Origin of the sequence: Mesorhizobium sp. M0051 (assembly GCF_040323235.1) — a bacterium.
Lineage (GTDB): Bacteria > Pseudomonadota > Alphaproteobacteria > Rhizobiales > Rhizobiaceae > Mesorhizobium.
Genome location: NZ_JAMYUT010000027.1, coordinates 55432 through 110907, shown reverse-complemented (window position 1 = coordinate 110907; position 55476 = coordinate 55432). Strand labels below are relative to the sequence as shown.

Sequence of the window (55476 nt, the reverse complement as noted above, 5' to 3'; positions counted from 1 at the left end):
TGGCTCATGCGCGGGCCAACGTCGATGCGACGAATGCTCATTGGATGGTTCCTTGCTGTGTCGGTCGTGCCTCTTTAGAGTTGCGGCCGGCCTCGGGCAAGGTCGCCCGGGCAATTCGCCTTGGACCAGCGGCGTGAGACATCCTTACACGGCGAGTTGATCCGGCAGTCGCAATTCCGCCGGATTGGCTTGTTGACTAATGTAATAACATCACATATCCAATCGGCCGCTGACAGCAGCCGGATTTCGCCGCCCCACGGATCGCAGAATGACAAACACATGCCTGACATTCCGCGACCTGACGCTTGGCTACGGCAGCCATCCCGCAATCCATCATCTTGACGGTACCATCCGCAAGGGCTCGCTGACGGCCGTCGTCGGCGCCAACGGCTCCGGCAAATCGACGCTGATGAAAGGCATTGTCGGCGTGTTGAAACCAATGGCCGGCGAGGTCGTCCGCGCGCCTGGCGTTCGCGCCGCCTACCTGCCGCAGCAGTCGGAACTCGACCGCTCCTTTCCGGCACGAGTGGTGGATCTGGTCTCGCTTGGCCTGTGGCCACGGCGTGGCCTGCTCGGCCGCTACACCAGGCAAGATCGCGATGATGTCGCCAAAGCACTGATGGCGGTCGGCCTCGGCGGCTTCGAGAAGCGGCCGATCGATACGCTGTCGGGGGGCCAGTTGCAGCGCACGCTGTTTGCGCGCGTGCTGTTGCAGGACGCTGAGCTCATCCTGCTCGATGAGCCGTTCAACGCGGTCGACGCCAAGACGGTTGGCGACCTCATCGCACTGATCAAACACTGGCACGGCGAGGAACGCACCATCATGGTGGTCGTCCACGATCTCGATCTGGTGCGGCAGAATTTCCCCGAAACGCTGCTTCTCGCCCGCCAGCCGATCGCCTGGGGCGAAACCAGGGAAACGCTGAAGCCGGAGAACCTTTTACGCGCCCGCCGCTTCCACGAAGCCTGGGAAGAGAATGCGCCCTGGTGCGAGCCGGGTGAGGACGCTCATGCCCATGGGCACGATCATCATGGCCATCATGATCACGGGCACGATCATGACCACGGCGTCGGGCCGAGGGCTGCCTGATGGACGCGCTTTACGGTCTTTTCATCGCGCCTTTCGCCGATTTCGGCTTCATGCAGCGGGCGCTAATCGGTTCGCTGATGCTGTCGCTCGGCGCCTGCCCCATCGGCGTCTTCCTGATGCTGCGACGGATGAGCCTGTCTGGCGACGCCATGGCGCATGCCATCCTGCCGGGTGCGGCCGCCGGCTTCCTGTTCTATGGGCTGGAGATCCTGCCGATGACCATCGGCGGCCTGATCGCCGGCGTCATCGTCGCGCTCGGCGCCGGCGCCGTCTCGCGCTTCACCATCCAGCGCGAGGACGCCTCGATGGCGGCGTTCTATCTGATCTCGCTCGCCATCGGCGTGCTGATGGTGTCGATCCGCGGTTCCAGCGTCGATCTCATGCATGTGCTGTTCGGCACCGTGCTTGCGCTCAACAATGAAGCGCTGATGCTGATCGGCGGCATCGTTGCGGTGACATTGGTCAGCCTTGCCATCTTCTGGCGGGCATTGGTCGCCGAATGCCTCGATCCGCTGTTCCTGCGCTCGGTCAGCCGGCTGGGCAGCCCGGTGCATTTCATCTTCCTCGGCCTTGTCGTGCTCAACCTCGTCGGCGGCTTCCAGGCACTCGGTACCTTGCTGTCGGTGGGGCTGATGATGCTGCCGGCCGCCGCCGCCCGCTTCTGGACGGTGCGCGTCGAGCCGATGTGCGTGCTGGCGGTGCTGATCGGCTTTGCCTCCTGCGTCGCCGGGCTGCTGTTATCCTATCACGCGTCGCTGCCGTCCGGCCCGGCCATCATCCTGTCGGCAGGCGTCGTTTATTTCGCCTCGATCCTATTCGGCACGCGCGGCATTCTGCGCGCCCGCATCGTCCATCACCGTCACAGAACGGCCTGATCCCCCGCCCCCTAAAGGAGACCCGTCTATGCTGAAATCGATCCGCGCCGCCCTGGCGATGAGCGTTATAACATTAACTGCCCTTGGCGCATCGTCGGCCTTAGCGGCACCATTGAAAGTGGTCGCCAGCTTCACCGTCATCGCCGATTTCGCCAAGAATGTCGGCGGCGACCGTGTCGATGTAACCACCATCGTCGGGCCGGATGGCGATGCCCATGTCTACGAGCCGAGCCCGGCCGATGCGGTGGCCATGGCCAAGGCCGATATCGTGCTGGTCAACGGCCTGCATTTCGAAGGGTTTTTGCAGCGGCTGGTCGACGCCAGCGCCACCAAGGCCTCGATCGTCACCTTGACCAAGGGTGTTAAGCCGATCGATTTCAAGCCTGAATTCGCCGATGCGGACGCAGCCGAAGGTGCCGGCACCGGCGGCGGCAAGACCGTCACCGATCCGCACGCCTTCCAATCGATTGCCAACGCCAGGATCTATGTGAAGAACATCGCCGCAGCCTTCTGCGCGGCCGACTCCGACGGCTGCGTCAGCTACCAGACCAATGCCGCCGCCTATACCAAGAAGCTCGATGCGGTCGAAGGCGAAGTGAAAGCGGCGATCGCCTCGATCCCTGAAAACAAGCGTGTCGTCATCACCTCGCATGATGCCTTCGGCTATTTCGAACACGCATACGGCCTGACCTTCCTCGCCCCGCAAGGCATCTCGACCGATTCCGAACCGTCCGCCGCCGACGTCGCCAAGCTGGTCACCCAGGTGAAGCAGGACAGAGCGGCTGCGATCTTCGTCGAGAACATCACCAACCCGCGCCTGATCGAGCAGATCGCCAGCGAGACCGGCATCAAGGTCGGAGGCACGCTCTATTCGGATGCGCTGTCGCAACCCGACGGCCCGGCCTCGACCTATATCGACATGATGCACAACAACATCCGCCAGATCAAAGGGGCGATCCTCGGCAGCTGAGTTTGAAGGGTCATCCAACCGGGCCGCATCGGCCCGGTTGGATTTTCTGGCGCGCAATGTCTATTTGGCAGAGAATTCCTTCGGTGCGGATTGCCGCACATGTCGGGGAGTGGCAAGACTGCCGCCTGACCAGTTTGCGAGGATACTGCCATGGAATACCGCGAAATCAGTGAGGACTATTCGGTCTCGGGCCAGATACAGCCGGAAGACGTCGCCGCCATCAAGGCCGCCGGCTTCAAGAGCGTCATCTGCAACCGACCCGACGACGAGCAGCCCGGCCAGCCTTCGGCCGACACGCTCAAGGCGGCGGTGGAAGCCGAGGGCCTCGCCTTCCGCTACATCCCCGTCATCAGCGGCCAGATCACGGCCGAGAATGTCGAGGATCAGGCCGAGGCACTGGATGAGCTCGACGGCCCGGTCTTCGCCTATTGCCGTTCAGGCGCGCGCTGCACCAATCTTTATGGGCTGATCCAACAGTCGAAGGGGTAGATCGGCCGAAGGTCGAATCGGGCCAACAGTCAGATCGGCAGCGCGCCGGTTTCCTTCAGTGTCTCCAGCACGATCGCCGTTTTCACGTGCTGCACGGATTCGTGCGGCAGGAGCACACCGTTGACGAATTCCGATAGCGACTTCAAATCGGGCGTCACCACTTTCAGGATGTAGTCCATCTCGCCGGTCAGCGCGTGCGCCTCCTGCACCTCAGGCAGCCGCGCCACCAGTTCGCCGAAGCGCCGCGCATTGTCGCGGTTGTGAGTGGCCAATGTCACCGAGATGACGTTGACCAGCGAGAAGCCGAGCTTGTCGCGGTCGAGCACCGCGCGATAGCCCTTGATGAAGCCGTCTTCCTCCAACCGCTGGCGGCGGCGCGAGCATTGCGACGCCGACAGGTTGACGCGTTCCGAAAGATCATTGTTGGTCAACCGAGCATCGCCCTGCAAAAGCGCCATTATCTTGCGGTCAAACTGATCAATGCGCGTCTCATCCATGGTTTTTCCCCGCACGGTGCATATTTCGCGCATGAGATGATCATTTCAAGCGTTTGAATGCAAGCACCGTGCACCGGCTCCGCGTTATGATGACGTCAGATGGCCTTTGCAGGCCAGGCCAGACCCGGAGGAATATCATGGGCCCCTTCCCGCACGATGCCCCACCCGCCAAGATCAGCAAGGACAACCCCGCCGGCACCGATGGGTTCGAGTTCGTCGAGTTCGCGCATCCGGAGCCGCAGAAGCTGGCCGAACTGTTCACCCGCATGGGCTATGTCCCGGTGGCCAAGCACCGCACGAAGGACATAACCGTCTGGCGCCAGGGCGACATCAACTATGTCGTCAATGCCGAGCCCGGCTCGCATGCGATGAAATTCGTCGACAAGCACGGCCCCTGCGCCCCCTCCATGGGATGGCGCGTGGTCGATGCCAAACACGCTTTCGACCACGCTGTTGCCAAAGGCGCGACGCCTTACGAAGGCACCGACAAGGCGCTCGATGTGCCTGCAATCGTCGGCATCGGCGGCTCGCTGCTCTATTTCATCGAGACGTACGGCGAGAAGGGTTCGGCCTACGATGCCGAGTTCGAATGGCTGGGCGAACGTGACCCGCAGCCGCAAGGCGTCGGCTTCTACTATCTCGACCACCTGACCCACAATGTCTATCGTGGCCAGATGGACAAATGGTGGGATTTCTACCGCAACCTGTTCGGGTTCAAGCAGATCCATTTCTTCGACATCGACGGCAAGATCACCGGCCTGGTCAGCCGCGCCATCACCTCGCCCTGCGGCAAGATCCGCATTCCGCTCAACGAGTCCAAGGACGAGACCAGCCAGATCGCCGAATATCTGAAGAAGTACAATGGCGAAGGCATCCAGCACATTGCGGTCGGCACCGACGAGATTTATGCCGCCACCGACAGGCTGGCCGAAAACGGGCTGAAATTCATGCCCGGCCCGCCGGAAACCTACTACAACATGTCGTATGATCGCGTGAACGGCCATGACGAGCCGATCGAGCGGATGAAGAAGCACGGCATCCTGATCGACGGCGAAGGTGTCGTCGACGGCGGCACGACCAAGATCCTGCTGCAGGTCTTTTCGAGAACCGTGATCGGCCCGATCTTCTTCGAGTTCATCCAGCGCAAGGGCGACGAAGGCTTTGGCGAGGGCAATTTCCGCGCGCTGTTCGAATCGATCGAGCAGGACCAGATCAAGCGCGGGGTGATCAAGGTGGATGGCAAAGCGGCCTGAAACCTCAAGCTCGTTTGCGGCTCGATCGGCTTTGATCTAAGTTCCGATCACAAGAGGTCGAGCCGTGAACGTCTCCATAACCGAAGCCAGAGCTAAGCTGTCGGAACTCGTAAGGCGCGCGAAGGCCGGCGAGGAGGTCGTGATCACCCGACGCGGTAAGCCGGTGGCGCGTCTTCTCCCCCCTCCGGTGAAGGTGGGCCTTCTGCCACGCATCGGCACTACCTCAGCCGTTGATGGGCCGATTATGTAAGATGAGAATTGGCAACTGGAGCCCCCAGCCTCTCGACCTCTGCCTTCCTTAGTTTGATGTCATAAACGAGCAGGAACTCGTCTAACTGTGGCGGCTTGACCAAGGTGCCGGATAGCATCGCATGCAGGTTGCCGGACATGCGAGCAGGTGATCAGGCAGGTTCATGGTGTCATCCGATTGACCGCACCAGATACAAGCCCGCCCACATAACCACAGATCCGGCAAGAACGATCAGCAAAAGCCGGCTCATCCGCCGCCGCATGACTTGCGTTTCCAGATCCCGCGCGACGTTGATGTTGGTGATGGTGTGGAACATCATCGCCTTGCGCGGAAAGCCGCTGCGGTTGGTCAGGCCGAGCGTGCGCGCCTCGACGCGGTAGCTCAACCGGATCGCCTGGATGAAGGCCGCCAGCAAGGCGAGTGCCCAGACACCGGCCAGCAGATAGTCCCCCGTCATTCCCTCACCTCTCGTATTTCTCGACCTTCTGCTCGATGGCGCCGAAGATCGAATGACCCGTCTTGTCCTTCATTTCGATGCGCACCGTGTCGCCGAAGCGCAGGAACGGCGTCTTGGGTTCGCCTGATACAATGGTCTCGATCATGCGCAGTTCTGCGATGCAGGAATAGCCGGCGCCGCCGTCCGAGACCGGCTTGCCCGGCCCGCCGTCGAGCTTGTTGGAGACGGTGCCCGAGCCGACGATGGTGCCGGCGGCCAGCGGCCTTGTCCTGGCAGCATGCACGATCAGCGCCGGAAAATCGAAGGTCATGTCGACGCCGGCATTGGCCCGGCCGAACGGCTTGCCGTTGAGATCGGCGAGCAGCGGCAGGCTGACCTTGCCGCCATCCCAGGCGTCACCCAGTTCGTCCGGCGTGACTGCGACAGGCGAGAACGCCGAAGACGGCTTTGACTGGAAGAAGCCGAAACCCTTGGCTAGCTCCGGTCCGGTCAGCGCGCGCAGCGTGACGTCGTTGACCAGCATCACCAGCCGGATCGCGGCGCGCGCTTCATCGAGGCTTGCCCCCATCGGCACGTCGTCGACGACAACAGCGACTTCGCCCTCCATGTCGATGCCGAAGGCTTCGTCGACTACCCGGATCGGATCGCGTGGCGGAATGAAGGAGTCCGAGCCGCCCTGGTAGACCAGCGGGTCGGTCCAGAAGCTCGCCGGCATCTCGGCGCCGCGCGCTTTGCGAACCAGTTCGACGTGGTTCACATAGGCCGAGCCATCGGCCCACTGATAGGCACGCGGCAGCGGCGAATGGGCGTCATGCTCGTGGAAGCGTTCCGACGGCATCGCATTGTTCTCCAGCGATTCCGCTATCGTCGCGAGATGTGGGGCGATGCGCCGCCAGTCGTCTAGCGCCGCCTGCAGCGTGCGCGCCAGGAACGAGGCGTCGGTGAAGCGTGTCAGGTCACGCGAGACGACGACGAGTTTTCCGTCGCGCGTCCCGTCCTTCAATGTGGCAAGCTTCATGCGGTTTCCTCTCCCTGTGCGGCTTTGGCGCCGCTTTGGTTTTTTTGCCTTTCGCAGGATCTCTTCCAAAAGCCGGTTCCCACTTTTCGGGATCATGCTAGATCCACAACAAGGCCGTCGCGGGCGATCGTCAAGTCGCCGGCCCATGTTTTCCTGACAGCAGCGACCCAGTCGGCCTCACCGATCTCGGCATCGTCGGCCGGAATGAGGTGATTAAGCACCAGCCTCGTCACGCCGGCATCGCGGGCGATATGCCCGGCTTCTTCGGCAAAGCTGTGGCTGGCGAGCAGATGCTCTCTCAGCCGCCCGCCATTGCCGGTCTTCGCCACCAGCCGCTCGATGCCGTCTTCGAGCATGGCTTCGTGGACCAGGATGTCGGCCCCCCGGGCAAAATCGGCGAGCGGTGGAAAAAAGGCCGTATCCGCTGAGAACACAACGCTTTTCCCGCCATGCTCGAAGCGCAGGGCAAAACAGTCGGTCACCGGAGGATGCTCGACGCGCAGCGCCGAGATCTTCAAGCCACCCTGCTCGGCCACATGGCCTTCGCCGAACTCAACGATCGAAACCAGTTCGCGAATGTCCGGCCGGCCCTCGTCGACGATGCGGATCTCGATGTCGAACTCCAACGACTGACAAAAGCGCCGCCAGTAGTGGCCCGTGCCGGGCGGGCCGAACACGTCGACGGGTGTCGCCAGCCCCGCCGTCCAGGCGGTGTGGATCAGCGGTCCCAGTTCCAACACATGGTCGGAATGCAGATGAGTGATGAAGACCAGGTCGAGCGCCTTCAGGCTGATGCCGGCATCGACCAGACCGCGCGTGACGCCGAGACCGCAGTCGACGACGATGCTGCGGCCGCCGATCTGCAGCAGCGACGAACTCGGCCACGGTCCGCCCGGCCGCAATGCCGGACCACCCTTCGAGCCCAAAAGCACCAGTCGGTCCGCCATTGGCTCAGTGCTCAAGACCAGTCGCCCTCCGGCGTGCCGTTAAAGCGCTTCTTCAGGTCGGACCAGCAGTCGATGTAATTGTCCTGCCGGGTTTCCAGTTCGGCGCCGTAGCGGGTCAGCATCTGCGGAAAGCGGGTCTCGAACATGAAGGCCATGGTGTTGTCGAGCTTGACCGGCTTCAGGCCCGCGCGCGAGGCCTTTTCGAAGCCAGGCGCATCCGGTCCATGGGCCAGCATAAGATTGTGCAAGCTGATGCCGCCGGGCACAAAACCCTCTTCCTTGGCGTCGTATTGACCGTGGATCAGCCCCATGAACTCGCTCATGATGTTGCGGTGATACCAGGGCGGCCGGAACGTATCTTCGGCAACCAGCCAGCGCGGCGGGAAGATGACGAAGTCGATGTTGGCGGTGCCCTCCTCGCCGCTCGGCGCGGTCAGCACGGTGAAGATCGACGGGTCGGGATGGTCGAACAGCAGCGCGCCGACGGGCGAAAAGGTTGCCAGATCATATTTGTAGGGCGCGTAGTTGCCGTGCCAGGCGACGACATCCAGCGGCGAGTGACCGATCTCGGTGACATGGAAATTGCCGCACCATTTGACGACTAGCCGGCACGGCGTTTCCTTCTCCTCGAACCAGGCGCAAGGTGTCTTGAAATCGCGCGGATTGGCCAGGCAGTTGGCACCGATCGGACCACGATCCGGCAGCGTCAGCTTGGCGCCGTAATTCTCGCAGACATAGCCGCGCACTTCGGCATCGACCAGCTCGACCTTGAAGACCAGCCCACGCGGCAGCACTGCGATCTCGCCGGGCCGCAGCTCGATGACGCCCATCTCGGTGACGAAGCGCAAGGCACCGACTTGCGGCACGACCAGCAACTCCCCGTCCGCGTTGAAGAAATGATCGTCCGCCATCGAGCGGTTGGCGACGTAGACATGCGCTGCCATGCCGGTCTGTCCCAGCACATCGCCCGCAGTGGTGATGCTACGCATGCCGGCAATGAAATCGGTGGGCTCTTTCGGCATCGGCACCGGATTCCAGCGGTATTGGCCGAGCGCCAGTTCGTGATCGCCGACATTGGGCGCGCTCTTCCACAAGGGATAGCTCGCCGGTTTGAAGCGGCCGGTGTGCTTGACGCTCGGCCGAATGCGGTAGAGCCACGAGCGCTCATTGGTGCCGCGCGGGGCGGTGAAGGGCGAGCCTGAAAGCTGCTCGGCGTAAAGGCCATAGGCCGGCCGCTGCGGCGAGTTACGTCCTTGCGGCAACGAGCCAGGCAGCGTCTCGGTTTCGAAGTCGTTGCCGAAACCCGGCATATAGGAAAAGGCCATTGCTTCCTCCCGGAATGGATCTCAATTGACCAAACTGGTTTCATTTGTAACCATCGAAAATGTAACCATCAATGGCGGCTTTGAAAAAATGGCGATCAAGAGCGAAGCGTCCGACGCGCCTGAAATTCTCAATCTGGAAAATTTCCTGCCCTACCGGCTCTACCGGCTTGCCGACGCCGTCAGCCGCGAATTTTCCCGAATATACAAGGACAGTCACGGCCTGACGCGGCCGGAATGGCGTACCCTTTCCGGGCTTGGGCAGCATGGAACGATGACCGCGACTGAACTCGGTAACCAATCGGCCATGCACAAGACCAAGGTATCGCGCGCCGTGGCTGAACTCGAACGGCGACACTGGCTTACCCGATCCGCTGACGAGAATGACCGCCGCGTCGAACATCTGGCGCTGACCAAGGCCGGCCTTGCCGCCTATCGCGAAATGGTGCCGCTTGCGAAGGCGTTCGAGCGGGAATTGCTGGACAAACCTAGCGCAAGCGAGCGTGCGGCGATCTCGAACGGATTGGCCGCGCTGGAGGCCGCCCTGGCGTCAACCCAGGGCCAGTTGCGGAATGACATCGAATAGGCGCAAGGAACAGCCCTTGTTGGCCCGGTTGGATGGCGAGGGCGGCATCTACTCGCCCTCGCCACTTGGAGCAACATTGATCGACGCCGCGGATTCAGTCGGCGCCGATGACTTGGCTTTCGCCGGCAAGCATCCGTTCGTTGGGATCGATCGGTCCAAGGTTCTTCACGATCCGGAAGCGACCGCTCTGTGCCTGCGCAATGTACATGTTCATGCGAACATGGTGCTGGCCGGGGACCATTTCGGCCGGGCCACCCGGTCCCTCGCTGATCCGGGCGTGGTCGAGCGCCCGGATAACCGCGTCGCGCTCGACCGAGCCGGCTTCGTTCACCGCCGCTTCCCACATTTTGATCGCCCGGTAGTGGCCGGTGCAGCCGCTGCCCGCGGTCAACATCGCGCTGCCGGGGAATCGGTCCTGGTAGCGCCGCAAGAGCGCCCGGCCAAACGGATCCTCGAGTTCCTGATAGTAATCGAGGCAACTGTAGAGGCCTTCGATCTGCTCGGACGGCACGAGATTGAAGAAGTTCTCGTCGAAATAGGTGCAGATGAACTTGCCGCCTCGCTTGCCGAAACCAGCCTTGTGCAGCTCGTCGAGAAACGGCGTCAAGCCCGGCGGAACCAGGGTGTTGAAGACCACTTCGGCGCCGCTCGCCATGATCTGCTGCACCGTCTGCCGGAAATCGACGGTATCGAGCGGAAAATACTCCTCACCGACGATCTCGCCGCCATTGGCGCGAACCACCCGGCTCGCGGCCTTGTTCAACAGATGGGGCCAGATGTAGTCGGCCGAAGGTAGATAGAACTTCTTCGCCCCGGTGCTCTTCATGAACCATGGGATCAGCGGCTCGACCTGCTGCGCGGGCACCGGGCCCGTGCAGAAGATCAGGGGATCGCTTTCCTGCCCCTCGTATTGCTCGGTGTAGATGTAGAGCGTCCTGCCGCGCGCGACCGCCTCGCTCTTGATGGCTTGGCGGGTCGAACTGTAGATGCCTCCGACGACCAGATCGACTTTGTCGACATCTATCAGTTTCGCGGTCCTTGCCTTGGCAACGCTGTCGGTGGTCTTGCCGTCCTCGATGATGACTTTCACCGGCCGGCCCAGCAAGCCGCCCTTGGCGTTGATGTCATCGACGAGCATGGTCGTGAGGTTTGCGTTGGCTATGCCCATGAAGGACAACGGGCCGGTGAGTTCGGCGATAAGGCCGATCTTGATGGGTTTCTGGTGCATCTCATGTCTCCGATCTCTGGGGTTCGTGGGTGCGCGCCGCCGGTAGCAGGCGGCGCGAAAGGCACGTCAGGCCTCATAGTGGCCGAGCAGCATCGCCGCTTGCGGCTTGCCCACGTGGCCGGCCTCCTGCAGGATTGCCGGCACTTCGGGATCCGATACGAAGTTCTTCCAACCCTCGGCATCCCAGTCGAAGATTGCCCAGACGCGGTCGGACTCGCTGGGGTCGCGGAACACGGTCGCGCCGTTCGAACCGTGCAGCCGGCGCTTGTCGGCGCCCTTGGTCGAAAAGATATGGATGAAGCGGTCGACGTCCGCCACCTTGGTCGTTGCGAGAAGCATCTGATTTCCTCCTGTCGGTCGCGGCCACCATTGGTCCGTCGACAGGATCACGATGCGCGCCTCGGAGCAGGTGCACATGGGGAGGATTCCCTATGCCGATGACTTCGTCTCGCCCGGCCGGACAAGGCCGTGCTCGACCGCATAGAGTGCCGCGGCGGCGCGGGTGGTCACACCGATCTTGGCATAGACGTTCTGGATATGGTGATCCGCGGTCTTGGGCGAGATATCCAGGTTCCGCCCCGCTTCCTTGGCGGTGAGGCCGGCGGCGATCAGGCGCAACACCTCGATCTCACGTGGCGTCATTCCAGCCAGCGGCCGATGCGGCGCCCGGCGTGACCGCTGGCCGGCGAAGGACAGCACGGCCTCGGCGGCGTCGGGGCAGATACTGCCCTCACGAACGGCAGCGCGCAACTGCGTCGCCGCGGCGTCGCTGGACAGTGCCCTGCGGTGAGGACGTTCCTCCCGCGACGTTTGGAACGCTTCGGCAGCGGCCAGGATTCTCGCCGCCGGGGACAGGTCGGAACCACCGACCTTGCGGTGATAGCCAGAGCCGTCCAGGCGTTCGTGATGGCGCAGGACGAGTGAGGCCATTGCCTCGCCCTCGCGGCCGAACGAGGCCAGCGCACGCTCGCCGTAATAGGCGTGCAGTTGGGCTGCGTCGCGCTCGCGGACCGACAGCGGACCATTGCGCATCCAGGTCGCCACCGGCACGACAAGTTCGCCAATGTCGTGGATGCAGCCCGCCCAGCGCAGCGCACGGACGTCGGCGGCGGGCAGCCCCATCTGTCTCCCCGCTCCCTCAGCCAGTTCCGCCACCATCCGCGAATGGCCTTGTGTGAACGGCATGCGCATGTCGATCATGTCGGCGATGGCGAGAAATGCCTCGTCGCAGTCCGCCTCATCGAGCGACACCGGCGGATCGGGCTCCAGCGCTAAAATCGTCTCGCGGTCGACCGTCACGCCGATGCCTTCCATCAGCACCGCAGCGTTTGCCGCGACAAGCCGGGCCAGATGAGCTGCGTAAGGGCCGTCGCCGCGGCTGGCGACAGTTTCGGCCATTTCCACGATCCCGACGGCATCGCTAAGCGCAATGACATCCTGCGCCAGAGTGATCAATTGGACGGCCGGCAGCACCTCCTCGCCGCTCAGTCCACGTGGCAGACCCTTGCCGTCCCAGCGTTCGTAGATCTGTCCAAGATTACGGCCCATCTCCCCGGACAAGCCAAGCCGCTCGCCGATACGCTGCGCGACCTCGCAATGCGCGATCAGCACCGGGCGGGCCACCGCAAGTGCCTGCGACATGGCGGCCTCGACCGCCTTGGCCTGCGCGTCAGGCTGGAGATCGTAATAGAACCGCTTGAAGGCCTGTACGAAGACCCTGCCCAGTTCCGCACGATTGCCCATGTCGAGACCGACAAGGTCCTGGCGGAGCGCGATTTCGTCGCCGAAGGTTGCCGACAGAAGATCGGTATCCGCGTTGCAGCCAACATAGCGAAGCATCGACTGATGGTAGGCATTGCGCCGAACCTGCTCGGAAACGCCCGCACGATCTGCGATCCGCATCGCAAGCACGCAGGATTTCAGCGCGAAGTCGCGAGAATGACCGGTTGCGAGGTCCGAAGCATAGGCGAGGACCATCATGAAGTCCGCCCGGCGGATCGAGACGTTTGTCATCGCCCACCTCCCAATGGGCATGCTAGTCCCGCGGGCCGTCAATACCTAGCGGAAAATCCCACGCACGCCGTCAGCCGGCTGGCTGGTTTCAGATCCTCGGCGCCAACGCCTACCAGTCCATCACCACCTTGCCGGAACTGCCGCTGCGCATGGCATCGAAGCCGGCCTGAAAGTCGTCGATGCCTATGCGGTGCGTGATCAAGCCGGAGACATCCAGCGGCCCCTGCACGAGCGCGATCATCTTGTACCAGGTTTCGAACATCTCGCGGCCGTAGATGCCTTTCAGATGCAGCATCTTGAAGATGACCTTGTTCCAGTCGATCTCGAAACCGGTGGGCGCAATGCCCAGGATGGCAATCTTGCCGCCATTGTTCATGGTGTCGATCATGTCGCGGAAGGCGGGGGCGGCGCCCGACATTTCGAGGCCGACGTCAAAACCCTCGGTCATGCCGAGCGCCGGCATGACGTCACGCAGCTTTTCCTGCGAGGCGTCGACGACATGCTGGACGCCGAGCTTTTTCGCCAGCGCCAGCCGCACAGGGTTGATGTCGGTGATCACCACCTTTCGTGCGCCGACGCATTGCGCGACGAGCGCGCCCATGATGCCGATCGGTCCGGCCCCGGTGACCAGTACGTCCTCGCCGACCAAGTCAAAGGACAATGCCGTGTGGACGGCATTGCCCAGGGGATCGAAGATCGCGGCGATCTCGTCCGGCACATCGTCGGGGATCGGCACGACATTGTGCTGCGGAATCGCCAGATACTCGCCAAAGGCGCCCGGACGGTTGACGCCGACGCCGAGCGTGTTGCGGCAGAGATGCCCTCGCCCGGCACGGCAGTTGCGGCAATGGCCGCAGACGATATGACCCTCGCCCGACACGCGCTGGCCGACCTTGTATTCGGTGACAGCGGCGCCGAAATCGGCGACGGTGCCGACAAATTCATGGCCGGTGACCATCGGCACCGGCACCGTCTTCTGCGCCCACTGATCCCAATTGTAGATATGGACGTCGGTGCCGCAGATTGCCGTCTTGCGGATCTTGATCAGCACGTCGTTAGGGCCGATTTCCGGCACCGGCACCTCTTCCATCCAGATGCCCGGCTCGGCCTTGGCCTTCACCAGCGCCTTCATCATGTTCGACATGCTTTTGTCCCTTGAATCTCTTGATCCGGAATGGCTTTCGATTGCGGCCTTTCAGGAAATCACGCCCAATTCCTTGCCGACCGCTTCGAATGCCTCAACCGCACGGTCGATGTCCGCGGCGGAATGCGCCGCCGACATCTGGGTGCGGATGCGCGCCTGGCCCTTCGGCACCACCGGGAAGGAAAAACCGATGACGTAGATGCCACGCTTCAGCATGCGAGCCGCCATCTCCTGCGCCAGCGTCGCATCGCCCAGCATCACTGGAATGATCGGATGGTCGGCGCCGGCCAGCGTGAAACCGAGCTTGCCCATCTGCGACCGGAACCGCGTCGCATTGGCATAGAGGTGCTCGCGCAAGGCATCGCCATTGCGGATCAGGTCGAACACCTTGATCGAAGCGCCGGCGATCGCCGGCATCAGCGTGTTGGAAAAAAGATAGGGCCGCGAGCGCTGGCGCAGCCAATCGACCACCTGCCTCTTGCCAGAGGTGTAGCCGCCGGATGCACCGCCGAGCGCCTTGCCGAGCGTCCCGGTAATGATGTCGACCCTGCCCTCGACGCCACAATGCTCGGGCGAGCCGCGGCCGTTCTGGCCGACGAAGCCGACCGCATGGCTGTCGTCAACCATCACCATGGCGTCGTATCTTTCGGCAAGGTCGCAGACACCCCTGAGATTGGCGATGATGCCATCCATCGAGAACACACCGTCGGTGGCGATCAGCCGGAAGCGGCAGTCCCTGGCTTCCTTCAGGCGCACCTCCAGATCGGCCATGTCGTTGTTGGCGTAGCGGAAGCGTTTGGCCTTCGACAGCCGCACGCCGTCGATGATCGAAGCGTGGTTCAGCGCATCGGAAATGACCGCGTCCTCTTCACCGAGCAACGTCTCGAACAGGCCGCCATTGGCATCGAAGCAGGAGCCATAGAGGATGGTGTCTTCCAGGCCGAGGAAGGATGAAATCGTCGCCTCGAGCTGCTTGTGCTCCTCTTGCGTGCCGCAGATGAAGCGCACCGACGCCATGCCGTAGCCATAGCGGTCGAGCGCCTGCTTGGCCGCATCGCGCAGGTCGTCGCTATCGGCAAGGCCGAGATAGTTATTGGCGCAGAAGTTGAGCACTTTCTGCCCGCCGACCTCGATCTCAGCCGACTGGGTCGAGGAGATCACGCGCTCGGATTTGTAGAGGCCGGCCGATCTGAGCCCCGCGAGCTCGTTGTCGATGTGGGAAAGGAATGCTGCGGTCATGGTTGGGCCTCGTTCGATGTGGGCCGACTGTCGTCTCGTCCGAGCTAAAAATCCATCGCAAAAACGACCGGATCGGTGGCAAGCGACCCGATGTGGCCCCGATGATCACAAAAGCGACACTACAACAAATGGTGTTGGCCGGTGACCGCTCGAATGCCGGCATGACGCTAAACGGGCCGATAACCATTTCGCGATCTTTCCACGTCCCAACCTTGCCGGACGGCTGTGGATTTCCAGACCTGTTAATGTTTGCAGGCCAGTCTTCGCAGCAGGAATCCGTTGGCGAAGAGGACCGCCCCCGAAAATGTCGCAGCAGCCGGCGCAGACCGTTTCAGGCAAACTCATACTGCTGATCAAAGCTGGCTACTGGCTGGCCCTGCTGATCATTGCCGCCATGGTGATAGCCTCCTTCATCCTGCTGCAGCAGATGATGGCCACCCAACAGCACAACAACACCTTGCTCGACATCGTCAGCACGCAAAAGACGCTTTCGCAGCGCATCGTCTTCCTGGCCGGCGCAACCGGTGCTGCTTCGCGTGACAAACAGCCGGCGCTGGTCAGCGCGCTCAAGCAGGCCACGGGGGAGTTCGAGACCAACTACGATCTGCTGCTAAAGCAGACGGGAGCCGACCCCCAATCGCCGGCCAAGCTCGATCCGAGGTCGATCGACAGCGTCCTTTTCGCCAAGCCCTTCCACCTCGACTATTTCTCGGTCGGGCTGATCGCCAATGGCGACCGCCTGATCTCGGCCTATGAATCTCAATTCAGCGGCAATGGCGGCTACAAGGGCGGCGGCGAGCGCGTCAATCTCGATGCCTCCGTCGCCAATGCGAACTTGTCGGGCTACGCCGCGCTTGGCCAGCGCATCAGCGCCGATGCAGACGAGCGTTCCGAGAAGCTGCTCGCTCTCCACCGCACGCTGTTCTACGCCACCCTGGGCGTCATCATACTGGTGGCACTCTTCATCTTCAGGCCGATGTCGAACGCCATCCTGCGCAAGACGCATGAGCTGATCGACGCGCGCAATTCGATGGCCTTCATCGCGGTGCATGACGGCCTCACCGGCCTGCACAACCGCACGTTCCTGACCGATCATTTCGACACGCTGATCAAGGGGTCACACCGCCGCCGGGAGCGCCTGGCTGTGATCCAGCTCGACCTCGACCGGTTCAAGCAGATCAACGATACGCTAGGCCATGCCGCAGGCGACTATGTGCTGGTCGTCACCGCGCAGCGCATGCGCGATTCCTGCCGGGCGTCGGATTTGTGCGCGCGCCTGGGCGGCGACGAGTTCGTCATGATCCTCGGCGGCGCCGGCGGCACCGAAGACATCAACATGCTGGCGCGGCGCATCCTGGCGCATATCAACGAGCCGATCGTCTTCCAGGGCACGACCGTTCTCCCGGGCGCCAGCGCCGGCATCGCCGTCTACCCGATCGACGCCGACAATGCTCAGGATCTGCTGGTTCATGCCGATCTGGCGCTCTATTCCGCCAAGAAGCTGGGCGGCGGCAACTTCTCCTTCTTCTCCGAAGAGTTGCGCCGCGAGCTCGACTATCGCAAACAGCTCGAGCACGACATCAAGGTCGCCATCGCGGAGCGGGCCTTCCAGGTCTATTTCCAACCGCAGGTTTCGCTGACCAACGGCACGATCAGCGGCATCGAGGCGCTGGTGCGCTGGAACCATGCCGAGCGCGGCATGATCCCACCGGGCGAATTTATCCCGGTCGCCGAAAAATGCGGCTTCATGCCCGAGATCGGCCGTATCGTCATCGCCAAAGCGATCAACGAAGCCGCCGAATGGAACCGCGCCGGCATTGCCTTCGGCCGGCTTGCCGTCAATGTTTCCGGCACCGAACTGCGCGAGCCCGATTTCGATGAGTTTCTTTTCGAGACGCTGGAAAAGGCCGGGCTGCCGCCACAGAAACTGTCGCTGGAAATCGTCGAATCCGTTATCCTCGACGACGAGAAGACGGGTATCGCCGCCAAGCTGCGCCACATCAGGGCGGCCGGCGTCCACCTGGAACTCGATGATTTCGGTACCGGTTATGCCTCGCTAAGCCATGTCAATCCGAACGAGATCGACCGGCTGAAGATCGATCGACGCTTCGTCCAGAACATTCATGAGAATGGCGACAACTCGAAGATCGTGCGCGCCATCACCGAGCTTGCCCGTGGCCTCGGCATCTCCATCGTCGCCGAAGGCGCCGAAACCGAAGCCGAACTCGAATCGCTGATGGCGATCGGCTGCGACCAGGTGCAGGGCTACTCCATCGCCTTCCCGATGCCGCACGACAAGGCGCTGGAATGGCTGACTGCCCGCATGCCGAAGAAGGCCAGGCTGACGGTGCTGCAGGGAAGCCTGGCATAGGCGTCGCCCAAAGCGTATCGCGCTTGAGCGGAACCGAGCGACGCGCTTTGTTATCCCAAAACCGCTGCGCACTTTTGGGCGAGATGTTCCAGGACGGCTTCGACGCAAGACGAAGCTGACCAACCTGATCACCGCTCTGAACCTGCGCCATTACACTTTTGGAACAATCCGGGGCTACGACGACTGAGCCGATGAGCCGGGCCCGCCCTCCTATCCCCCGACATTCGCCCGCAACGCCGCCAGAACCTGCGCGAACTCCGCCAGCCGCTCGTCGGACAGTCCGACCCGTAGCCGCTTGTCAAAGGACAACGCAGCCTTGCGCAAGGTCTCGAACATCGCTTCTCCCGCCGCGGTCAGTTCGACCAGATGAACCCGGCGGTTCACGGGATCGCGGCGGCGTATCAGCAGGCCCTGCGCCTCCATCGCATTGAGATGGTGGGTCAGCGTCGCCCCCTGAATGCCGATCATGCCGGCAAGCTCGCGCTGATTGGCAAGCTTGCTCGATTTGACCGACAGCAGAGTGAGCCAGACGGGCAACGTACCGCCCGCTTCAACAAGAGCAGCATCGAAGGCTTGGGCGACAAGTTTGGCGGTGCGGCCAAGATTCATGCCGACTGGCGGGCGGTCAAAGGGAGACATCGTCGGACACTAGGCGGTGTTCTCCGTAGAGCGAACTGGGTGACAGTCTTATACATTGACATCTAATCATTCGATATCTAATTTTATGACGGACGGCGGGCAAAAAAGAGGAAATGCGGTCATGCAATATGTCTACATCGTCGTCCTCGGTCTTCATGTCATGGCCGGCGTGTTCTGGGCCGGCACCACCATCGCTGTCGGCCGCGATCCGGAAATCCGGGCGGAACGGTTCTTCCGGCCCCAAATGGGCGCGGCCGGCCTGGTTTTCCTCACCGGCATACTGCTTTGGTATTTCTTCCATCAAGGCCTTTTCGGCCCGATGGAGAAGGTGTTGGCGCTGGGCATCGCCACGGCTCTAATTGCCGCCGGCGTCCAGGGCGCGCTGGTCGGTTCTGCCACCCGGCAGCTTGCCGGCACCGATGCGGCGACGGAAGCACAGTTGCGCGCGAAAATGACAAGAGGCGAGCGCATCGCCGGCGGTCTACTGGTTATCACCGTGCTGTGCATGGCCGTCGCGCGGATGGTCTGAGGCGCACAATTTCACGGAATCGCATGTTGTCTGGCGACGAGCCAATGACGTGCGGGCGCGCGGTCGGACCGAAGTACACGGGCTCTCGTACGCAGGTCCGACCGCGCGCCACCGATTCTCGCGATAACGAATTTCAAATCCGCAAGCCGAACCTGATGCCGTCATAGATGGCGGCATGGATGTTGCGCGAGGCGACCGCGTCGCCGATGCGGAACAGCACGAAGCGCGCTTCTGGATTGCGCTCGGGAAAGATGTCGCCACCACTCACCAGCCGCTCATAGTCGATCGCGCCACCGTTCTTCGACAGCGGCTTCAGCGAGAGATAGAGATCGTCGAGCGGCAGCGTGCCGTGCTCGACCACCACCTGGTCGACCCTGCGCTCGCCGCGCCAGCCATCGGCGAAATCCGAGCCAAGTTCGGCGACCAACAGGTTGCCCTCGCGCCTCACCGAGCGCAGCCGGGTGTTGATGGTGATGGTGACCCCCTTTTCCTGGAAGGCGCGCATGTATGGCACATGGTTCATGCCACCCATTTCCGGTGCGAAGAAGCGCTCCGGCGAAACAAGCTCGAGTTTCGAGCCGGCATTGGCGATCAGTTCGGCCGCGCCCATGCCCTGATGGCCGCCATTGTCGTCATAGAGCAGCACGTTTTCGGCCGCCTTGACGCTGCCGGCCATGATGTCCCAACTCGAGGTGACCAAGTTGTCACCAGCTGTCAGCGGCGGGTTCTGCGGCAGCCCGCCGGTGGCAACCACCACAATGTCGGGCGACAGTGCCAGAACGTCGTCTTTCTCGGCCCAGGTGTCGTAACGGATCTCGACCCCGAGCCGGTCGAGTTCGGCCAATCGCCAGTCGATGATGCCGATCAATTCCTTGCGCCGCGGGTTCTGCGTCGCCAGCCGAACCTGGCCGCCGGCCTGTGACGATGCTTCCAGGATCGTGACTTGATGGCCTCTCTCTGCCGCGACTCGCGCCAGTTCCAATCCGCCGGCGCCGGCGCCGACGACGACGACTTTGCGCTTAGGTCCTTCAGTCTTGACTATGATGTGCGGGATGTCGGCCTCACGGCCGGTCGCCGCATTGTGGACGCACAGCGCTTCACCGCCTTCGTAGATGCGATCGAGACAATAGGTGGCGCCGACACAAGGGCGGATCTCGTGCTCCCTGCCCTCCATCACTTTTTTGACAATGTGCGGATCGGCGATGTGGGCGCGGGTCATGCCGACCATGTCGAGCTTGCCGGTGGCGATGGCGTGCCGCGCGGTGGCGACATCGGAAATGCGCGCCGCATGGAAGGTCGGGAATTTTGTCGCCGCCCTCACCTCGCCGGCGAAATCGAGATGCGGCGACGAGCGCATGCCAGTCACCGGGATAACCTTGGTGAGTGCCGCATCGCTCTCGATCGAGCCGCGGATGATGTTGAGGAAATCGACCTTGCCGGAGCCGGCCAGCCGTTTTGCAATCTCTATGCCTTCCGCCTTCGATAGGCCTTTTTCGAAATCTTCATCGGCGACCATGCGGATGCCGACGACGAATTTATCGCCGACCGCCGCACGGACGGCATCGAGCACCATGTTGGTGAACCGTAGGCGGTTGTCCAACGAGCCGCCGAATTCGTCGTCGCGGTGGTTGGTGGCCGGCGACCAGAAGCCGTCCATCAGATGGCCGTAGGCCTCGAACTCGATGCCGTCGAGGCCCGCGGCGTGGCAGCGCTGGGCCGCTGACGCATAGTCGGCGACGATGCGCTCAATGTCCCAGTCCTCGATGGTCTTCGGGAAAGCGCGATGCGCCGGTTCGCGCACGGGCGAAGCCGAGAGCACCGGCAGCCAATCAGCCTTGTTCCAGCCGGTGCGGCGGCCGAGATGGGTGATCTGGATCATCACCTTGCAGTCGTGCTCGTGACAGGCGTCGGCGAGTTCGGCCAGCCACGGCACGATCCTGTCCTCATAGACATGCAGATTGCCGAAGGCGGCCGGACTGTCGCGCGAAACGATCGCCGAGCCGGCGGTCATCGTCAGCGCCATGCCGCCCTTGGCCTTTTCGGCATGGTAGAGCCGGTAGCGCTGTTTCGGCATGCCATCTTCGGAATAGGCCGGCTCATGACTGGTCGACATGACCCGGTTCTTCAGCGTCAGATGTTTGAGCTGATAAGGCTGGAGAAGCGGATCGCTGCTGTTCATCGTCTTCCTGGAGTTTCAAATTGTGCTAATGAGCGGCAAATTTCGTTTTCGAGCATGTCGTCCCCACATTTCCCGGCATGCGATAAGGATCCCGCTCATGATCGACACCAAAACCCTCACCCAACTCGGCGCCCACGTCGAGACGCCACAGAGCCCCGAAGCGGCGGTCCTGGAGACCGTGCCGTTTGCGCGCGGCGATGGGCCGCCGGCGATCGTGCGCTTCACCTGCCCGGAATTCACCTCGCTGTGCCCGGTCACCGGCCAGCCGGATTTCGCCCATATCGTCATCGACTATGCGCCCGATGCGCTGCTGGTGGAATCCAAGTCGCTCAAGCTGTTCATGACCTCGTTTCGCAACCATGGCGCCTTCCATGAAGACTGCACCGTCGTGATCGGCCGCCGTATTGTGGCGGCAACCAAGCCCTTGTGGTTGCGCATAGGCGGCTACTGGTATCCGCGCGGCGGCATTCCGATCGACGTGTTCTGGCAGACCGGCGCGCCGCCCGAAGGCGTCTGGCTGCCTGACACCGGCGTCGCGCCCTATCGCGGGCGCGGCTAGCTCGCTCATCATTCGCACTGATATTGGCTGAGTGCCCATTCACCGGTCACCGACAACAGATCCGTGATCTTCCAGTCGCCGTCGACCTTCTTGAACTTCCACTCCAGCCGGTGCGGGTTGCCAGCGATGACGAAGGCGACGATGACCTTGGCCTGGTCGCCACTGATCGCCTCAAGCGTCTTCAGGCTCTTGGCGATCTCGGCCTTGTCGTAATCAGCGTTGTCGAGCGCCATGTTGGGGTCGAGGCATTCGCCCTGCCCGGATTTGCGCAAGGCGTCGCTCTTGTCGAGCACGGTTTTTGCCGGATCGATGAAATGGCTGCGCTGCGCCGGATCGATCTCCAGCCCAGCCTGATCGTAAAACGGCCGCACCACAGCGGTCGGGGATCCCGGCAGGATGGGCGCTGCCGGCGCTGCCTCGGCTGGCGACCGCCCTACCGGCGGCGTTGTCGGTTCCACGGCCCCGCCGGGCGCATTTGCCGGCGGCGCCCCGCTGTCGCCCGGCGCGGTGTCAGCCGGGGTGTTTGCCGGCGGCGCACCCAACAAACCTTGGGCGGCGGCACCGCTCAGACTCACCGCCAGCAGGCAGATGGTCGAGAGTGCCAGGAACGGGCGATGGGCCATCGCATCACTCCGCTGTCTGGCCGGCCATGCATTCCAGCGCGCTGAGCTTCCAGTCGTTGGTCTTCGAGGCAATGTCCGATATCTTCCATTTGCCTTCGATCTTCTTGAGCGACCACACCATTTCGCGTTTGGAATCGTCGCCTTCGGAGAAAAGGCTGAAGGACGCTGTAACCTCTGCATTGTCGCCATCCAGCTTCTCAGACAGTTTCAGCGTCTTCGAGACGGTCTTCTGATCGAAATCCTGGGCGTCCAGGCCAGGATCGAAATCGATGCAGGCGACCTCGTCCGGGTTCTTTTTCGTTGCCTGGTCGTTCAGGTCGAAGAGTTTCGTCACCGGCTCGGTGAACCGATCCCGGTATTGTTCGTCGGCCTCGAATTTGACCGCCGGAACATAGAAGAACTTCACGGCGTTGGACGCCGGTCCGGCGACGGCGGCCGCCGGCAAGGCTATCGAAAGGGCGGCAACGAGCACTGTCAGTCTCATGCAGAATCTCCAGCTTTTGATGGCTTGAGCCTATCAATACCACGTATCCTGCATATCGGCTTTTCTTCGGCTCATGAAGCCCCGCAACGCTTGTTTCAACCATCCAGCCAGACGTTCTGCAGGTCCATCTCGAAGGTCTGGTGGACGCCGTAGTTCTTCACCTTCTTGTTCATGTGGCTGTAGAGCTTCTGCCAGAACGGCTGAACGATGACGCCCGAATCCTGCAGGATCTGTTCGACGTCCTTCATCACTTCGCGGCGCTTCGCCACGTCGATGAGCGAGAGAGCCTGCTTGAGCTTGGCGTCGAAATCGGGATTCGAATATGCCGTTTCATTCCAGGCCTCGCCGGTGCGATATCCCAGCGCCAGCACCTGGACGCCGAGCGGGCGCATGTACCAGATCGTCATCGAGTAGGGATATTTCGTCCAGTCGTTCCAGAAGGTCGAACCCGGCAGCACCGTGCGCTTGACCTTGATCCCGGCATCGCGCAGCTGGCCGGCGATCGCGTCGCCCGTATTCTTCTGCCAATCGTCCTCGACGGTGATCAGTTCATGCTCGAAGTCGGCCTGCCCGGCTTCCGCCATCAGCTTCTTGGCGCCGGCGGCGTCACGTGTCTTCTTGGGCAGCGGGTAATATTCCGGGTGGATCGGGGCGACGTGATGGTTTTCGCCGGGGGTGCCTCGCCCGGCATAGCCAAGTTCGAGAACCGCATTGTTGTCGACGGCCATTTGCAGGGCATTGCGCACCCGCTGGTCGTCATAGGGCTTGTGGGTGATGTTGGTGCGGGCAACGAGCGTCGTCGCCGTCGCGACCTCCGATTTCACCAGGCCCATCTTGTCGAGTATGTCGATGAAGTCCGCGGGCGTCTCGAAATTGAGGTCGATCTCGCCGGAGTCGAAAGCATTGACCGAAGCGTTGAAGTCGGTGCCGTAGTCGATGAATTCGACACTGTCGAGCGGCGCTTCCCCACCCCACCATTTGCCGTTCTCGCGGCGCTTGACCACCGCCTTCTGGCCGACATCGTATGAGACCAGTTCGAACGGCCCCGTGCCGATCGGCTTCTTGATCGGATCGGCGCCGTCGGTATCGAAGTTGCGATGAACAACCAGCGCGGGATAGTCGGTGAAGTTCGGGATCAGCGAAATGTCGGGTTCGGCGAGTTTCAGCTTGACCGTGTTGTCGTCGACCTTGGTGATCGCGCCATCCCTGGCCTTGCCGGTCTTTGCGTCGATCAGCGCGCCGACGCGGGCGGCCATCGAATTGCCGGCGACGCCTTTCTCGCACCAGCGAGTCAGATTGTAGGCGACGTCATCGGCGTTGAAAGCATCGCCGTTGTTCCAGGTGATGCCCTTGCGCACGTGCAGCACGTATTCTGTGGCATCGTCGTTGATGTCCCAGCTTTCGAGTAGAACCGGCTCGAATGTGAATTGCCTGGTGTAGCGGACAAGCGGCTCCAGCCAGCAGCGCGAAATGTTGGCCAGTTCCACCCAGTCGTAAGTGCGCGGATCCTTCTGCCCCTTCACCGACATGGAAACGCGCAGCGTTCCGCCTTTCTTTGCCTCCTGCGCCACCGCCCGATCGGGCACGGCTAGGCCGATCATGCCGTAGGCAAGCGCCGTTGACGCGCCGAAGGCGCTTGCCAGCGCCAGGAATTCGCGCCGGTCGACACGACCGGCGCGTGCTTCGGCGGCCATTGCTTCGATGGCGCTCGGCACGTGATCGCTATTGCTCCTGAATAGGGTCATTGTTTCCTCCCGTCTGGTCCCTTGGTCTTGGTTCGTCGCATCAGCTGACGCTGTCCGGCAGCTTCTCCTCGCGCCGCGCGATAAAGTCTGTCAGGCCGTCGGCGATGCCTTCGTCGAGCTTCGGCTCCTCATAATCCGCCAGCATGTTGCGTGCCTTTTCGCGGCCGCGCGTGTCATGGTCCTTCGCCCCTTCGGCCTTCCACTGTTCGAACGAATTGAAGTCCATGATGGTGGGCATGAAGAAGGCGGACTCGAAATGTTCGAGCGTATGCTGGGTGCCCAGGAAATGGCCCTGCGGCCCCACTTCGCGGATCGCCGCCATCGCTTCCTTGAAATCGTCGAACGGCAGCCCGCCGGCGTATTTGTACCAGCCGACAAGCTGTTCGCAGTCGGTCGCGAATTTCGAATAGCCGCAAGTCAGGCCGGCCTCGAGCCATCCGGCGGAGTGCCAGATGTAATTGGCCCCAGAAAGAATGGCGGCATGCATCAGCATGTTCGCCTCGTAGCCCGCCTGGGCGTCGTTCAGCTTCGATCCGACATGGAAACCCGACGTGCGCCACGGCAGCCGGTATTTCCGCGCCAGCGCACCCATCAGATACATCATCTGGGCCGCCTCCGGCGTGCCGCCCATGGGAGCGCCGGTCTTCATGTCCACCGTCACCATGAACTGTCCGTAGACCTGCGGCGACCCAGGGCGCAGCAGCTGCGTGAACGCGACGCCCGCCAGCGCTTCCGCATTGACCTGCGCCACCGCGCCCACGGCGGAGGCCGAGGTCGAGGCGCCGCACAGTGCGAAGGGCGCGAGGATCAGCGGCTGGTTGCTCCGCGCATAGACCTTCATCGCGTCCAGCATGGTGGCGTCCCACACAAGCGGCGAATTGCAGTTGGTGATTGACACCAGGACCGGGTTGTCGCGGACATAATCCTCGCCGAACACGATGCCCGCCATCGCCATCGTGTCTTCCGCCCGATCCTTGGACGTGACGATGCCCATGAACGGCTTGTCGGAGTGCTTCAGCGCTGAATGGATTATGTGGAGGTGACGCTTCGGCACCGCAATCTCCATCGGCTCGCAGATGATGGAGCTCGATGAATGCAGCGCCGGCGCCATGTAGGCGAGCTTGTGGAAATTGTTGAGGTCGGCGAGCGTGCCGTAGCGCCTGTTGTTGTCGAGGTCGCGCACATAAGGCGCGCCGTACATCGGCACGAAGATGGAGTTGTTGCCGCCCACGCGCACCGAGCGCTGCGGATTTCGCGCATTGAGCGTGAATTCCGACGGGACCTTCGACACGAGCTCCATCAGCAAGGCGCGGTCGATGCGGACACGTGTCTCCGAAACGTCTGCCCCCGCGGCCTTCCAGATCGCAATGGCCTCGTCGTCGCGGAATTCGCATCCCACCTCTTCGAGGATCGAGAGCGACTCCTCATGGATCAGCTCGACCGCCTCATCGGGAACCATCTGATAGACAGGGATCTTGCGGACCAGCGTCGGAAACGACATTACCGGCGCTCCGCGCAGCGCTTTGCGCCCCAAGCGGCCGCCACTTCGACGATTGGCGTGTTCGGTCACATCAGGGGCAGGTGCGTTCATGGCAACTCCATTCCACTCATTGGCACCAGCCTAACGGGACAAAATGGCGATGTGACGCTGGAAAATCCTGATCTCTTGTATAAGCTGAGCTTATGCGAAGCCTGCGCCACCTCCTGCCCTCGGCCGGCAGCCTGATCGTCTTCGAGGCGGCCGGGCGTCTGTCGAGCTTCACCGCCGCCGGGCGCGAACTCGGCATGACGCAGGCTGCCGTCTCCTACGCGGTGCGCGGACTGGAAGAACAGCTCGGCGCCAAGGTGTTCCAGCGCCGCCATCGCCAGGTCGTCCTCACCGAGGCCGGCGAGCGCTTCCACGCCGATGTCTCGCTCGGCCTCTCGCATATCCGCAAATCGGCGGAGGATCTGCGCCTGCAGGCAACCGGCGGCCACGTGACGCTGGCCGCCTCGACGGCCTTTGGTTCCTTCTGGATGATGCCGCGCCTACAGCAGTTCCGAGACGAACTGCCGGGCATCGACCTGCGCATCCAGACCGCCGACCGCGATCTCGATATCATCGCCGAAGGCATCCCTCTCGGCGTGCGCGGCGGCGAGCAGCGGGATTGGCCCGACTATCATTCGCTGCCGCTGGCGGACGAGGAAATCTTCCCCGTCGCCGGAACCAGCTACGCGGCAAAGTTCGGCCTGCCCAAATCGGTGGCGGAACTGGCCACGCACCGTCTCATCCATCTGGAAGAGCCGTACCGCGAGGCGGCCAGTTGGGACGAATGGTTCGTGTCGGCGGGCGCCAGCCTAAGCGACACCGCGCGCGGCCTGCGCATAAACGACTATGGCCTGGTGATCCAGGGCGTGATGGAAGGGCAAGGCATTGCCCTCGGCTGGCGGCATCTTGCCGAGCGGCTGCTGGCATCAGGCCTGCTGGTGCCGGTGACGGATCATGTGCTGAGGACCGGCAAGGCCTTCTACGTCGTCTGGCCGAAGAACCGCGAGCTCAGCGACAACGCCAGCAAGGTGCGGGACTGGCTGGCCGCGCAGGCGTGAGGGACAGTGCCTCCCAGTTCCTTGAAAGTCGGCGGGACAGCATCACCGCTATTCCGCCGACATCGAATGCTTCCTCATCGCATTCGAATCCGCCTATAGTGGACGGCATGCCCATCCGCCAACTTTCCGAAACGATGATCAACCAGATCGCCGCCGGCGAAGTCATCGAGCGTCCGGCAAGCGTGGTCAAGGAACTGGTCGAGAATGCGCTCGATGCCGGTGCCGGGAGGGTCGAGATCGTCACGGCCGGCGGCGGGCTGAACCTGGTCCGCGTCACCGACGACGGCTCCGGCATTCCAGAACCGGAGCTGGCGCTGGCGATTGCCCGCCACTGCACCTCCAAGCTCACCGAGGATATCAACGATATCCGCTCGCTCGGCTTCCGCGGCGAAGCGCTGCCGTCGATCGGCTCGGTGTCGCGGCTGTCGATCCGTTCGCGCACGGCCGCCGGCGACAGTGCCGCCGAGATCGGCATCGAGGGTGGCCGCGTCTTGCCCGTCAGGCCGGCTGCTGCCAATCGCGGGACCACCGTGGAGGTCCGCGACCTGTTTTTTGCCACTCCCGCCAGACTCAAATTCATGAAGGGCGAACGTGCCGAAAGCTCGGCGACCAGCGACGTGGTCAAGCGCATCGCCATCGCCTTCCCTGCCGTGCGCTTCACGCTGGCTGGTTCCGACCGCTCGACGTTGGAACTGCCGGCGACCGACGACGGCGCGGAAGGCAGTCTGCGCCGCATCGCCCAGGTGATGGGCGCGGACTTTCCCGACAATTCGATTGCCATCAACGCGATGCGCGAAGGCGTGCATCTGACCGGTCACGTGTCGATCCCCTCCTTCACTCGCGCCAACGCGCTGCAACAATATGCCTATGTCAACGGCCGCCCGGTGCGCGACAAGCTGATCGCCGGCGCCATCCGCGGTGCCTATGCCGACGTCTTGCCGCGCGACCGCCATGCGGTGACGGTGCTGTTCCTGTCGCTCGATCCGGCCATCGTCGACGTCAATGTCCATCCGGCGAAGGCCGATGTGCGCTTCCGCGACCCTGGCCTGGTGCGTGGGCTTATCGTCGGAGCAATCCGGCAAGCACTCGCCGATTCCGGCATTCGTGCCGCGACCACGGGCGCTGCCGGTATGATGGCGGCCTTCCGGCCCGGTGCCGCATCCTACGGCGGCTCGGCAAACGGCCACCGCAGCTACGACGCGGCCTACCGCGCGTCAGGTACGTCCAGCTTCGATGCGGCCCGTTCGCCGCAGCGGCCGCTCGACATGGGTTTCGAAGGGGCTGGCTTTGAGCATCGCGGTTTGCGCGAAAATGATCAGGCTGCGTTCGATGCCGGTCCGCTTGCCAGCGCCGATGCGCGCGCCGGACAGGGCGAAGCCGCCGAGACATTGCTTGGCGCGGTGCTGGGTGCGGCGCGCGCCCAGGTGCATGAGAACTACATCGTCGCGCAGACCAGGGATTCGCTCGTCATCGTCGACCAGCACGCAGCGCATGAGCGGCTGGTCTACGAGGCGCTGAAAAATGCGCTGCATTCGCGCCCCGTGCCCTCGCAGATGCTGCTTCTGCCTGAAATCATCGACCTGCCGGAAGAGGATGCCGAACGGCTGGCGATGCATTCGGAGACGCTGGCCCGCTTCGGCCTCGGCATCGAGCGCTTCGGCCCGGGCGCCGTCGCAGTGCGCGAGACGCCGTCGATGCTCGGTGAAACCAACGTCCAGCAATTGGTGCGCGATCTTGCCGACGAGATCGCCGACAACGACACGGTCGAGACGCTGAAAGAGCGGCTGGACAAGATTGCTGCGACCATGGCCTGCCACGGCTCGGTCCGCTCCGGCCGCCTGCTCAAGGCCGAGGAGATGAACGCGCTGCTGCGCCAGATGGAGGCGACGCCGGGTTCCGGCACCTGCAACCACGGGCGACCGACCTATATCGAACTCAAGCTTGCGGATATCGAGAGGCTGTTTGGGCGGCGTTAGTTCAGTTCTGGGAAAGACGATGCAGGAAGAGCGTTTGGTCGGCGAAAGAGCAGACCGTAGGTGCCAGTGTTCCCCAGCAATGCCGAGACAACCGTTCGCCGCGCTCGCCCCGAATGCGGCGCCGGCTTCACGCACGGCAATCGCCAGCATCGCAGCAGCCAGCAGGTAGCGCATCGCCGCCAACAGAAGTGGGGGGTAAGTCATTGAGACCGAACTTGATCGCCGTCCAGGTCAGCCCCCACATCAGCGACATCACCGCGAAGAAAGGTGAGGTTGCGAATGACCACGTGGCCGTCAGCGCAGTCCCTGCCTATCGACGAGTATCCGATGGACATCGATCCGCTTGGGCAATTCTATCAGGAACTCGGCATCGCGGTCCAAATGGTGGACTTTGGTCGGTTCGCCTTTGGTGAAGGCGGTCATCGCTTGCATATCGGCCCAATAGGAGATGGTCGTGAACCACGTCTCCTCGCCGCGGTCCTCGCGCAACAATTGGACGCCGAGCGCGGTCTTCTCGAGGGGTGGAATACCCTCGGCGCGAATGTATGACTCATAGGCGTCGGCAACCTCGCGGCGTGTGCGACCGCGCCAAATGCGCGCGATTGTCGGCTTAGTCGGCATGATAAACTCCTTCGCACAGACGGGCACGGGCACTGCGAACCCCAACCTTGAGCGACGATCAGGCGTGGACACGTGCCAAAAACTCGCGAATCAGTGGCAGGGCATCGTCGAAATGTGTCTCCAGCAGCCAGTGGCCCGCGCGATCGATCAAATAACAGTTCCGCATCGGGCAGATCGCGATGATAGGCCCGGGCGGACGCTGCCGGCATATAGCCGTCCTCTGGCCCCCAGACGATCAGCGTCGGCGGATGATAGGCGCGCAGATAGGCTTGATATCGCGGGAACCAGGCAAGGTTGGCCTCCAGTTTCTCCATTAAATCGACGGCGACCTGTCGACGGACGGGTGTGTCCATCAATGGCCAGTGAAGTTTCCACAGATCGGGCGGCACGCGCATGGCGACGTCGTCCGCCACTTCGCCGATGAACTCGGCGCGAAACCCGTCCTCGCTCACCGCCGCCTCGAGTGGGCGGTGCTTGTCGGGCGTCTTGTCGGCCCACCAAGCTTTGATCACGGCGTATTTGGGACCGAGGACGTCCTCGTAGATATCACCGTTCTGGATGATGAGCGCGGTGACCCGATCCGGATGCGAGATCGCGTGCCGGAGTCCTATCTGCGAGCCATAATCATGCAGCCACAAGGCGTAGCGCTTGAGACCGAATGCATCAACAAGTTTGGCAAGCACGTCGGCATAGGCGTCAAAATCATAGCCGAAGGCGGTCAGATCGGGTGTGCCGCTGTACCCGAAGCCCGGCCAGTCGAATGCAATCGTCCGCCAGCGGTCGGCGAGCGCGGGCATCAATTGGCGGAATTGGTATGAGGAACAGGGATAGCCGTGCGGCAAGAGCAAGACAGGTGCTTCGGGTGGCCCTGCCTCGCGGTAGAAAATGGATAGATCATCCAGTTGCATGCGCCGGTGCGTCGTTGCACCCACCATTCGGGCCTCCGTCGAATAAACACCGGCAAAACGCGTCTAGCCGGGGTTCGTTCCGGGATTTATCGGAGCGCAAGGGACACTGGCCGATCAGGTAGACGTCGGAGGGTCGGGCTTCAGCATTTCTTTGGAGTCGGACAACTCCAGCATTCATCTCTTCAAATTCACCACGATGACGCCGCCAAGCGCCAGCGCGCCGCCCAGGATGCCGAGCAGCGTCGGCACTTCGCCCAGCCAGAAGAAGCCGATCAGAGCAGACATGGGCGAAACCAGGTAAAGGAAGTTCGAGGCGCGTGCCGCGGGCAGACGCGACAGTGCGGTCGCCCAGGCGGCATAGGCGATCAGGCTGGGGACGATGCCGAGAAAGATCACAGCGCCAAGGCCTGCGGTGTCAGCAAGCGCCGCCTGCGAAAAGGCTGACGGCAGGAAGGGCGACAGGCAGAGTGCGCCGAGCACCATGTTCGAAGCCGAAATGGTCAACGGATGATGGCGGGCAAACAGCGGCTTCTGGACGATGGTGTTGACGGCCGAGCATAAGGCCGAGCCAAGTACCAGCAGGGCACCGGCGTTGAAATGCAGTCCCTGCCCGTCTGCCGTGGCGATGATGCCAATGCCGGCGAAGGAAATCATCGTGCCGAACCAGGCCATGCCCGAGAAGCGCTCGCCAAGCAACGCCATCGCCATGATGGCGGTGAAGATCGGGCTGACATTGATGATGAAGCCAGCGGCACCTGCCGAAACGGTCAGTTCGCCGAAATTGAGCATGACGGTGTAGAGTGCGACGAAGATGGCGCCGCCGAAGACGAGGCGCCACACTTCGTCGAGCCTGGGCAGCGCCGGCCGCTTGACCGCGAGGAAGATCGCCGCCGGCACCGCGGCGATGGAAAAGCGCAGGGCGCCGAGTTCCAGCGGCCCGAAGGCGGCAAGACCGGCACGGATCGCCGGAAAGGCTGACGCCCAGCCAACCACCGTCAGCGCCACCGCAATGGCTGCCGTGGTGTCCACCCGCTGTGTCGAATTCAACGTGCCCGTGATTGCACCCATCTCACCGTCCTCGTGTTCTTCGGTCCTGAAAGGCAGAAAACGCCTTTTCGGGCCGGTTGACAAACGACCAAATCGAGGATCACCTGTGACTATGGATCACAGCTCAGACACAATGGTGCCGCTCGAAACGCTGCGCGCCTTCGACGCGGCGGCGCGAACAGGGAGCTTTTCGGCGGCGGCCGAAAAGCTCAACATCACCCACGGCGCCGTCAGCAGGCAGATCGCCAAGCTCGAAGACTGGCTGGGACTGAAAGTCTTCGATCGTGGCGCGCGCGGCGTTTCGCTGACCATCGAGGGCAACCGGCTGCATCTGCGCACAGCCGAAGCTTTCGCGCTGATTTCCAGCCATTCCGACCGCTGGGTCGAACCGCGCGGCACTGCCGTGGTGCGTCTGACCTCGATCCCCTCGGTCAGCGGGCTGTGGCTGATGCCGCGCATGGCAGCGCTGGAGAACGATCCCTCCAAGCTGCGCATCGTGCTGGATGTCGATATACGTCAGGCCGACCTTGCCGACGAAGGCATTGACCTCTCGATCCGCTGCGGCCGCGGCGGCATTCCAGGCCGCGTCTCGGTGCAGCTCTTCGAGGAACATGTCTTCCCCATCGCCTCGCCCGAGCTAGCCCGCGAGATCGGTCGCGGCGACCCTGCCCGGCTGCTCAAGTTTCCGCTGATCAACGATTCCGATGCGTCGGCCTGGCGCGCCTGGTTCGCCGCGCAAGGCATGGACTACCGCCCGCGCCCGCAGGACCGTCGCTTCGAGGACTACAATCTGGTGCTCGACGCCGCCGCCTATGGGCTCGGCATCGCGCTGGCGCGTCCGCCGCTGACCGGGCATCAGTTGGAGTCGGGCCGCATCACTCCCGTCGACGAGCGCACCGCCCTCAATCCGGTATCCTACTGGCTCGACCGGCCGATGGGACGGCCACGGGCCGCCGCGGCGGAACTGGCGCGCCGTATCGCGGTGCAGGCAGGACTGCCGCCGGAAAAGATGGAAGCCTTCATCGATGCTGAGGGTTAGCGTAGCACCAGAAGGACGAACCCGACGATCGCCGCGACCAACAGCCCGGCAGCCAACGACGTTAGCCCGACGCTCATCTGCCTGCTTTCGGGTTGCGCCACGTCGTTCGACCGGGAAGCCGCCCGCCCTCGTCCTGCAACCGCCTTGGCCACCGTCGCGCGGCGCAGGGCCGGAACCTCAGGTGAGAGGAGCGCAAGCCATGGCAGTGCCGTGGGCTTTGCGGCGGCTTCCTCATCGATCCTTGCCGGCGGCGGCGCCAGGCCACGTCGTCTGTCGCCGTCGGCCGATGTCCTCGCCGCAGTCGCTGCGGCAACCCCGGTCGTTTCGCCGTCCGGCTCCGCGAGCGCCAGGTAGGCCTGCAACATCTCCGCCGATGCTGTCTGCTGGGCTCTCGCCGTTGTTGCCGGCAATATCAGCATAGGCAGTGACGGTGTCGCTGCCGGACGCACGGGCGCGCCGGATGGCGCCGGCGGCGCCACAAGCGCCTTAACGAGGGCGGCTTTTACCGGATTGGCCCTCGCCGACGGCACGGCCTGCGGCGTTATTGCTTCCCGAAGCAAGGCGGCAAGACGAGCAGAGGAAATATCCATAGCGCCCTGTCAACAGCGTTTTTCTTTCCAACATTAGGGGCTCAGCATTGTCTCAGGCTTGTCACATGCTTGACCTCGCCGGAAATTTATGGCGATGAAATCCCCATGAACCTCGGCGTCCCTGCATCATGAACCGTTTCGAAGGCCCCGGCGGCAGCAAGGAAGCCCGCATCCGCTATCTCGATGGCGATTTCCAGGTTACCAGCCCCGGCGCATTCGTGCGCTGCGCGGTGACCGGCGAAAGCATTCCGCTCGATGAGTTGAAATACTGGAGCGTCGCCAGGCAAGAGCCCTATGTCAGCGCAACTGCATCCCTGCGCCGCGAAATCGAGGTGCATCCGGAGCTTCGAAAGCGCGGTTAGCCCCTCATCTTACGCTGGCGCCAGGCATCGAGCGTTTCATCGATGATGCGCGCGGGCACGTGATCGAGTTCGAAAACGGTGTCGATCTCCAGCACTTCGAGCCGGTCGAGAAAGTCCTGTGAGGCGCCGTGCCGCAGCCGCGCGGCGTCTTTGGCGGTGGTGATGAGGCCAAGCCCCTCGGCGCGTGCGGTCGCCGCCAGTTCGGCAAGTTCATCCTCGCCATAGAAATGATGGTCCGGAAACGGCCGAGTCAACGCCAGCTCGCCGCCGGCATTGCGCACCGTGTCGAAGAATTTCTCGGGGTGGCCGATGCCGGCGAAGGCCAGGAGCCGCTTTCCGGCAAGCCCTGCCTTGCCGGTTGGTTCGGTATGGGCTTCGAAGATCGCCCGGCCGGCGCGCGCCGCCTGGCGTACCACGGCGTCAGCGGCGGTGCCCTCGCCCATCTTCAACAGCCCGCTGGTGAAGACCAGTTGGTCGACGATTTTGGCCCGGAGCGGACCGCCCGGAATGACACGGCCATTGCCAATCCCGTAGCGCGCGTCGACGACGACCAGCGCGTAGTCGATATGGATGCGCGCGCTCTGGAAGCCATCGTCCATGATCAAGAAATCGCAGCCATGCTTTTCCAGCAGCAGCCGGGCGCCGGCGGCGCGGTTCGGCGTCACCGCCACTGGCGCGTGTTCGGCCAAGAGCAGCGGCTCGTCGCCGACATGCCTGGCGCTGTCGTGATTGACATCGACGACATGCGGCTCGGCGAAGGAGCCGCCATGGCCGCGCGACAGGAAGCCGGGTTTCAGATGCATGCGTTTGGCCTGTTGGGCGAGCGCGATGGCCACCGGTGTCTTGCCGGTACCGCCAACAGTGAAATTGCCGACGCACAGAACCGGTGCCTCGATTTTCTCACGCTTGGCCCGCCGCATGCCCCGACCGGCGGCAAGCGCATAGATGGCCGACAGCGGCGACAGTGCCAGGACCCGCCAGTCCGGCTCTTCCCACCAGAATGGTGGTGCTTCGGAAGCCACGTTAGCGCCCGTTAGCGCCCTTCAGGCGCGATTTGATGACCAGCGGCTGGATGTAAGGCTCAAGGGATTTCAGCGTGCGCGCCAGCGCACCGCGCATCTCATCGACGGTCGCAACGCCCGCCGCCATCATTTCGTGGCGCGCCACTTCGTTGGTCAGGAGGAAATTGACGGCGCCGGCCAGCATGTCGCGATCGCGCACCAGCTTGGCGCCGCCGCTGTCGAGCAGACGCTGGTAGGCCTCGCGAAAATTCTGCACATTGCGGCCGGCGAGAACCGCGGTGTCGAGCATGGCCGGCTCCAGCGGATTCTGGCCACCCTCCGAGGTCAGCGAGCGGCCGACGAACGCGATTTCCGTCAGCCTGAGATAAAGCCCCATCTCGCCGATCGTATCGCCGAGCAATATATCGGTGTCGGCAGTGATCCTGTCGCCCTTGCTGCGCCGCGCGACCTTCAGGCCCATGCCGGAAATCTGCGTGGCAAGCACCTCGGCGCGGGCGGGATGACGTGGCACGACGATCGTCAGAAGACCAGGGTGACGCCTGTGCAGTGTCGCGTGGACTTCCGCGGCGACTACCTCCTCGCCGTCATGAGTCGAGATCGCCGCCCAGGTCGGACGCGCGCCGATCTGCCGCCGCAGCGTCGCCAGCACCCGTTCGTCGACCGGCGGCGGCGAAGTATCGACCTTGAGGTTGCCCGACACGGTGACCGGCCTGGCGCCGAGCGCGAGGAAGCGCTCGCCATCGACATCCGACTGCGCCACCACATGAGCCAGATTCTCAAACAACGCCTCGGCGATGTTTGCCCGTTTCTTCCACGACCTGAACGAACGGTCGGACAGCCTGCCATTGACCAGCACCTGCGGCACGCGGCGCGCGCCAAGCTCGAGGATGGTCATCGGCCAGATCTCGGATTCGGCGATGATCGCCAGATCCGGCTGCCAGTGATCGAGGAACCGGCTGACCGCCGGCTTGAGGTCGAGCGGCACATATTGGTGGATGATGCGATCACCGAGCCGCTCGTCGGCGACCTGCGCCGAAGTGACCGTGCCGGTCGTCAGCACGATGTTGACGCCGTAGTCGAGAATGCTTTCGACCAGCGGCACGACGGCTATTGTCTCACCCACGCTTGCAGCATGGATCCAGATCACCGGACCTTGGGGCCGCGGGCGGCCGGCGACGCCATAGCGCTCGCGGCGGCGATAGCGGTCTTCCTTGCCGCGCGAGGTGCGCCAGGCGACATAGGGCCCGACCAGCGGATAAGCGGCCGCACCCGCGAAGCGGTATGCCGACAGCATGGCTCGCGCCCAGCGACCGCTCATCGTGTGGCGTCCACAAGACGGTAAGCCTCAGCGGTCGCGGCATTGAGCGCGACTGTCACTTCCTGGCGCTTGCGCTCCATTTCGGCGTCGTCGGCGCCAGCCGCCACGAAGATCGGTGGGCCGATGACGATCGACGAGCGGCCGAATGGCAGGTTGATGGTGGTCCTGTCCCAGCTCTTCTCCAGCACCTTGCGGCGGCTGGTGGTGATGGCGACTGGCACAAGCGGCCGGCCCGAGAGGCGCGCCAGGAGAACGATGCCAAGCCCTGCGTCGCGCGGTGTACCGTGCGGAATGTCTGCGATCATGGCGACGTTCTTGCCGCTGGCGAGCGACTTTTTCAGGGCGATAAGGGCTCTTGCCCCGCCCTTGTCGAGATGCCTGGCATTTTCACGTCCACCTGAACCGCGCACAGCCTCGATGCCGAATTTCTCCAGCATCAACGCGTTGAGCTCGGCATCGGCGCTGCGCGAAACCATGGCGACCAATGGCTTGCGCTTGGGGTAGTAGGCTGGCGTCAGCAGGTGCTGGCCGTGCCACAGGGCGATGATGCCGGGCTCGAACTCGGTATAGTCACCGCCCGAAAACTGCGCCGACCCTTCGACGACGCGATTGGTGAGGCGCACGAACCGGACGAACTGGGCGAACAGGCTGGCGATGGCGTTCTTGACGAACCGCGATTCCGCCAGCGGTTGGCGAATCTTGCGCCAGAAGGCCTTGGTCGTGCGGCTGCGTCCCCTGCCCGTGGGCGAGGCCTCTCCCGCTGGCCCTTTCGCCAGATCATGCTCCATCGAAGTCAACCGGCAGCCTTGTTGTCGGGGTCCAGCAGCCGATGCAGGTGAACGACGAAATAACGCATGTGGGCATTGTCCACGCTGGCTTGCGCCTTGGCTTTCCACGCCGTGTGCGCGGATTGATAGTCCGGATAGATGCCGACGATGTCGAGCCCGTCGAGATCGCGGAATTCGGTGCCGCCAAGCTTCTTCAGTTCGCCACCGAACACCAGATGCAAAAGCTGTTTCTTTCCGTCTTCCGCGGCCATGTCGGTCCTTCACATATCGTGAGTTTGTGACAGGTCTAGACCAAAGCCGCCGACTTTGGAACCTTAGAGCCTGATGAATTCATCTCGTTCAGGAAAGCGCTTTCACGCATCCAGCCCGGCGATGACGCCGGCGAGCACGGCCAGCAGTTCGCCGCTGCCGGCGGCGAGCACGCCGTGACGGGTCACCTCGCCGGCATAGAGCGGGGCGCGGCCATGCTGGTCGAGCAACTGGCCGCCGGCCTCGCGCAGGATGAGATCGGCGGCCGCAATGTCCCAGTCATGCGCGTTCGGCTTGACGAAAGTGGCATCCAGCGCGCCATTGGCGATCATGGCCAGTCGATAGGCGAGCGAAGGACTGTAGGGCGCCCGCTTCAGCCGCGCCTGCCATTCGGCAGGCATCAGGTCGGTCAACTGCTTGAGCCCGGAAATCTCGGCCGTATCCGCCAGCTTGCGCACCGCAATCCGCTTGCCGTTGCGGAAGGCGCCCTGACCGGGCAGCGCCCAATAGGTCTCCTCCATCGCCGGACATTCCAGTACGCCGGCCAACGAGCGGCCATGCTCGACGACGGCAACGCTGACGCACCAGGTGCGCTGGCCCTCCAGGAACCCGCGCGTGCCGTCGATCGGATCAACGACGAAGGTGCGGCGTGCCGAAAGCCGAACCGGATCGTCGACTGTTTCTTCAGACAGCCAGCCATAATCCGGCCGCGCCGCCAGCAGCGTTTTGTGCAGAAAGGCGTCGGCGGCGTGATCGGCCTCGCTGACCGGCGATGTGCCGCCCTTCATCCAGACTTGTGGGCTGTTGCCGAAGTAGCGCATGGCGATGACACCAGCCTCGCGGGCGGCATCGCGCAGCAGCTCCAAATCCTCGGTGGCGCCGGCAGTGGTCAGGTCATGCTCCGGCAAGGGTCATCCCTTCGATCAGGAGCGTTGGGGCGGCGGTGCCGAAATTGCGGTCAAGATCGCTTGCCGGCACCATGTTGAGGAACATGGTCTTCAGGTTCGAGGCGATGGTGACCTCGGCGACCGGATAGGCCAGTTCACCATTCTCGATCCAGAAGCCCGAGGCGCCACGGCTGTATTCGCCGGTGACCATGTCGACGCCCTGGCCAAACACCTCGGTGACATAGAACCCGGTCTTGAGCGATTTGATCAGCTCTTCCGGCGAGCGCTCGCCGGGCTCAATGGCGAGATTGGTGGAGGATGGCGAGACGGAAGAGCCGCTGCGCGCGCCGCGCCCGTTGGTGACGAGGCCAAGCTCGCGCGCGGCCGATGTCGACAGGAACCAGTGATTGAGCACGCCCTTCTCGACCATCAAGAGCTTTTTCCCCTCGACGCCTTCGCCGTCGAATGGACGCGAGGCCTGGCCACGCCGCCTGAGCGGCTCGTCGGTGACGGTGATGGCGGATGCGGCCACCTGCTTGCCCATCATGTCGCGCAGGAACGAGGTCTTGCGCGCGACCGAGGCGCCGTTGATGGCGCCGCCAAGATGGCCGGCGATGCCGCGCGCGACGCGCGGATCGAACACCACGTCGACCGGCCCGGTCGCCGCCTTGCGCGCCCCGATGCGACGCACCGCGCGTTCGCCGGCCTTGCGGCCGATATCCTCGGGTGTATCCAGATCGGCAAAGTGCTGGCGCGAAGAGAATTCGTAGTCGCGCTCCATGCCGGTGCCCTCGCCGGCAATGACGCTGGCCGAGCGCGAAAAACGCGAGCCGACATAGTGGCCGAGGAAGCCGTGCGAGGTGGCCAGAACCAGCCCGCCCAGGCCCGCACTGGCGCTGGCGCCGGCCGAATTGGTCACGCCCTTGACGGCAAGGGCTGCCGCTTCCGTCGCAAGGGCTGCTTCCTTCAACTGGTCGGCCGACACTTCGGTGGCATCGAACAGGTCGAGATCGCGCGTCTGTTTGGCGAGCAATGCCGGGTCGGCGAGCCCCTGGTAAGGATCCTGCGGCGACACTTTCGCCATCGCGACGGCACGCTCGGCGAGCATCTTCGGATCCGAGGCCGCCGTCGCCGAGACACTCGCCACCCGGCCACCGACAAAGACGCGTAGCGCGACATCCTCGCTCTCGGACGATTCGGTGCCCTCGACCTTACCGAGACGCACCGACACACCGGTCGAGCGGCCTCGCACTGCCACCGCGTCGGCGGCATCGGCGCCGGCCTTTTTGGCAGCCTCGACCAGAGCCGCGACGCGGTCGGTCAATTTTGCTGCGTCTGATATATCGGTCATGCCTGAAATCCTGCTGGTGCGGCCGACGTCCGGTCGTTGCCCACCCATCTATTGTTCCGGTCCGGCTTGTGCAATGGCATAGGCTTCAATCAAAATGCAGGGTTGAGGGTTCAAACCGCGAACCCCGCGACGCATAACCAGTCCGCAGCCTGCTCGGAGCATTTTCGATGACGCCCTTCCATCTCGCCTTTCCTGTCCGTGATCTCGATGAAACCCGCGTTTTCTATGGCGAGGTGCTGGGCTGCGCGGTCGGCCGCTCGTCGGTGACCTGGGTGGACTTCGACCTGTTCGGCCACCAGATGTCGGCGCATCTGCGGCCGCAGGCAGCACAAGCCCTCAGTGACGGCAAGGTCGACGGCATCACCGTGCCTATCCCCCATTTCGGCGCTGTGCTGCTGATGGACGACTGGCAGCGCCTGGCAACGCGACTGGAGGCGCGCGACGATATCGACTGGCTGGAACGGCCGATGGTCCGCTTCAAGGGCGAGCCCGGCGAACAGGCGACGCTATTCATCCGCGACCCCTCGGGCAACGCACTGGAATTCAAGGGCTTCCGCTCGTTGGAGCAGGTTTTCGCGCATTGAACAGGTCAGGAACGGCTGCCGAGTGATTCAGGACGCAGCGACCGGCGTCCAGATGACGTCCTCGATCTTCTGAGCGCCGGTCGCCAGCATGGCCAGCCGGTCGAAGCCGAGCGCGATCCCGCTGGCCTGCGGCATGATGGCCAGGGCGGCGAGGAAATCCTCGTCCAGCGGATAGCGCTCACCGTAGATGCGCTGTTTCTCATCCATCTCGATGACAAAGCGCCGGCGCTGCTCCTCGGCATCGGTCAGTTCGCCAAAGCCGTTGGCGAGTTCGACGCCGCAGCAATAGAGCTCGAAGCGCTCGGCAACGCGCGGGTCGATCGGGCTTGGCCGCGCCAGCGCCGCCTCGGCCACAGGATATTCGCACAGGATGGTCGCCCGCCCCTGGCCGAGGAACGGTTCGACCTTTTCCACCATCACCCGGCTGAACAGGTCGGCCCAGCTGTCGTCGGGTGCGGTGCGCAGGCCGGCCTCGACCAAGGCGGCATAAAGTGCGTCGCGGTCGGTGTTGCCGTCGATGGCGACCGTGGCCAGCAGGTCGATGCCGGCATGGCGGGTGAAGGCATCCGCAACCGTCAGCCGCTCCGGCTCGGCGAACGGATCGCAGTCGCGGCCGCGGAAGGAAAAGCGCGTCGCCCCTGCCCTTGTCGCGGCAAGCGCCAGAAAGGCAGCGCAATCCTGCATCAGGCTCTCATAGGCCTCGCCCACCCGGTACCATTCGAGCATGGTGAATTCGGGATGGTGCAAGGGGCCGCGCTCGCGGTTGCGGTAGACGGGACCGAAGCTGAAAATGCGCTGCTCGCCAGCGGCAAGCAGCTTCTTGCAGGCGAATTCCGGCGAGGTGTGGAGATACAGCGGCGACCGCGCGCCGTCCGGCCCTATCGCTTCCGTGGCGAAGGCCGCCAGATGCGCCTCGTTGCCGGGCGAGACCTGCAGGGCCGCCGTTTCCACCTCGACGAAATCATGGGCGGCGAACCAGTCGCGCAGGCTGGCGGCGATGGCATTGCGCAGCATCAGCCGCGGGCGGCGGTCGGCATGGACATGCGGCGTCCACCAGGGTGAAGCTTCGGTCATGGGGCCCAGATCATGGTGGAAGGGGGCTGGCGGCGGCGGCCAAGATGCGGTAGGCCCCCATCCAGCGCCGCACAAGCCGGCAAACGCCAATCAACTATCGCAGGATTTAAAACCGTGGTGAAAGTCATCGCCAGTTCGCTCCGCAAAGGCAATGTCGTCGAAAAGGACGGCAAGCTTTATGTGATCCTCTTTGCCGAAAACATCCATCCAGGCAAGGGCACGCCAGTGACGCAGCTCGACATGCGCCGCATAGGCGACGGAGTGAAGGTTTCGGAGCGCTACCGCACCACCGAACAGGTGGAGCGCGCCTATGTCGAAGAGCGCGAGCACACCTTCCTCTATCGCGACGGCGAAGGCTTTCACTTCATGAACCCGGAAACCTACGACCAGGTAGCGGTGTCGGAAGCCGTGGTCGGCGACATGGCGCCTTACCTTCTGGAAGGCATGGCCGTGCAGTTGTCACAGTTCAACGGCATTGCCATTTCATTGGTGCTGCCGCAGCGCGCTACCTTCGAAGTGGTCGAAACCGAGCCGACGACCAAGGGACAGACGGCCTCCTCATCCTACAAGCCGGCCGTGCTGTCCAACGGCGTGCGCACGCTGGTGCCCCCGCACATCGCGCCGGGCACCCGCGTGGTGGTGATGACGGCCGATGGGGCTTATGTGGAGCGGGCCAAGGACTGAGGGGCTCCTGTCACGTGGGATGGCTGCCTCGCAGCCGCCGCCCTCCGATAGCTCATGGGCGGCTTGAGGCGGCGATCGCGGGATAGTCGGTATAGCCAGCGGAGCCGCCGCCATAGAGCGTCGCCGAGTTGAATTCCGTCAGCGGCGTGCGCGTCTTCAGCCGTTCCACAAGGTCAGGATTGGCGATGAACGGGCGCCCGAAGGCGAACAGGTCCGCCTTGCCCTCGGCGAGCCGCGACGCCGCGAGTTCGAGGTCATAGCCGTTATTGGCGACATAGGTATTGTTGAAGCGCCGGCGGAGCGATCCGAAGTCGAACGGCGCGACATCGCGCGATCCGCCCGTGGCGCCCTCGACGACATGGATATAGACGATGCCCAAAGCGTCGAGTTGATCGACGATATAGTCGAACTGCGCCTGGGGGGCGCTGCTCGAGACGCCGTTGGCGGGCGAGACGGGCGAAATCCGGATGCCGGTGCGCTCTGCGCCGATCTCCTCGACCACCGCAGTCGCAACCTCCAGCATCAGCCGGGCGCGGTTCTCGACCGATCCGCCATAAGCATCTGTGCGGACATTGGCACCGTCCTTGGCGAACTGGTCCAGCAGATAGCCGTTGGCGCCATGAATCTCGAAGCCATCGAAACCGGCCTCAATGGCGTTCGCGGCTGCTTGCCGGAAATCGTTGACGATCCCCGCAAGCTCGTCGAGCCCCAGCGCGCGGGGCTCCGAAACCTCGACAAAGCTGTTGTTCACGAACGTCTTGGTCGCGGCCCGGATTGCTGAGGGCGCCACGGGCGCGGCGCCGTTCTCCTGCAGATCGACGTGCGAGACGCGACCAACATGCCAGAGCTGCAGGAAGATACGCCCGCCCTTGGCGTGCACGGCTGTCGTGACCTTGCGCCAGCCGTCGATCTGAGCCTGGGAGTAGATGCCGGGCGTGTCCTGGTAACCTTGTCCCTGCCGCGAGATCTGCGTGGCCTCGGAGATCAGCAGGCCGGCGGAGGCCCGCTGGCCGTAATACTCGGCGGCAAGATCGCCCGGAACCAAGCCCGGGCCAGCGCGATTGCGCGTGAGGGGCGCCATGACGATACGATTGGAGAGCGTCAGCGAGCCGAGAGAATAAGGCTCAAAAAGTGCTTTGTCGGTCATAGGTCACCTTGTTTGTCCCCGCCGCGACGAGGTCGTTATCAAATGGATTCGTTGGTGCTCAGGCGACCTTGCGGTACCGCTCAGCGGGATGTTCGTTCCGATAGTTCGGAAGCATGGCCTGGCGCGCAGCCTGAAGCGCGTCCCACTGACCGGCATCGGGAAGTGGCGGGATGGTCACCGGTTCGCGGCGGTCAAAGCCGACCAGCGCCGCGTCAACCAGATCGTCCACCTCCATGACGTTGGAGAGCGTGTTGATGTCGGCGCCGACGTGGCCCCAGATCTCGGTTCGCGTCGTGGCGGGCAGCACGGCTTGGACGTAGACGCCCTTCGGCTCAAGCTCGAGGCTGAGCCCCTGCGACAGAAACAGCACGAAGGCTTTGGTTGCGCCGTAGACCGTCATGCCGAACTCCGGCGCCAGCCCGACTACGGAGCCGATGTTGACGATCGACCCTGCACCCGCCTTCGCAAGACGCGGGGCGATGGCGCTGGCAAGTCGCAGAAGCGCGGTCGTGTTGAGCGCAACGAGCCGGGCGACGTCATCGGTGCTCTGCTCGATGAAGCTTCCGCCGATGGCCGTTCCGGCGTTGTTGACAAAGATCCCGATGCGGGCGTCGTCGCGCAGCCTCGTCTCCACCGTTGCAAGCTCGGCAGGCTGCGTAAGATCAGCCTGGATGATGTCGATCGCAACGCCAGTTTCCTGACGGAGCCGGGCTCCCAGTGCTTCCATTCGTGCCACGTCACGGGCAACCAGCACGAGGTCGTGTCCGCGGCGGGCGAACCGTTCGGCATAGGAAGCGCCAACGCCGCCGGCAGCTGTCCGACGGCGGGTCTTGCCGCGGCTGTCCGCCATCAGACCCCGGCTGCCCGCTCAGCCATGACAGAGGGCCTTCGATAGCAGATCGACCATTGGCAAGGCGCTCCCGAAGCTGGAAGCGGCGGACAGACGCCGCGCGGCGATCGGAAGCTTTGCGGCGATGGTGGGGGCAGTGATCCTCGCCCGGGCGATCGACGATCCCGCGCTGTCGGATGAAGTGCTTGAGCAGACGCGTGCCTGGGTCGATGCCGGGATCAGCCAAGTGTCTGCCAGCTAGGTGGTCTGCGGCGGGAGTGCTCTTGTCGAGAGCAATGCGGCTATCGTCGGTGGTTGGGTGGCTATCTTGCAGAATATCGCACCGCAGCGTGCAATCAGGGGGATTCGCGAACCAAGAGGATTTCGAACTTCCCTGTTGAGGCAACCACGCTGTCGCCGGCAGCCGCGAGCGGCTGCGGCTCGTGCGCATGGGCTTGGCCTTGCCGTCGGTCGTAACACGGTATGCCTCAACCGGCTCCGCGATGCTCTTGACCTTCTGCAGGCCCATCGACTGAAAGCCGAAAGCCAGCTTCTTCTCAACCTCGCGCGACCTTCGCCGAAACCCAGATACCGCCAGGCTCAGCAAGTTGTTCTAGTCGCGCCGCGATATTTACGCAACGAAACCGCGCATTCCATCGCCTCGATGACAGAAGAAAACTCCGCCAGCAGACCGTCGCCCATCAGCCTGAAGATAGTGCCATGATGACGCGTCACTGTCGGCTCGAAAAGTTCCTTATGACCGGCGCGCACCCGCTGATGCGCACCTGCCTCGTCTCGCTCCATCATGGTAGAATATGACCGGGCAGGCCAAAAACCTGCATGGGGTTCTCCTATGATTCGAGCTTCGCAACCCGAGTTACGGAGAACCCCTCCTCAACTGCAAGAATCTCATATCTGTCTGAGCGCGGTCAGCGACTTGATGGGGGCCGTAACCGGAATGGCAGCTTCTGGCGCCCGCATTCAAGCAGATGGGATTTTCTCTGCCTGACCACACACGACAGCCAACATCACGGCTAAGAGGTCGGTTTGCACTAAAACCGAAGTTCCGAAGCATATCTCAACCATCGGATGGAGCGGGATTGGCACCGCCGTGAACTCGTGTCCGCGCCGGTTTTCAAGTCCCGTGCCTTGGCTAAAACTTCGTGACTGAACGGATTCATGCGACGCCTTAGGTTATTGCTTCCATCTCGTTTTACTAAAACCGCTGCGCACTTTTGGGCGACATATACTAGTGCCCGGTTCCCGCAGCCTTTTGCCGACGACACTTGACCGCCTCCAGCAGTTCGCGCTCGCCGGTGTGAACATTTTGAAAAATGGCCACGACCATCACCGCCAAGATTTCGGCGTCCGGGTCTAAAGGGTCGAGATGTTCATTCGCGCAGACCCGATCGAACACACGTTCGCAAATAGCCAGATCGTGAGGGCTGAGGCAGGAGTGATTGAAACGCCGACGCAGCATCTGTGCGAACCTTTCAGCGCCTGCCGCCCGTGCTTTGCGGCGGGCTTTTTAGTGATGAACCGCTGTCACGATGGAATGCTTAGGTGACAATATCGTCCACAGGTGTATTGGAATCAGTTTACCTGCTACCTGATGATTGCTCTGTTAAGAGTCCCAAAATCAGCGCGCACTCACGAGCTCTATATTGCCCGGCAGTCATAAGCTGGTAGTAATCTCGCTGCTTGTCTTCCGGGACCTGAAATCCGCGTCGAAATTCCGCCGCTTCTTTCGGAGTTCGTGTACAGCCGATTTTGCTGGCGGTGACTTTCAAACTGGCCAGCGAGCATCCGATCTTTGCCGCTATAGCTTTCAACGGCTCATTGTTACCGTATCCCTCAAGAATTACCTTGCGACGAGCTTCGCCGTTGAGCTTTGTGGTCATTTCGGTGACATCCTCAACTCACTATTTCACGATGCCAGATTTTATACGCATCAGGTTGAGGAGCGTCGTTATCTTCGCATCCAGAAACTTATCCCGGAATGCATTTCTTACTGTAATCCAGCGTGATCGCCGTTTCGGTCGACTGGAGTTCCGCCAGCCTTGCCAGATGCCTGAAATACACCACATGATTGAAAGGGGCATGGGCATACCCGATTCGGATATGGCACCACGCGATGGACACCAAGAGGCAAGACGAGGCTCCTGCGAGGCAGCCGCGGGACCGTGAGCGACGTCGTTGGTCGCGCGAAGACCAACCCCGCAATGAGGCCGCTCCATCGTTCGCGCCGGCGCTGGAACCTCTGTCCTTTTCAACGCTCGAGCTGGCGCCAGGGGATCAATTCGCCGCTTGGCAAGCGCAAATGGCGCCGCTTGTCGAAGTTAGTTTGCCGGACGACAAATCGCTGGACGATGGTTTCCCCGCCGACCACACAGCCTGGAATCTCGGTGGCATGCTGATCGTTCAACAGCGCGCGCCGGCACATAGCTACATGCGTTCCGCCGCGAAGCTCCGATCCAGTTCGATCGATCATTGGTACATCGTCTTGCCGCGTAGCGGCCGGTCATGGACGGAGGTCGATCGCCGCGTTGCGGAAAACCAGCCGGGCAAGTTGGAGATCAGATCGCTTGGCTACCCGTTTCGCGGGAGGGTAACGGACTCGGAAAGCCTCTTTCTCTATCTGCCGCGTGATTTGTTCTCTGATGCGGCGTCAACCCTCGACGCAAAGAACAATTCAATTATGTCCGGCAACTTTGCCAACCTCTTTGTCGACTATGTCAACAGCATAGAAGCAAGACTGCGCAGTCTCACGGCTGAAGATCTGCCCCGCATCGTACACGCAACACGCAGCATGATCATTGCCTGCCTCGCGCCTCCGGCGGAACATGCCGCGGCCGCCGAACAATTGGCGAGTGTCGCGCTGATGGAGCGAGCGCGTCGATATGTCCAAACCAATCTGGATGCGGCTCATCTGGCACCCGATTCAATGTGCCGAGCGCTCGGCGTATCGCGCTCTCGTCTCTATCAATTATTCGAACCGAGCGGTGGTGTTCTCCATTACATACAAAGTCGTCGACTTCTGGCAGCCCATATTGCGCTTAGCGATCCGGCGGACAGCCGACGAATTGTCGATATCGCTGAGGCCTTCGGGTTTAGTTCAGCGGCTAATTTCAGCCGAGCATTCAGCAAGGAATTCGGTTACAGCCCCCGCGAAGGTCGCAGTACTGTGGTGTTACCGCGCCCCGCCCACTCTGTTTCGCTTGCTGAACACGAGAAGGCGTGTTCCTTTGAAGGTTGGCTCAAAGCGCTCGGAAGCTGAGTACAAGATTGGCGGTGGTTGAGGGGGCGGGCTCAAAACAGGGGAAGGCCACGCCGCCTCACGGACCAGAATATTTCGTGCCGCGTCTACCGCGCCATCAATCATATAGCCAATTCGAAACAATTCCCGAATTATTAACCAACTGTGACTGTTGATCATTATCGTCGAAAACCACAGCGGAGCACGCATTGCACCTATGCCGTATGCCGCACTTGTTAAGACTGCGAGTTAAAAGTTTGCCAAACTTGATAGTTATGTTATTTTTGAACTGGCGGCGTGGATTCGCGCCGCTTATGGAGGTGGCTCTTGGCTCCAGAGGCATCAGGCGTCGGCAAGGGGAGTGACGGGCCTTCCTCAAGCGATGTTCGACGTCCCGGCGAAGCGCTTCTCGCTGACCTTTTGGCCAACACGACCGAGCTTTTGTCGTTCTACGACCGCGACTTCTGTCTGACCCACTACGCAACCAAGCTCAGGGGCGTGTACGGAGGCGCGGTGACACCGGGTGCCGCCCTTTGGGAGATCTACCCGAGCTTCCTCGATGCGAGGTATCGCGGCGAATTTCTTCGTGTGTTCCACGGTGGCTCACCCGCAAGCATCGATTTGCCGCGGTCATCGGGCGAAGTGCTGCGGTCCGTTTTTGTTTTCGCCACTGCAAATGGTGTGGGAATCATTGAATCAAGGGGGCGCGATGGGCGCACCATGACGGACGAGCAAGAGCATGTAATTCTGCTCCATCAGGCGACGCACGACATGCTGACCGGACTGCAGAATCGGCGGCGATTCGGCGAGCGGCTTCAGCAAGCGTTAGCGGCCCTCGGTGAACTGAAGCCGAAAGCCGCCCTGCTGCAGATCGACCTTGACGATTTCAAAGCAGTCAACGACACGCTTGGGCATGGAGCAGGCGATACGCTTCTTCAGCTCGCGGCGGGCCGTATCCGCGACGCGCTGCAGGACGGCGAATCCGCGTACCGGTATGCCGGCGATGAGTTCGCTGTCATTCAATTGGGAAAAGAGCAGCCAGCGGAAGCTGAGCGCCTCGCCGGATCGCTGGTCGACGCGTTCAAGAACCCGTTCGTCATCAACGGCATTCCCGTCTTCGTCGGCTCGAGTATCGGAATTGCTTTCGGGCCGGAGCACGGGACCGATGGCGAACAGTTGATGAAAGCCGCTGACATTGCTCTTTACGCGGCTAAGACAGATGGACGCGGCTGCGCTCGAATATTCAACCGTTCGATGCTGCTCTTGCTTGAGCAACGCGAGAATCTGAGACGCAGCCTTCGAACCGCGCTGGAGCGGGGCGAGCTTTATCTGGAGTATCAGCCGCTCATTCGGCCCCCCTCGTCGGTGATCGGTTTCGAAGCGCTGCTGCGGTGGCGGCACCCTGAGGTCGGAATCATTCCACCTAACGTGTTCATACCGATCGCCGAAGCCGACGGTCTGATGGAAGAGATTGGACGATGGGTGCTCGAGGAAGCCTGTCGCCAGGCATTGACGTGGCCTTCCTCGCTGACAGTCGCGGTGAACCTGTCACCAGCTCAGTTCCTTAGCGGTTCACTGACGGACACCATCGCCCAGATCATCGACGCAGTTGGAATCGAAGCCGACAGACTTGAACTTGAGATAACGGAGACGGTCCTGCTTGAGAAGACGATCGACAATATCGATACGTTGAATACCCTGAACGTCCTGGGAATACGAATTTCGCTCGACGATTTTGGAACATACTACTCATCGCTAAGCTATCTTAAGAACTTTCCCTTCGATACTCTGAAGATCGATCAGTACTTCATTGCGGACCTGGAGACCGACCTCAAAAGCCAAACGATCGTGCGATCGATCATGAACCTGGCGCACGGCCTAGGGATAAATGTCACTGCCGAGGGGGTCGAGACATCGGCACAGGCACGGTGGCTGATCAAGGAAAATTGCGATTGTCTGCAAGGTTATTTCCTGGGGCGGCCTCTCCCAGCCGAGGCGATCGGCGATTTCATCAAGCGGTCCCCGCCGAGGGTGGCACGAGCGATGCAGGAATCAAATCGGGCGCTCTAGCGCTTCGAACCCTTTTGCTAACGATGAAGTGGGGATTTGTGGAACGATCGAGGGCAATACCGCGCAATTGTTCAAGTCGGTGCCAGACTGCCTGACCACGGGCGTTGAAGTTTTTCGTCGCGGAGGCCATCACCCCGCGGGGTTCAATGCTGAAGCAACAAGTGAGGATGCCGATGGGACCTGTTCATCATGACTTGGCTGACGGCGGACCGACCTTTGAACCCATGATCCAGATCGACATGGGAATCAAAGCTTTTGTCTCAGCCTGGAGACACTGCGATTATGTCTCGACATACATGGCCCGGATGATCAGTCAGAACAGGTCTGACTCGGTCCGGCATTCAAATCTTTTTTCCTCCGCCTTCAACGAATTGCTCGAAGTCGCCTTTCGCACGCGCCATGCCGATGGCGAACTGGCATGCAGGGTGTCTCGCCATGGCGCGACAGATAGGATCGAGTTGACATTTCCTTGCTTGCCGGCGGAGCGCCAATTTTACGAAGAAGCCGTGTCGCAACTTGCAGGAATGGAGGCCAGAGAGCGATACCTCAATTCGGTGTCTGGGGATCTCGCGCCGAGCCGCGGGGTCATACTCGTGGAACTGGCTGTCGACTACAACGCGACACTCTGGATCGAGGAGGCCGACGGCGATGCAATCAAGCTTGTCCTGGATCTTCCGCTCGAGGGCTTGCAAAATTGAGCCCATACGACCTTCTCCCGCGCTTTAAGGCGCAATATGACGCGAACAACCAGGAGTTCTCCATATCGGGAGTGGTCCGGCCTCAGGCGATCGATGAGCTTGGGCCCAGCATAGCATTGCTTCGCGATGCGATCGGCCGTGTGCGCGGCGTTCTCTACGTCAATGTCAGGCGCCTGACGCAGATGAACAACGCCGCGTTTCACATCTTTTCGAGGATCATCATCGACGCCTGTCGCGCTCGACCCGATCTCAAATTCGTCGTCATCACGTCAAGCGTCGTCGGATGGACCTCGCGAAAATTCGGTCGCCTGAGCGGAATTGAACCGAACATCACCGTCGAGGAATATGATACCGAATTCTATCCGGGGCAGGGCTTTCTTGAGGAAGGCGGGTTCGTGCCGATCCTGCGTACTCAGACAAAGATGACATGGCGCCACGAGCGGGCAATCTTGCCGCGACACGGGATGAGGCCCGGGATCGTCATGGCCGACATCTGTTGCGGGATCGGCGATTTCGCTGTGCTCGCGCAGAAGGAGTTCCAGCCATCACGCATCGTCGCCCTCGACCACTCCAGATCAAGCCTGAACTATGCTCGACGAGTGATGCGGGAGTTCGACATCCGAGGCATCGAATATACGTATGGCGATGCGTCGGAGATGCTGCTCGACGAAGCGCAGTTCGACTTGGTCACCTGCCGACATTCCCTGCAAATCTTCAATCGACCTGAACTCATCCTCAAGGAGCTCTACCGCATCTGCAAGCCAGGCGGTCGGGTCTATATCACGAACGAAAAGAATTCGCATTGCCTCGGCGAGCCGCGCGGCGAAAGCATTCGCTGGACCTACGACGAGGTGGCGAAGCTGTTCGGGCATTTCGAGATGGACGTCGAGCTTGGGCCCAAGAGTCGGCGATACCTGGTGGAAGCTGGATTCGAAGACATCCTTGTGGAGACCTTCATGGTCACTAACCTGGACGGCGATCCGCAGGACTTCGCCGATGTCATTGCAGCCTGGGCGGATGTCTATGCGGGCGAGATGGCGACCAGACGCGGCGATGGGCCGGAGTTCGTCACGCGCTTTCGGCAGGGCTTCGAGGACCACATTTTCGCTGCGCTCCACCCCAAGGGTTATGCGGGTTGGCCGATCTGGGTCGCATCGGGGCGACGGCCGCAATGAAAGCCGCCGATGAGGGAACGCCGCGCTTCGGCTTGCGCTCGTTTCGAGCGAAATTCGTGTTGGTCGTTGGCGGCGCCGTGCTGTTCGACCTCCTTTTGAGCGGTGGCCTGGCGCTTTGGAACGTTCAAAAGCTGTCGCGCGATGCCACATCGGAAGTCGGTGAGGGCCTGACGACCGCAAACCAGGAATACATTCGTTCCTATGCCCAATCGACAGCGCTGAGCGTCGACCTGCTGCTCGATCGAGTTCATGGGGACGTCAAGGCGTTGGCCGGCGTGCTGCAGGCCCAGATCGACGATCCAAGCAGGCAGCAACAGGTCGGAGCCACCCTTTCGCAGCAAGCGCCCGGCTCGGTAAAGGTGGTCTATGACGCGCAGGGCGATTGGGCACAGAACCTGCCGGGCGCGCCGTCCGTGGTCAGCGTCTGGGGCTACCTGCTGGGCGCCGACCACAGTCCGCTGCCAAGCGTCCAGCAGGCAATAGAAGACAGCACCGTCCTAGACCTCGTTGCGCCGACGCTAATGGCCAGCGGGTCATCCAAACTGCAGATGTATTATATTGGTCCAAAAGAACGGCCGATATTTAGGACCGTACCGTATACGGACCAGGCACAGACCTTCGACAAGCTCTATCCGGGCCACAACAAGGCGGAATTCTGGGAGTTCTTCTTTCCGGGTATCTACGGGTCGTGGCAGCAATGGGGTAGGGATCCGGCCTCTCGGCCGGTGCCCGATGACATTACCCAGACGGCGCCCTACACCGATGCAATCACGGGAAAGCTGATCGTCAGCTTTTTCCATCCGCTGTGGACGCGTGATCACACCGGTATTGCCGGTACAGCGGGAGCAGACATCACTCTCGACCAACTCGCGGAAGTCGTCGAACGCGTGAAGATCGCTGAAACCGGGTTCGGCTTTCTCACGATGTCGACTGGCAACGTGCTGGCGATCAATCCGTCGGGCCAGGCAATCATCGGCCTGACGTCATCGAGCGATGCGGGCAGCCAAGGCGTCACTGGCCTGGAGAGGTCACTGCGGGGAAGCACGCAGCCGGCTATCGCAGTGCTGCCTCTCGACCAGAACAATGACGGCGTGATTCAGCATATCATGCTCGACGATAAGGGCGAACACGTACCCTACATTGTTGTCCTCAAAAGATTGAAGCCAACCAATCTGTGGAGTTCAGGACCGATCAAGTCCGAAACGATGTCGGTCGGGATCGTCGTTCCCGAACGGGAGATCTATGCGTCCCTGTTCGCCGCGCAGGACAGTATTTCCCGCGCGACCAACCGTGTCCTGCTTTTTCAGATCGCTGCGATCGTCGTTTCGCTTCTGATAGTTTTTGCCGCCGTGCTCGGAATTTCGAAGCGGATCACCGCAGGTCTCAGGGCGCTCGCCAGCGCCGCCCAGCGGCTACAGTCCAAAGATTATTCGGTCCGCGTGAGCATTCCAACGCGCGACGAGGTTGGAGCGGCAGGGATCGCTTTCAACCGGATGGCCGAGCAGATCAGCTTTCACACGGAAAACCTCGAGCAAATCGTCGACGAACGAACTCGGGAACTCGGGGATGCCAATCAGGAGATTTCCGCACTCAACGAAAAGCTGCAGGATGAGAACGTCCGCCTTGGCGCCGAACTCGCGGTCGCTAGGCAGATACAGATGATGGTCCTGCCGAAACAATTCGAACTCGAAGCGATTCCAGGGCTGGAGATCGCGGCCTACATGCGGCCGGCCGACGAGGTCGGCGGTGACTATTATGACGTCCTGCAGAACGGGTCACGAGTCAAAATCGGCATCGGCGACGTGACCGGTCATGGTCTTGAGAGCGGCGTGCTGATGCTCATGGTCCAATCCGTTGCACGCGCGCTGCAGGAGACCAACGAAAGGGATCCGCACCAGTTTCTGGATCGGCTGAACAGAGCGATCTACAAGAACATCGAGCGGACGAACACCGGCAAGCATCTCTCGCTGGCCTTCCTTGACTTCGAGGATGAGCGGGTAACGCTATCCGGCCAGCATGAGGACGTTCTCGTCGTGCGTGCGGACGGGGACGTCGAACGTATCGACACGATGGATCTGGGTCTGCCGGTTGGCCTAGAGAATGACATCTCGAAGTTCATCGCCACGCGCGACATCGTGTTCGGGAGCGGCGACGTGATCGTGCTGCACACGGACGGAGTGACCGAGGCGGAAGACCAAGACAGAAAATTGTTCGGATTCGAGCGCCTCTGCGAGAGCGCACAAAAGCGTCGCGGCAGCAGCGCCGAGGACATCAAGACCGGCATCATCGACGATCTGATGGCCCATATCGGGATCCAAAAGATCCACGACGACATCACCCTCGTGATCATAAGGCACACATAGCCATGACAACGCTGTTCGGGACCCCTGACGTTGCAACTGGGATGAAGGAGAGCGTCAGTCGCGTGCGGCTGTTCGACGGACCTCTCGACTTGAGTTGGCGTCATTGTGCCACGACCTCGGACTTCATCGCCGATCTTTTCGCGTTGCGCTTCCGGTCGTCCCGCAATGACTACATGGAAGTGCGGCACAGCATTGGATATCTGGTCAACGAACTCATCGAAAATGCCGTCAAGTTTCGCGCACCGGGTGAGATCTTGATCGAGGCGTCGATGGATTCGGAATGCTTCAAGCTCAAGGTGTCGAATGACGTCGATGGTGAAGATGCGTCCGAGTTCCAAAGTCTCCTGGCGGACATCACGGTTGGCGACCCCATGGACCTGCTGATACAGCGAATTGAGGCCAATGCCGCGAACCCCGACGTAGGAGGCTCCGGAGTTGGATTGCTGACGTTGATGAGCGACTACGGCGCGCGCCTGGCTTGGATATTCAGCGCCGCCGACGAAAGCGATCGGATTTGCGTGGAGACATATGCCTCCATTCCGATCTCGCAAATTCACAACTAAATGAAACGAAGCTAGCTATGGAAATCAAGACAGACGACTACCGCGTATGGAATGAAGGAAGCGAAATTTTCTTCGACGGTGCAATGCGGCTTGCCAGTTCCGACGCCGGTGCGCCTGTCACGGCGTTGGCGACCAGTGTGCTTGCCTCGAATCCCGCTTCCATTACGCTCAATCTGAAGGACCTCCACTTTCTCAACTCTTCCGGCATCAACCTGCTGGCGAAATTTACCATCGAGGTGCGCAAGCATCCCGGTGTTCGACTCGTCGTGCGTGGAACGCCCGACATACCCTGGCAATCGAAATCATTGCCGAATCTGAAGAAGTTGCATCCTGCTGTGGTGCTTTTGATGGACTAATCAGCTCGCTCGAAATTAGCCAAAACACTGCCTGGTTCCAGACCGCCGCAACGAGCGAGATATGTACGCCAGGACAAGTATGTGGATGCGAAGCTAACGACAATTCGGCCTGACGCGCAGATGCTCGCAATGGCTCGGCGGGGGCTCGGCACAGGCGGCAGGCGTCCAGGTTGGGGAGACGACGGGCTGCCTGTGCCGATCAGCCGCCGCTGCGCGATCAAAGGTGGCGTCATTGAGTAAGCATGCCAAGGTGAACGGCGGCCGGCTGGAGTTCATTCCGCCGCAGATCCCGACTCGGGTCGAGGAGCCGCCCGAAGATGAGGGATGGCTTCACGAGGTCAATCTTGACGGCTACCGAACGCAGGTCATCATCGATAAAGGCGGCGTGCGTCTTTACAGCAAGAACGGCGGCGACTGGACCACGAAATACTGGCCTATCGCGCTGGCTGTCGAGCTGCCATGCCGGGCTGCCATTATCGACGGCGAGATCATTGTGCCAGGCGAGCAGGGCCCTCCCGATCGCCCTTCGCTCGAAGCCGCGATCTGGAACGAACCGGGCCGGCTGGTGTTCGTCGCGCTCGACATCCTCCATCTCGACGGTCGCAATCTAGACTCCTTGCCGTTGCTGCAGCGCAAGCAGGCGCTGTGGCAACTGGTTGAGCACGGCCCCGGCAAGATCCAGTACAGCGAGCATTTCGAGGGCAGTGCGCTAGCGATTTTCCGCGCCCTCGAAAAGGTGGGGCTTGAAAGCATTATCTCGAAGCGCGCCGACAGCTGCTACAGGAGCGGACTGTCGAATACATGGCTGAAGGCCAGATATTTCGAGGGACCCGATTTCTGAGCTTCGACGACCGCTTCTGGCGTAACGACGACCTCAGGATGGCGCCAGCAATTACGCGGTCAAGTCGGCCGGAATGACCGACATCAGACGCATTGCCGCCGTTCGGTCGTGAACTCGCCCATGGCCGCATCGGGTCAAACGCGACCGTTCCCATATGTCGCCTTTTGTTCGCTTAAGCCAGGTCCGCAAGCAGAATAGGCGTCAGGCCTTACCGGCACGCCACCATCTTCACCCGATCAGCTTTCCCCGCCTCGCTTTGACGGCGGCATCAGCCCGCGCCTCCACAGCCTTCTCCACCTGCCGCTTCAGCTCGTCCTTGATATCCACCGTCTCGTTCATCAGGGCATCGATCTTCAGGAAATCGAGCACGCGGTATTTCGACACCGCCGGGCGGACCAGGATGTCGGGGCGGCATTGCTTCAGCTTGTTGGCGATGATCGACTGCATCATCAGCTGCGTGGCGCCGAATATCAGGTCGACGGTGGTTGGGTGCTTGCGGTCGAGCTCTACCGGCGCGCCGACGACGTCGACGCCGATGATGATGTCGGCATCGTTCTCGATCAGGTCGAAGGGCACGGGGTTGTA

Annotated in this window: 56 protein-coding genes and 3 pseudogenes (2 of these 59 cut by a window edge); 25 read left to right on the top strand and 34 right to left on the bottom strand. The window is 62.2% G+C overall.

The features are described 5' to 3' along the window. Positions 1 to 41, bottom strand: partial view of a RidA family protein gene (locus NKJ90_RS24870; protein ID WP_023762154.1) — the 5' portion only. The gene continues 304 nt to the left of window position 1, outside the view; the window shows 41 of its 345 coding nt (coding positions 1-41); its start codon is at positions 39 to 41; its stop codon lies beyond the left edge, outside the window. 227 nt (positions 42 to 268) lie between these two features. Here NKJ90_RS24870 and aztA point away from each other — a divergent pair, with 227 nt between their 5' ends. The 4 genes from aztA (at position 269) to NKJ90_RS24850 (ending at position 3424) form a co-directional block, all read left to right on the top strand. Continuing rightward, positions 269 to 1090 (top strand): zinc ABC transporter ATP-binding protein AztA, encoded by an 822-nt coding sequence (gene aztA, locus NKJ90_RS24865; RefSeq protein WP_023762153.1) that lies wholly within the window; start codon positions 269 to 271, stop codon positions 1088 to 1090. Then, positions 1090 to 1965, top strand: a complete 876-nt coding sequence (gene aztB, locus NKJ90_RS24860; protein ID WP_023762152.1) for a zinc ABC transporter permease AztB — start codon at positions 1090 to 1092, stop codon at positions 1963 to 1965. The genes aztA and aztB overlap by 1 nt, the downstream gene beginning before the upstream one ends. A 28-nt stretch (positions 1966 to 1993) precedes the next feature. Next, complete coding sequence (aztC, locus tag NKJ90_RS24855; RefSeq protein WP_031261049.1) at positions 1994 to 2935, top strand: zinc ABC transporter substrate-binding protein AztC; 942 nt, start codon at positions 1994 to 1996, stop codon at positions 2933 to 2935. A gap of 150 nt (positions 2936 to 3085) precedes the next feature. Then, positions 3086 to 3424, top strand: a complete 339-nt coding sequence (locus NKJ90_RS24850; protein ID WP_023762150.1) for a protein tyrosine phosphatase family protein — start codon at positions 3086 to 3088, stop codon at positions 3422 to 3424. 29 nt (positions 3425 to 3453) lie between these two features. Here the strand turns inward: NKJ90_RS24850 and NKJ90_RS24845 are convergent, their stop codons facing one another. After that, a complete protein-coding gene (locus NKJ90_RS24845; RefSeq protein WP_023762149.1) occupies positions 3454 to 3921 on the bottom strand; it encodes an Lrp/AsnC family transcriptional regulator in 468 nt (155 codons plus the stop codon). 137 nt (positions 3922 to 4058) lie between these two features. Between NKJ90_RS24845 and hppD the strand changes: the two genes are divergently transcribed. Continuing rightward, entirely contained in the window at positions 4059 to 5174 is a 1116-nt protein-coding gene (hppD, locus tag NKJ90_RS24840; protein WP_023762148.1) for a 4-hydroxyphenylpyruvate dioxygenase, read from the top strand. A gap of 64 nt (positions 5175 to 5238) precedes the next feature. Then, entirely contained in the window at positions 5239 to 5424 is a 186-nt protein-coding gene (locus NKJ90_RS24835; protein WP_084025672.1) for a type II toxin-antitoxin system Phd/YefM family antitoxin, read from the top strand. Between the two features lie 169 nt (positions 5425 to 5593). Here NKJ90_RS24835 and NKJ90_RS24830 read toward each other — a convergent pair whose 3' ends face one another. The 4 genes from NKJ90_RS24830 to hmgA all read right to left on the bottom strand — a co-directional run bounded on the left by NKJ90_RS24830 (position 5594) and on the right by hmgA (position 9171). Further along, positions 5594 to 5881, bottom strand: a complete 288-nt coding sequence (locus NKJ90_RS24830) for a hypothetical protein (protein WP_023762146.1) — start codon at positions 5879 to 5881, stop codon at positions 5594 to 5596. Between the two features lie 4 nt (positions 5882 to 5885). After that, the gene (locus NKJ90_RS24825; RefSeq protein ID WP_031261047.1) at positions 5886 to 6899 is read right to left on the bottom strand and encodes a fumarylacetoacetate hydrolase family protein; all 1014 of its coding nucleotides are present in this window, start codon (positions 6897 to 6899) and stop codon (positions 5886 to 5888) included. Positions 6900 to 6991: 92 nt separating this feature from the next. Then, on the bottom strand, positions 6992 to 7846 hold the full coding sequence (locus tag NKJ90_RS24820) for an MBL fold metallo-hydrolase (protein WP_352487085.1): 855 nt from the start codon (positions 7844 to 7846) through the stop codon (positions 6992 to 6994). 11 nt (positions 7847 to 7857) lie between these two features. Beyond that, on the bottom strand, positions 7858 to 9171 hold the full coding sequence (gene hmgA / locus NKJ90_RS24815; RefSeq protein ID WP_023762142.1) for a homogentisate 1,2-dioxygenase: 1314 nt from the start codon (positions 9169 to 9171) through the stop codon (positions 7858 to 7860). An 88-nt stretch (positions 9172 to 9259) separates the two neighbouring features. On the opposite strand from hmgA, the gene NKJ90_RS24810 reads away from it, so the two are divergent. Next, positions 9260 to 9754, top strand: coding sequence for a MarR family winged helix-turn-helix transcriptional regulator (locus tag NKJ90_RS24810; RefSeq protein WP_031261044.1), 495 nt, complete (start codon positions 9260 to 9262; stop codon positions 9752 to 9754). 94 nt (positions 9755 to 9848) lie between these two features. On the opposite strand, the gene NKJ90_RS24805 is transcribed toward NKJ90_RS24810, so the two are convergent. The 5 genes from NKJ90_RS24805 to NKJ90_RS24785 all read right to left on the bottom strand — a co-directional run bounded on the left by NKJ90_RS24805 (position 9849) and on the right by NKJ90_RS24785 (position 15378). Next, on the bottom strand, positions 9849 to 10982 hold the full coding sequence (locus NKJ90_RS24805; RefSeq protein WP_023762140.1) for a substrate-binding protein: 1134 nt from the start codon (positions 10980 to 10982) through the stop codon (positions 9849 to 9851). Between the two features lie 66 nt (positions 10983 to 11048). Further along, positions 11049 to 11321: a hypothetical protein gene (locus NKJ90_RS24800; protein ID WP_031261042.1), complete on the bottom strand. Its 273-nt coding sequence runs from the start codon at positions 11319 to 11321 to the stop codon at positions 11049 to 11051. Between the two features lie 90 nt (positions 11322 to 11411). Further along, entirely contained in the window at positions 11412 to 12995 is a 1584-nt protein-coding gene (locus NKJ90_RS24795; protein WP_023762138.1) for an HD domain-containing phosphohydrolase, read from the bottom strand. Positions 12996 to 13104: 109 nt separating this feature from the next. Next, complete coding sequence (gene tdh / locus NKJ90_RS24790; protein ID WP_023762137.1) at positions 13105 to 14139, bottom strand: L-threonine 3-dehydrogenase; 1035 nt, start codon at positions 14137 to 14139, stop codon at positions 13105 to 13107. 51 nt (positions 14140 to 14190) lie between these two features. After that, complete coding sequence (locus NKJ90_RS24785; RefSeq protein ID WP_023762136.1) at positions 14191 to 15378, bottom strand: glycine C-acetyltransferase; 1188 nt, start codon at positions 15376 to 15378, stop codon at positions 14191 to 14193. Positions 15379 to 15682: 304 nt separating this feature from the next. On the opposite strand from NKJ90_RS24785, the gene NKJ90_RS24780 reads away from it, so the two are divergent. After that, on the top strand, positions 15683 to 17749 hold the full coding sequence (locus NKJ90_RS24780) for a putative bifunctional diguanylate cyclase/phosphodiesterase (protein WP_023762135.1): 2067 nt from the start codon (positions 15683 to 15685) through the stop codon (positions 17747 to 17749). A gap of 210 nt (positions 17750 to 17959) precedes the next feature. Here NKJ90_RS24780 and NKJ90_RS24775 read toward each other — a convergent pair whose 3' ends face one another. Continuing rightward, positions 17960 to 18388: a MarR family winged helix-turn-helix transcriptional regulator gene (locus tag NKJ90_RS24775; protein WP_031261040.1), complete on the bottom strand. Its 429-nt coding sequence runs from the start codon at positions 18386 to 18388 to the stop codon at positions 17960 to 17962. A gap of 121 nt (positions 18389 to 18509) precedes the next feature. Between NKJ90_RS24775 and NKJ90_RS24770 the strand changes: the two genes are divergently transcribed. Next, on the top strand, positions 18510 to 18917 hold the full coding sequence (locus NKJ90_RS24770) for a hypothetical protein (RefSeq protein WP_031261038.1): 408 nt from the start codon (positions 18510 to 18512) through the stop codon (positions 18915 to 18917). A 133-nt stretch (positions 18918 to 19050) separates the two neighbouring features. On the opposite strand, the gene NKJ90_RS24765 is transcribed toward NKJ90_RS24770, so the two are convergent. After that, positions 19051 to 21096, bottom strand: coding sequence for an oxidoreductase (locus tag NKJ90_RS24765; protein ID WP_352487083.1), 2046 nt, complete (start codon positions 21094 to 21096; stop codon positions 19051 to 19053). Between the two features lie 97 nt (positions 21097 to 21193). Here NKJ90_RS24765 and queF point away from each other — a divergent pair, with 97 nt between their 5' ends. Beyond that, a complete protein-coding gene (queF, locus tag NKJ90_RS24760) occupies positions 21194 to 21655 on the top strand; it encodes a preQ(1) synthase (RefSeq protein ID WP_023762131.1) in 462 nt (153 codons plus the stop codon). 8 nt (positions 21656 to 21663) lie between these two features. On the opposite strand, the gene NKJ90_RS24755 is transcribed toward queF, so the two are convergent. The 4 genes from NKJ90_RS24755 to NKJ90_RS24740 all read right to left on the bottom strand — a co-directional run bounded on the left by NKJ90_RS24755 (position 21664) and on the right by NKJ90_RS24740 (position 26098). Next, a complete protein-coding gene (locus NKJ90_RS24755; RefSeq protein WP_023762130.1) occupies positions 21664 to 22278 on the bottom strand; it encodes a YqhG/Tai3 family protein in 615 nt (204 codons plus the stop codon). A 4-nt stretch (positions 22279 to 22282) separates the two neighbouring features. Beyond that, a complete protein-coding gene (locus NKJ90_RS24750; protein WP_023762129.1) occupies positions 22283 to 22762 on the bottom strand; it encodes a DUF3828 domain-containing protein in 480 nt (159 codons plus the stop codon). A 95-nt stretch (positions 22763 to 22857) separates the two neighbouring features. Then, entirely contained in the window at positions 22858 to 24507 is a 1650-nt protein-coding gene (locus tag NKJ90_RS24745) for an ABC transporter substrate-binding protein (protein WP_031261037.1), read from the bottom strand. 40 nt (positions 24508 to 24547) lie between these two features. Continuing rightward, the gene (locus NKJ90_RS24740) at positions 24548 to 26098 is read right to left on the bottom strand and encodes a trimethylamine methyltransferase family protein (RefSeq protein WP_352487081.1); all 1551 of its coding nucleotides are present in this window, start codon (positions 26096 to 26098) and stop codon (positions 24548 to 24550) included. A 92-nt stretch (positions 26099 to 26190) separates the two neighbouring features. Here NKJ90_RS24740 and NKJ90_RS24735 point away from each other — a divergent pair, with 92 nt between their 5' ends. Continuing rightward, positions 26191 to 27093 (top strand): LysR substrate-binding domain-containing protein, encoded by a 903-nt coding sequence (locus tag NKJ90_RS24735; protein WP_352487079.1) that lies wholly within the window; start codon positions 26191 to 26193, stop codon positions 27091 to 27093. Between the two features lie 107 nt (positions 27094 to 27200). After that, a complete protein-coding gene (gene mutL, locus NKJ90_RS24730; RefSeq protein WP_023762124.1) occupies positions 27201 to 29069 on the top strand; it encodes a DNA mismatch repair endonuclease MutL in 1869 nt (622 codons plus the stop codon). 294 nt (positions 29070 to 29363) lie between these two features. Here mutL and NKJ90_RS24725 read toward each other — a convergent pair whose 3' ends face one another. From NKJ90_RS24725 to NKJ90_RS24715, 3 genes and pseudogenes are all read right to left on the bottom strand, one after another. Further along, the gene (locus NKJ90_RS24725) at positions 29364 to 29690 is read right to left on the bottom strand and encodes an antibiotic biosynthesis monooxygenase family protein (protein WP_023762123.1); all 327 of its coding nucleotides are present in this window, start codon (positions 29688 to 29690) and stop codon (positions 29364 to 29366) included. Between the two features lie 58 nt (positions 29691 to 29748). Continuing rightward, positions 29749 to 30625: pseudogene (locus NKJ90_RS24720) on the bottom strand (alpha/beta fold hydrolase). A 147-nt stretch (positions 30626 to 30772) separates the two neighbouring features. Continuing rightward, positions 30773 to 31666, bottom strand: a complete 894-nt coding sequence (locus NKJ90_RS24715; protein WP_023762120.1) for a DMT family transporter — start codon at positions 31664 to 31666, stop codon at positions 30773 to 30775. A gap of 91 nt (positions 31667 to 31757) precedes the next feature. On the opposite strand from NKJ90_RS24715, the gene NKJ90_RS24710 reads away from it, so the two are divergent. Then, positions 31758 to 32684 carry a LysR family transcriptional regulator gene (locus NKJ90_RS24710; RefSeq protein ID WP_352487077.1) on the top strand — a complete coding sequence of 309 codons (927 nt, stop codon included), beginning with the start codon at positions 31758 to 31760 and terminating at the stop codon, positions 32682 to 32684. On the opposite strand, the gene NKJ90_RS24705 is transcribed toward NKJ90_RS24710, so the two are convergent. Beyond that, a complete protein-coding gene (locus tag NKJ90_RS24705; protein ID WP_031261033.1) occupies positions 32681 to 33274 on the bottom strand; it encodes a hypothetical protein in 594 nt (197 codons plus the stop codon). The two genes, NKJ90_RS24710 and NKJ90_RS24705, sit on opposite strands and share 4 nt — an antisense overlap. A 125-nt stretch (positions 33275 to 33399) precedes the next feature. Here NKJ90_RS24705 and NKJ90_RS24700 point away from each other — a divergent pair, with 125 nt between their 5' ends. Further along, a complete protein-coding gene (locus NKJ90_RS24700; protein WP_031261032.1) occupies positions 33400 to 33636 on the top strand; it encodes a DUF2093 domain-containing protein in 237 nt (78 codons plus the stop codon). Here NKJ90_RS24700 and lpxK read toward each other — a convergent pair. From lpxK to NKJ90_RS24670, 6 genes are all read right to left on the bottom strand, one after another. Then, the gene (gene lpxK, locus NKJ90_RS24695; protein ID WP_023762116.1) at positions 33633 to 34658 is read right to left on the bottom strand and encodes a tetraacyldisaccharide 4'-kinase; all 1026 of its coding nucleotides are present in this window, start codon (positions 34656 to 34658) and stop codon (positions 33633 to 33635) included. The two genes, NKJ90_RS24700 and lpxK, sit on opposite strands and share 4 nt — an antisense overlap. A gap of 1 nt (position 34659) precedes the next feature. Beyond that, on the bottom strand, positions 34660 to 35976 hold the full coding sequence (gene waaA, locus NKJ90_RS24690; protein WP_023762115.1) for a lipid IV(A) 3-deoxy-D-manno-octulosonic acid transferase: 1317 nt from the start codon (positions 35974 to 35976) through the stop codon (positions 34660 to 34662). Then, positions 35973 to 36764, bottom strand: a complete 792-nt coding sequence (locus NKJ90_RS24685; protein ID WP_031261028.1) for a lysophospholipid acyltransferase family protein — start codon at positions 36762 to 36764, stop codon at positions 35973 to 35975. Before NKJ90_RS24685 ends, waaA begins: the two co-directional genes overlap by 4 nt. A 5-nt stretch (positions 36765 to 36769) precedes the next feature. Next, the gene (locus NKJ90_RS24680) at positions 36770 to 37015 is read right to left on the bottom strand and encodes a DUF4170 domain-containing protein (protein ID WP_013532345.1); all 246 of its coding nucleotides are present in this window, start codon (positions 37013 to 37015) and stop codon (positions 36770 to 36772) included. A 102-nt stretch (positions 37016 to 37117) separates the two neighbouring features. Further along, on the bottom strand, positions 37118 to 37921 hold the full coding sequence (locus tag NKJ90_RS24675) for a 3'(2'),5'-bisphosphate nucleotidase CysQ (protein WP_023762113.1): 804 nt from the start codon (positions 37919 to 37921) through the stop codon (positions 37118 to 37120). After that, a complete protein-coding gene (locus NKJ90_RS24670; protein WP_352487075.1) occupies positions 37908 to 39251 on the bottom strand; it encodes a TldD/PmbA family protein in 1344 nt (447 codons plus the stop codon). Before NKJ90_RS24670 ends, NKJ90_RS24675 begins: the two co-directional genes overlap by 14 nt. A 167-nt stretch (positions 39252 to 39418) precedes the next feature. Here NKJ90_RS24670 and NKJ90_RS24665 point away from each other — a divergent pair, with 167 nt between their 5' ends. Then, positions 39419 to 39835 carry a VOC family protein gene (locus NKJ90_RS24665; protein WP_023762110.1) on the top strand — a complete coding sequence of 139 codons (417 nt, stop codon included), beginning with the start codon at positions 39419 to 39421 and terminating at the stop codon, positions 39833 to 39835. A 27-nt stretch (positions 39836 to 39862) separates the two neighbouring features. On the opposite strand, the gene epmA is transcribed toward NKJ90_RS24665, so the two are convergent. Then, entirely contained in the window at positions 39863 to 40909 is a 1047-nt protein-coding gene (gene epmA, locus NKJ90_RS24660) for an EF-P lysine aminoacylase EpmA (RefSeq protein ID WP_023762109.1), read from the bottom strand. Between the two features lie 114 nt (positions 40910 to 41023). Here epmA and efp point away from each other — a divergent pair, with 114 nt between their 5' ends. Beyond that, complete coding sequence (efp, locus tag NKJ90_RS24655; protein ID WP_023762108.1) at positions 41024 to 41593, top strand: elongation factor P; 570 nt, start codon at positions 41024 to 41026, stop codon at positions 41591 to 41593. A 52-nt stretch (positions 41594 to 41645) separates the two neighbouring features. On the opposite strand, the gene NKJ90_RS24650 is transcribed toward efp, so the two are convergent. After that, entirely contained in the window at positions 41646 to 42740 is a 1095-nt protein-coding gene (locus tag NKJ90_RS24650) for an alkene reductase (RefSeq protein ID WP_023762107.1), read from the bottom strand. Between the two features lie 58 nt (positions 42741 to 42798). Further along, positions 42799 to 43590 (bottom strand): SDR family NAD(P)-dependent oxidoreductase, encoded by a 792-nt coding sequence (locus NKJ90_RS24645; RefSeq protein ID WP_023762106.1) that lies wholly within the window; start codon positions 43588 to 43590, stop codon positions 42799 to 42801. On the opposite strand from NKJ90_RS24645, the pseudogene NKJ90_RS24640 reads away from it, so the two are divergent. Continuing rightward, positions 43540 to 43831 (top strand): annotated as a pseudogene (locus NKJ90_RS24640) (TetR/AcrR family transcriptional regulator); the annotation flags it as partial. The gene NKJ90_RS24645 and the pseudogene NKJ90_RS24640 overlap by 51 nt on opposite strands. A gap of 192 nt (positions 43832 to 44023) precedes the next feature. On the opposite strand, the pseudogene NKJ90_RS24635 reads toward NKJ90_RS24640, so the two are convergent. The 3 genes and pseudogenes from NKJ90_RS24635 to NKJ90_RS24625 form a co-directional block, all read right to left on the bottom strand. Next, a pseudogene (locus tag NKJ90_RS24635) lies at positions 44024 to 44376 on the bottom strand (adenylate/guanylate cyclase domain-containing protein); the annotation flags it as partial. Between the two features lie 442 nt (positions 44377 to 44818). Then, positions 44819 to 45049, bottom strand: a complete 231-nt coding sequence (locus NKJ90_RS24630; RefSeq protein WP_031260381.1) for a hypothetical protein — start codon at positions 45047 to 45049, stop codon at positions 44819 to 44821. Positions 45050 to 45167: 118 nt separating this feature from the next. Then, positions 45168 to 45470: a hypothetical protein gene (locus tag NKJ90_RS24625; protein ID WP_352487074.1), complete on the bottom strand. Its 303-nt coding sequence runs from the start codon at positions 45468 to 45470 to the stop codon at positions 45168 to 45170. A gap of 233 nt (positions 45471 to 45703) precedes the next feature. Between NKJ90_RS24625 and NKJ90_RS24620 the strand changes: the two genes are divergently transcribed. The 8 genes from NKJ90_RS24620 to NKJ90_RS24585 all read left to right on the top strand — a co-directional run bounded on the left by NKJ90_RS24620 (position 45704) and on the right by NKJ90_RS24585 (position 54891). Then, positions 45704 to 46846 carry a helix-turn-helix domain-containing protein gene (locus NKJ90_RS24620; protein ID WP_352487073.1) on the top strand — a complete coding sequence of 381 codons (1143 nt, stop codon included), beginning with the start codon at positions 45704 to 45706 and terminating at the stop codon, positions 46844 to 46846. Positions 46847 to 47152: 306 nt separating this feature from the next. Then, a complete protein-coding gene (locus NKJ90_RS24615; protein ID WP_502904946.1) occupies positions 47153 to 48895 on the top strand; it encodes a putative bifunctional diguanylate cyclase/phosphodiesterase in 1743 nt (580 codons plus the stop codon). Positions 48896 to 49068: 173 nt separating this feature from the next. Beyond that, positions 49069 to 49593: a ubiquinone biosynthesis methyltransferase UbiE gene (locus NKJ90_RS24610; protein ID WP_352487089.1), complete on the top strand. Its 525-nt coding sequence runs from the start codon at positions 49069 to 49071 to the stop codon at positions 49591 to 49593. Further along, a complete protein-coding gene (locus NKJ90_RS24605; protein ID WP_352487072.1) occupies positions 49590 to 50768 on the top strand; it encodes a methyltransferase domain-containing protein in 1179 nt (392 codons plus the stop codon). Before NKJ90_RS24610 ends, NKJ90_RS24605 begins: the two co-directional genes overlap by 4 nt. Further along, positions 50765 to 53131, top strand: coding sequence for a SpoIIE family protein phosphatase (locus NKJ90_RS24600; RefSeq protein ID WP_352487071.1), 2367 nt, complete (start codon positions 50765 to 50767; stop codon positions 53129 to 53131). Before NKJ90_RS24605 ends, NKJ90_RS24600 begins: the two co-directional genes overlap by 4 nt. A 2-nt stretch (positions 53132 to 53133) precedes the next feature. Further along, positions 53134 to 53694 carry a slr1658 superfamily regulator gene (locus tag NKJ90_RS24595; RefSeq protein WP_352487070.1) on the top strand — a complete coding sequence of 187 codons (561 nt, stop codon included), beginning with the start codon at positions 53134 to 53136 and terminating at the stop codon, positions 53692 to 53694. 17 nt (positions 53695 to 53711) lie between these two features. After that, the gene (locus NKJ90_RS24590; protein ID WP_352487069.1) at positions 53712 to 54050 is read left to right on the top strand and encodes a slr1659 superfamily regulator; all 339 of its coding nucleotides are present in this window, start codon (positions 53712 to 53714) and stop codon (positions 54048 to 54050) included. A 232-nt stretch (positions 54051 to 54282) separates the two neighbouring features. Further along, on the top strand, positions 54283 to 54891 hold the full coding sequence (locus tag NKJ90_RS24585) for an ATP-dependent DNA ligase (protein WP_023762308.1): 609 nt from the start codon (positions 54283 to 54285) through the stop codon (positions 54889 to 54891). A 228-nt stretch (positions 54892 to 55119) separates the two neighbouring features. Here NKJ90_RS24585 and NKJ90_RS24580 read toward each other — a convergent pair whose 3' ends face one another. Beyond that, positions 55120 to 55476, bottom strand: partial view of a patatin-like phospholipase family protein gene (locus NKJ90_RS24580; RefSeq protein WP_023762307.1) — the final stretch only. Its footprint extends 507 nt past the window's final position; only the last 357 of its 864 coding nucleotides appear in the window; its start codon lies beyond the right edge, outside the window; the stop codon is at positions 55120 to 55122.

Excerpts from the sequence above, each read along its gene's own strand:
- aztA (WP_023762153.1), top strand. The coding sequence starts at position 269 with ATGACAAACACATGCCTGACATTCCGCGACCTGACGCTTGGCTACGGC.
- aztB (WP_023762152.1), top strand. The coding sequence starts at position 1,090 with ATGGACGCGCTTTACGGTCTTTTCATCGCGCCTTTCGCCGATTTCGGC.
- aztC (WP_031261049.1), top strand. The coding sequence starts at position 1,994 with ATGCTGAAATCGATCCGCGCCGCCCTGGCGATGAGCGTTATAACATTA.
- NKJ90_RS24850 (WP_023762150.1), top strand. The coding sequence starts at position 3,086 with ATGGAATACCGCGAAATCAGTGAGGACTATTCGGTCTCGGGCCAGATA.
- NKJ90_RS24845 (WP_023762149.1), bottom strand. The coding sequence starts at position 3,921 with ATGGATGAGACGCGCATTGATCAGTTTGACCGCAAGATAATGGCGCTT.
- hppD (WP_023762148.1), top strand. The coding sequence starts at position 4,059 with ATGGGCCCCTTCCCGCACGATGCCCCACCCGCCAAGATCAGCAAGGAC.
- NKJ90_RS24830 (WP_023762146.1), bottom strand. The coding sequence starts at position 5,881 with ATGACGGGGGACTATCTGCTGGCCGGTGTCTGGGCACTCGCCTTGCTG.
- NKJ90_RS24825 (WP_031261047.1), bottom strand. The coding sequence starts at position 6,899 with ATGAAGCTTGCCACATTGAAGGACGGGACGCGCGACGGAAAACTCGTC.
- NKJ90_RS24820 (WP_352487085.1), bottom strand. The coding sequence starts at position 7,846 with ATGGCGGACCGACTGGTGCTTTTGGGCTCGAAGGGTGGTCCGGCATTG.
- hmgA (WP_023762142.1), bottom strand. The coding sequence starts at position 9,171 with ATGGCCTTTTCCTATATGCCGGGTTTCGGCAACGACTTCGAAACCGAG.
- NKJ90_RS24810 (WP_031261044.1), top strand. The coding sequence starts at position 9,260 with ATGGCGATCAAGAGCGAAGCGTCCGACGCGCCTGAAATTCTCAATCTG.
- NKJ90_RS24805 (WP_023762140.1), bottom strand. The coding sequence starts at position 10,982 with ATGCACCAGAAACCCATCAAGATCGGCCTTATCGCCGAACTCACCGGC.
- NKJ90_RS24800 (WP_031261042.1), bottom strand. The coding sequence starts at position 11,321 with ATGCTTCTCGCAACGACCAAGGTGGCGGACGTCGACCGCTTCATCCAT.
- NKJ90_RS24795 (WP_023762138.1), bottom strand. The coding sequence starts at position 12,995 with ATGACAAACGTCTCGATCCGCCGGGCGGACTTCATGATGGTCCTCGCC.
- tdh (WP_023762137.1), bottom strand. The coding sequence starts at position 14,139 with ATGTCGAACATGATGAAGGCGCTGGTGAAGGCCAAGGCCGAGCCGGGC.
- NKJ90_RS24785 (WP_023762136.1), bottom strand. The coding sequence starts at position 15,378 with ATGACCGCAGCATTCCTTTCCCACATCGACAACGAGCTCGCGGGGCTC.
- NKJ90_RS24780 (WP_023762135.1), top strand. The coding sequence starts at position 15,683 with ATGTCGCAGCAGCCGGCGCAGACCGTTTCAGGCAAACTCATACTGCTG.
- NKJ90_RS24775 (WP_031261040.1), bottom strand. The coding sequence starts at position 18,388 with ATGTCTCCCTTTGACCGCCCGCCAGTCGGCATGAATCTTGGCCGCACC.
- NKJ90_RS24770 (WP_031261038.1), top strand. The coding sequence starts at position 18,510 with ATGCAATATGTCTACATCGTCGTCCTCGGTCTTCATGTCATGGCCGGC.
- NKJ90_RS24765 (WP_352487083.1), bottom strand. The coding sequence starts at position 21,096 with ATGAACAGCAGCGATCCGCTTCTCCAGCCTTATCAGCTCAAACATCTG.
- queF (WP_023762131.1), top strand. The coding sequence starts at position 21,194 with ATGATCGACACCAAAACCCTCACCCAACTCGGCGCCCACGTCGAGACG.
- NKJ90_RS24755 (WP_023762130.1), bottom strand. The coding sequence starts at position 22,278 with ATGGCCCATCGCCCGTTCCTGGCACTCTCGACCATCTGCCTGCTGGCG.
- NKJ90_RS24750 (WP_023762129.1), bottom strand. The coding sequence starts at position 22,762 with ATGAGACTGACAGTGCTCGTTGCCGCCCTTTCGATAGCCTTGCCGGCG.
- NKJ90_RS24745 (WP_031261037.1), bottom strand. The coding sequence starts at position 24,507 with ATGACCCTATTCAGGAGCAATAGCGATCACGTGCCGAGCGCCATCGAA.
- NKJ90_RS24740 (WP_352487081.1), bottom strand. The coding sequence starts at position 26,098 with ATGAACGCACCTGCCCCTGATGTGACCGAACACGCCAATCGTCGAAGT.
- NKJ90_RS24735 (WP_352487079.1), top strand. The coding sequence starts at position 26,191 with ATGCGAAGCCTGCGCCACCTCCTGCCCTCGGCCGGCAGCCTGATCGTC.
- mutL (WP_023762124.1), top strand. The coding sequence starts at position 27,201 with ATGCCCATCCGCCAACTTTCCGAAACGATGATCAACCAGATCGCCGCC.
- NKJ90_RS24725 (WP_023762123.1), bottom strand. The coding sequence starts at position 29,690 with ATGCCGACTAAGCCGACAATCGCGCGCATTTGGCGCGGTCGCACACGC.
- NKJ90_RS24715 (WP_023762120.1), bottom strand. The coding sequence starts at position 31,666 with ATGGGTGCAATCACGGGCACGTTGAATTCGACACAGCGGGTGGACACC.
- NKJ90_RS24710 (WP_352487077.1), top strand. The coding sequence starts at position 31,758 with ATGGATCACAGCTCAGACACAATGGTGCCGCTCGAAACGCTGCGCGCC.
- NKJ90_RS24705 (WP_031261033.1), bottom strand. The coding sequence starts at position 33,274 with ATGGATATTTCCTCTGCTCGTCTTGCCGCCTTGCTTCGGGAAGCAATA.
- waaA (WP_023762115.1), bottom strand. The coding sequence starts at position 35,976 with ATGAGCGGTCGCTGGGCGCGAGCCATGCTGTCGGCATACCGCTTCGCG.
- NKJ90_RS24685 (WP_031261028.1), bottom strand. The coding sequence starts at position 36,764 with ATGGAGCATGATCTGGCGAAAGGGCCAGCGGGAGAGGCCTCGCCCACG.
- NKJ90_RS24680 (WP_013532345.1), bottom strand. The coding sequence starts at position 37,015 with ATGGCCGCGGAAGACGGAAAGAAACAGCTTTTGCATCTGGTGTTCGGT.
- NKJ90_RS24670 (WP_352487075.1), bottom strand. The coding sequence starts at position 39,251 with ATGACCGATATATCAGACGCAGCAAAATTGACCGACCGCGTCGCGGCT.
- NKJ90_RS24665 (WP_023762110.1), top strand. The coding sequence starts at position 39,419 with ATGACGCCCTTCCATCTCGCCTTTCCTGTCCGTGATCTCGATGAAACC.
- epmA (WP_023762109.1), bottom strand. The coding sequence starts at position 40,909 with ATGACCGAAGCTTCACCCTGGTGGACGCCGCATGTCCATGCCGACCGC.
- NKJ90_RS24650 (WP_023762107.1), bottom strand. The coding sequence starts at position 42,740 with ATGACCGACAAAGCACTTTTTGAGCCTTATTCTCTCGGCTCGCTGACG.
- NKJ90_RS24645 (WP_023762106.1), bottom strand. The coding sequence starts at position 43,590 with ATGGCGGACAGCCGCGGCAAGACCCGCCGTCGGACAGCTGCCGGCGGC.
- NKJ90_RS24630 (WP_031260381.1), bottom strand. The coding sequence starts at position 45,049 with ATGCTGCGTCGGCGTTTCAATCACTCCTGCCTCAGCCCTCACGATCTG.
- NKJ90_RS24625 (WP_352487074.1), bottom strand. The coding sequence starts at position 45,470 with ATGACCACAAAGCTCAACGGCGAAGCTCGTCGCAAGGTAATTCTTGAG.
- NKJ90_RS24620 (WP_352487073.1), top strand. The coding sequence starts at position 45,704 with ATGGACACCAAGAGGCAAGACGAGGCTCCTGCGAGGCAGCCGCGGGAC.
- NKJ90_RS24610 (WP_352487089.1), top strand. The coding sequence starts at position 49,069 with ATGGGACCTGTTCATCATGACTTGGCTGACGGCGGACCGACCTTTGAA.
- NKJ90_RS24600 (WP_352487071.1), top strand. The coding sequence starts at position 50,765 with ATGAAAGCCGCCGATGAGGGAACGCCGCGCTTCGGCTTGCGCTCGTTT.
- NKJ90_RS24595 (WP_352487070.1), top strand. The coding sequence starts at position 53,134 with ATGACAACGCTGTTCGGGACCCCTGACGTTGCAACTGGGATGAAGGAG.
- NKJ90_RS24590 (WP_352487069.1), top strand. The coding sequence starts at position 53,712 with ATGGAAATCAAGACAGACGACTACCGCGTATGGAATGAAGGAAGCGAA.